Raw genomic sequence first — 45,599 nt, 5'->3', positions numbered from 1 at the left:
CAGCAGGCGGCTGCGCCGACTGCCCCGCCCCCGGACCCGGCGGCGCGACAACATTGCCCTGCGGCACAGCGGTAACGCCCGGAGCAGAACCACCCTGACCCGGTTGTCCCTGTGGCGTCGCGGGCGCGCCGTTCTGCCCCGGCGCCGCTGACGCCCCGCTCTGCCCTGGTGAGGTACCGGATCCCGGATTCGCCGGACCAGTGCCCGTGCGCGGCGCGGCCTTGCGCTCTTGCTTACCCGACCACGGCGTTACCGGGCTGGATTGTGAATCACCCTCTCCCCCAGCACCTTCGGTCTTCTCGTCGACAACTTCGACCTGGTAGTCCGCAGGCCACACCTCCGAGCTCGTCACGACCCACCCCCTAGCACTCGCTTGATGCGGACGTCACGGCCGGTCGGCATCGACTGCTCGACAAACCGTCCGGAATAGGCATCATAAGTCATGACTTGTGTTGCGCCGAGGGCGATTCCGGTCCGGGTGGGGGCGTTGCTGCGGTAATCCCAGAAGACCAGATCACCCGCCGACACCGCGGCGGGATCGACCCGTTGTCCGCACGCTGCCTGGGCCGCAACGGTTTTCGGAAGCACGATAACCGCCTTCCCGATACTCGACGATTGCCCGCACGCGACCGCCGCCGATCCCGGCTGCCCCGATGTACCCCGCGCGGGCGGTGTCACGGGTTCGGTGTTGTCCGGTGGTTGCGTCATCGGATCGCAATGCCCGGTCACCGCGGCGGCCGAGGCCTGGTAGATCACATCCCGCATCAGCCCGGCCGCACTCGAAGGGCCACTCGGCGCACCGTCGGCACTTCCCGCCGACGCTTTCAGCGCGTGATTGATCGCCAATTCGCGGGCACAGTCACCCAGCAATCCGCTCATGGTCGTCTGCAGCGGCGGCAGTTGATACGGCGCGGTACGGATCGCACTCGCGCAGGCGCGCTGCCAGTCCGAGGCAGTTCTATCATCTGGCGCCACAGTCAATTCCGCGTATGGGTTGACGGTAGGCGCGGTAGAGGGCGCTGCACCCGCCCCCGAACCGGAGGCAGCGGCTGCTCGGGGTGTGGCGGTCTCGGTCTGCGATGGGTCGGGACCTACCGCACTGTCGCATTGGTAGTGCAGGTCGGCGGAGATGGCCGAGGTCGTGCCGCCGACCACCAGCACCAGGAGGACGAGCACCGTACCCAGCCCGGACACCGCTGCCAGCAACAACCACGCCCAGGCGGGAACCATGGCGAGGAACATGAGCCGACCGATCATCGAATACCTCTCCGCACAGAACGAGCAGCTTCACTTTTCCGCAGAAACAGACCTAATTAGTTCACTTCGGCCCCGGCTTCAGAAACCGGGCTACATCCCGCATTCCCCGTGTCCAGTTCGGATGAGTCGGATTGCGCTGGTTCGGATTACCCGGCAAATGCCCGACCGGCGTCACATTATTCTCAGGAACTTCGGTACCACCGTTTGCCCAGTAATCAGTGTTACCCGCCTTGTAGATCACTTCTCTGAGATCACGAATTGCCTCCGGATTGGTTACGTCCGACATCAGCTTGCCGACAGCTTTCTCCGCGAGCCTGGCATGATCGTTCATAATCCATTGCTTCATACGAACCGCGGTCTCTGCGTCCACATTGGCGTTGTGCAATGCCTGGAGTTCAACGCTCGGATTGCTCACCGTCTTATTTGCTATCACATCGTTCAGGGCCTGCATTTTCGCCTTCGCAGCGATAGAATCGTCTTTCATGTATTGCTCGACAAAGTCCAGCTGAGGATGATGCAGTCGGTTGCCGCCGTCCAGTGTGACACCACCGCTCCTGACCAGGCGGAATTGCCGGGCGGCCTGCTCCAAGGTGGCGAAATCGGCCGCGGTCTCCATGGCGCTACCTTCTCCATTGACGAGCAGGCGTGCCGAATTCTGAGATTGCCGTAACGCAGCAGACAAGAAAGCCAGGTCAGTATCTTTGAACGGCTCGTTGCTGCCGATTTTACTGATCCTCTGACGCGAGCGAGCCGAAAGTAGCAACATTTCCTCGTTCCGCGCACCGGCACCGATCGTGGCCCCGAATGCGTCAGCCGTCGTGCCACCGGCATCGATAACACCCTGTATGGCTGCTGCGTCGCCGCGGAACGTGTCCAAACCACCATAGGCAATGCCCTCCCGCCGAGCATTCGTGGAAAAGAGGGCGCGGTTCAGATACGACTGGGCATTCCAGCCGTACCGACCACCGAACCGCTTGTCCCCGATCCACACGCCTGCCTGCGCTGCCGTCATTCGCTTCTTCATGCTCGACTGCGGACGCCAAGAACCCGGAAGTCCGCCCATCGCCCATTCGGTCAGCGGCGAGTTCGCGATGGTGCTCGCCCCACCGAGTATCGCCATCATCCCCAAGCCGGACATCTTGTGGCTCGCGCCGAATTGCCCCATGCCGAGCGCGGTCCCACCGCCGCCCCCACCCCCGCCGGCTCTGGCACCACCATTCTGGATGGCCAACGCGAATCGGTTCGCAATCCAGTCGTTGCCCTTCTCCAGACCCGCGTTGAGGCGCTTCAACTGGAAGATGGCGACGATTTCCACGATCGCGCCGATGACGAACACCGACATGACTTGACCACGCGCCTGGCGGAACAATTCGCCGATGAACAATTCGTAGACGCCGAGAAATATGACGAACGCAGCCATGCGCCCGGCCGATACGAACCCGTGCACAACACAGCGAATGGTGAATGTCTGCGTCGGCCCGTACACGAATCCGCCCGCGGCGAATCCGAATATCGTCATGAATCCGTAGTAGATCGAATCGAGCGCGGCCCAGATGACCTTGATGGCCAGGACTGCGCCGAAAACCAATAGCACCGTGCCGGACACCAGCAGAAGAATTCCGGCACCGATTTGACCGACGCTCGGGTTATCAGCCGCCGAATATGCGGCGGCGTCCCCGCACGACTTCATCCCGTTCTTGACCCGGTCCTCGTCACCGGCCATGACGCCGGCCGACCAGGCCGCTTTGCAAGACGGCCGGTCGTCCACCACGTGCCCGAAGTTCCACACCTGCAACGGACGTCGCGCGAAGTTGTCCGCCATATCGGACTGCATCGTCTGGATCAACTGGTTCGGATTCGGATTGCTATTGCCGTTCAAACCGGCCGCCACCGAAATCCCCAGATTCCGCCCCTGTGCCAGCAGTCCGTCCGGCGCCAGCACCTCGGCCAGCGGCTCGGCCAGGAACAGCGGCCCGAGTATCGCCACTCCCACCATCATCACGACCTGCATCGAGGCCTTGGAGAAATAGCCGCGCACGATGAAAACGCCCACGGGAATCCCGCCGACCGCCACTGCGGTCACCAGCATGATCGGTGTCGCGATCTGGCCCGACAGCGCGTCGGCCACACCTTGCAGTGGCTTGCTGACAAGGTTCAGCCACCCGAAATCCAGGGTGTCGGTGGGTAGCCAGATCGCGGTGACCGTGATGACCAGCCAGATGGCGAACAACACGATGATCAGGAACGACATCACGATGTTCCCGGGGCTGAAGATTCCGCCACGATTGGTGGCGAACAGATAGCTCGAGAGCTCTACTCCCGACGAATCTTTGATCCGCATCCAGCTGAGCGCACTATTCGGCGCGGACACGCTCGCCGTGCCGGTTTGCGCGTTCGCCATCACCGCCATGATGCCTGGAAAGATGAACAGCACGACAAGTGCGATGAGCGACCAGGTGATCCAACGTCGACGGCGCGTCGCGCCGATCCACTTGCGACATCGCCGGAATACCGCTGACGGTCGCCACTGCACCGGATCGAACAGCTCCGGCCCTGCCGCCGTTTCGAAGTCGGACAATTGTGGCCGATCACCACGACCGGCGCCGAACCTCACCGGACTGCCTGTCTCTCCGGTGCTGCAGTGCGCGTGGCCCCGCCGGCGTTCGGCGTGCTGGTAATCGCGGCGGCGCGATCGATCCGGGCCGGCCCGAGCACCTTGCCGCGGCCGATTCGGTTCAGTGCGTCACGCATGAACATCTCACCACGGCGTTCCTCGGGCACCTGACGACCGGCACCGACCGGCGGGGAGGTCTCCTCTCGCAAGACCTGCAGCAGAAACGGCGTTTCCTCCAGATCGACGCCGAGCCATTCCAAACTGTTGCGCGCCAAGGTCTCATCGCGCTGACGGAAGACGAACCGGTTCGGGATGAGATTGTGCGCCGCACCCTGGAAGTCGGTAGCCGGATCATGCGAGGCCAACCCGATCGCGGCTAAGTGCTTACGGCCGTCGCGGCTGAAGTCCGAGGTAACCGCGGATCCGACCTGGGTCTGCGTGAAATGGTGCGCCTCATCGCCGACCAGCAGCCCGAATCTGCCGTTATCAGTGAGGAATGCCTCTCGTGCGGCGACACCGACGAGTTCGTACAGCGCGGTTCCGAGTCGTTTTGTCAGCGGCAATCGGTTGTACAGATGTGGGGTGGTGAGCTCTTCCGCGGTCGGCAGCGCCAACTGGTGGCTGCGGACGACCGTGGCAGCGGCATTGAGCCGCAATGGTTTCAGCGATGGGTCGAACAGCACCGGCACCCGCTCGACAACCGTGCCGAGGCGCGCGGCCAGGTCGGCGTACTCCTCCTGATTGCCGGGCTGATCACGCAGTCGCCGCACCACATGGAAGAGATCCAGCAGACTGCGGATGCCATGCTCGGCGATGCCACGGGCGGTCAGCAGATTGCTCGCGGCGGCACCCGCACCGGAGGTCGGCGACAGATCCAGCAGCGGCAGGATCGAGTCGAGTGCACGCTCGCCGGCGATTCTGGGTTCGAACATCCGCAGCGGATCCAATGACACCGTCGGGTTCGCCAAATCGATGACGACGGCATTGTCGATCGCGGCGGCGAAATGCGCCCATTCACCGACTTGACTGCGGTCGATGGCCAGGAACTGCCCGCCCATATCGTGCACGAGCACCGCCATGAGCTTGAGGAAATACGACTTGCCCGATCCGAGTTCACCGGTGACCGCGAACGAAGCGGACAGATCGTGTAGCGCGGCCTCCATGATGCCGAAGTGGATCGGCTCGAATTGGCCGGACAAAAGATTGATCCCGATCACGGGGCCGCTGTCGTCGCCGATCTGGCTGGTGATGAACGGGACGAAGCCAGCCCACATATCGGAGGGCACGATATGCGCGAAATCGTCGAACGCCCGCCGCGGCGGACTCCCTGGTACCAGCATCGACCACAGATCGACCTGGGTGCCGAGCGGGGCCGTCATATCGACCTGGAACCGCTTGTAGCGGCGCTTGAGCGTATTGACCGCGTCCATGGTGACATCGCGCGAGGGCCCGCCGATGGCGATGACGGTCGTGAAGGACACCTCCGACTCGCCGCCGTTGACCTCGAAATGCTGGTTGTATTCGCCCAACATCTGTGCTTTCGAGGTCAGCGTATTCTGCGCGAACGACACCTCTTGGTCGCGCTGATCCATCTGCTCACCGAGTCGGCGCAGGCTCAGCTCGTTATTCTTGAGTACTTGGTCCGCGGGTTTGGTCGATACCCGCATCCCCCAGTCGACCGTGACGTCGCCGAGACCCTCCAGCACATTCAGGAATTCGCTGCCACCGGGAAATCGCATGCCCGCGTAGGGAAATGAATGCGGGGTGAGCATCGCCTGATAGGACGGCCGATATTCATAATCCGGTTGAACGACCTTGATCACCGGGACGAACGATGGCCGGATCCGCCGGTTGCTATCGGCCTGGGCGCCCTCGTCGAGCGCCGCCGAGGAGAACACCGCCGCTGTCGCGTCATCCAGGGCGCCTACTCTGGTCGGGGCCACCGGATCACCGGCCGCGCCGCGCGACAGGTAGTGCTCCCACAGCCACTGGAACAGTGCGGCGGGCACCGGAATCGGATCGAAATCGCCGCCGATCCGAGACAGGATCTCGTTCGCCTTATCGTCATAGGCATCCAGATCGGCGCGCGATATGGCGGTCGCATCGATCGTGGTGGTGCTGCCCCGCCACATACGTGACAGCGACGAAATACCGGAGTTCGCCGTGCCGACCGGGATGGTCAGCAAGTAGATCCGGGTCTGCGGTGATATTGCGCGGACACGCTCGTACGAGGCGACCACCTCGTCGGCGTAATCCTCGCATTCGTCGAGATCGACGCCCTCCACCATCTTGGTCAGCACATCGATCGTATTGAGCCGCGCCTGGATGCCGAGTAACAACGAACCGGCCGGCAAGCTGTTGATCAGCGCATGGTGGGCCATCTTCACATCGTGCTTGTCACTCGCCTTGCGCAACCCGTAGCCGAGCGGGTTGATGAAGTAGGTCGCGGTGACCAGACCCGAATGGGTGAATTGCAGATTTCCGCGAATCGCGGCGGTGGGCTGCAAATCTCGTCCGAATGCCATCAGCGGCTCCCTTCCGATGCCGGGCCACCGTTGCCGTTGATCCAGCTGCGCAGGTCCTTCCCACTGCTGCCGACGCCGATCACATCGAGCAACCGGATATCGGGTTTCGCGCTCTGCGCCGCAGCGGTCGGGCGGTCCGGCAGGACCACGACGACGGACTCTTCGATGAACATGGTGTGGCGCGCCGAATCGGCGTTGACCGGCATGCCGGATGCGGACACCGGCTTGCGATATACGAGGAGCCGCCCCACCCACAGCGCCCGAGAAGTCATCCGGACACCGGTATACGGCACCAATCCGACGGCGAAGACGACCGCGATCGTCAGCACCAGACCCATCACGAAGGTGACCGCCGGATTGACCGGAACTGCCATCGCGCACACCGAGGTGATCACCATCAACACCACCGCGGACGCGACTTGCGGCAGGGTGTACGGCCCGAAGGGCAGCTTCTGTCCGTTCTGGGCCTTGCCGATCATGGTGGGGACCCGCTTGATCGGCGTGAAGACCTTGATCACCTGGGTCATCGATAGCCACCGATGGGGTGATCGGGGACGATGATATTGGAGTCGGTGCGCGCGTAGTTGACCAGTGTCGGGAGTATCCAGAACAGGACCGCGGCCAGAATTGCCGATCCGGCGACGGCGAGGATCTTCGCGGGCGAGAGCTTGGATTTGGCCGCCTCGGATATCAGCACACCCATGCTGAGAATGGTGATCAGGATCAGGCCCGCCCAGCGGACGAACATCAGGACGTTGTACAGGATGGCGCTCAAATTACCCACGGCCGTGCCTCTTTCGTATCAGTTCTGGGTAGCCCGCGGAATCTGCGCCGTCGTCGACGGCACCGACGTCGTCGAGCTGGGCGCACTTGCGTGCGAGTTCTGCTGGTCGGCGATCACGGCAGGCGGGTTGGTCATCGCGGGGACGGCATCGACCGACTGCACCTGCCACTGGCCACCGTCGCGGACCATGGTCAGCGGATAGGCGAGCGTCGCGACCGTCCCGCTGTCGGCCTTGGGATTGACGGTGACGAGCACCTGCGCGTGCGAACGCGCTGCGCCACAACTGTTGTCGTCCGAGGTGACCGCGACGGTCTCCACGGTGGTGAACGGGGCCGGGCGCAGTGCGACGATACCGGCGTCCAGGGTGATGTAACGGCCTACATCGCCGTTACCCGTCAGATAGGTGGTCAGAAAGCCCGAAGCCACTTGCGCGAGCGGCGTTTCCGCCGTACACGGCGACGAGTACGCCTGCGCCAGATCGGCGCCCCGGCTGGGCGGTTCGACCAGGGCGGGCAGCGCGAGCGCCCGCAGTCGACCGTTGAGCACCGATACCCCGACCCGATAGAACTGGCGGGCGTCCGAACCGGTGTTGTTGTTGGCGGCGGTGCCGGCGGTACCGGTCGAGCTGGTGGCACCGGGGGCGGACTTCCCCATCCGGACCGATACGGTCACCGACCAGATCTCGAGTGTGTCGAAGCTCCCCACCCGCGATACGTACACAACGGCGGGATCGGATACCTGCCGGGCCGTCGCGGGCAAGGTGATCTGCTGCGCATTGGATCCGACATATTCGCCGAGTCGATCCTGTTGTCCGGCAACAGAACTCAAATAGGTCACAATGAACTGCTGAGCGAAGGAACCGGCCAATTGCGCGCGGCCGATGGTCGCGGGCGTCGCACTGTCGGATGGGGGCGGCGGATCCGCGGCGAAAAAATCGAGGATCGCGTGCCCGCCACCGAGAACGGCCAGCACCGCGAGCACCGCGACGATCACATTGTCGCGGCGGCGGCGTGCGACCATTCGGCGAAGTAATTCATCGCCCGAATCCGCCGATCTGCCAACCATTGTCCGCACTCCCGAAATGGTAGAGAGCACCATCATTTCCAGCCCCCGCCATCGTTCCCAATGATGGGGACAGCGGGTCAGTACACAGGACTACGTTTCAACCGATGCGCGAGTCGATACTGCAGCTGATCGTCGTACCCGATCGGCGCCTGCCGCTGCGAGGTTTCCAGCGACTGGCGCCCGGATTCCAGCATCGGCATGTCATCGGCCACGCGCACCAGCTGGGCGATCGCGAGTTGCCGACTCGGATAACCCGGATACGGGTACAGCAGCAGCGACGTCGGAGTGTAGCCACCACCGTAGTTGAGGGCCCGCACCGTGACACCCGCCGTATCACCGGATTCCAGCCGATCACTCAGCGCCATCAAACGGACGCGGTCATCCGGATGGAAGACGTCCATCGGCCGGAACAGATAGTCCCACCGAATCCAGGGCGCCGGATCCGTGAGCCAATGCGAGATGCTGGCGCGCTCGGTCTGGATGATCGCCAGATGAGTTCCGGCCCGCCGGTGGGCTTCGCGCAATCCGACTCGTTCCAGCGTCGGCCACTCCGACTGCTCATTGTCCGAGGTGACATCTTCGATCACCAACCACGCGCCCTGTGTGCGAGCGTCGTCGCGGGCCCGGATACTGATCCGCCATCGCCCCGGCCGCTCGGGACCATCGGTCACCGTGACATCGAACTGAAGTTTGTCACCAGGTCTCGGACTGTAGAGCAGATCCAGGACCTCGGCATGTCGATTGAAGCCCGAGATCCGATGGAACAACTCCGCGATCGACATCACCGGCACGTGCTGCTCGGCCGAATTCCCCGTCAACCGGGTCGCACCGATCGGTTGCTGAATCGTCTGGGTATCGAGGTCCCAGATCGCGCCCACCGCAGGCGGTAATTCGGGGCAGGCGACTGCGGCGGAGCCCACCCACAAACGGACCGCGTGCACATCACCGCCCGGTCCGAACACCGGTCGTATCCGCAGCGCGTGCGGACCCGAACCGGTCGCGAGCGTCAGATCCACATCTTTGGCTTCGTCGCGCGCCGTCCGGATCGCATCGATCAGGCTCCGGGTCTTGAGGCTGTCATAGAGCGCCGGGGTCCGCGACAGCAGCCGCTGCAGCACTCGCTGCCAGTCGGCGAATCCACGCGGCGCGTCCCCCACCGACGCCACTGACATCGCTTCGGGCGTCAACGTCTCGATCGTTACCCAAGGATTTACTGCGCCACTTGTCATCGCACTTGCCCGTACCAGCCGTTCGTCGGAAGCCGCCACCTGTGTGTGACATGAACAATGTACCGCTATATAACGGCTCGTTCAACAGGCTTAGGTATGTTGACATCAGATGCAGTCTGCATGACAGTGGCCACCCCGAAGTTCACCGGGTGGTCTTTTCTTAACATACGCTTAAGAACGCGCACATAGACGCCAAAATTTCCGCAGCTCAGCGCAGTTCGCGCAAGCCGCGACACATCACCGCACAAAGCCTGAGACCAGCGAAGAAAGCGCTGGTCTCAGGCCCTGATTCCACCCCCGCAAACCGCGACGGGCTAGCCCTCCCCCGCCGTCAGCGCCAGCACACCGGCACCCGCCAGCACACCGACCTCGCCGAGTTCCGATGGCACGACCCGTAATCCGGTCAGATGGCCGAGCCGGGCATGCGTCGCGACAGCAGCGCCGAGCGCCTTCCAGAGCGAGGTGCCCGGCGCCGCCATCGTGCCGCCGAGGACGACCAGGTCCAGGTCGAGCAGTGCGGCCACCGAGGCGATCGCGCGGCCGAGCGCCGTTCCGGCCCTGGTCAGCGCGGCATCGGCGAGTTCGTCACCCGCACGCGCCTGACCGACCAGATCATCGACCGAGGTGCCTTGCCAGCCTTGTGCGCGAGCCCAATTCACCGCCGAGGTTCCACCCGCCACCGCCTCCAGGCAGCCCCGCCCCCCGCATTCGCAGCGCTCATCGAAGCCCGGCACCAGCACATGGCCGAGGTTTCCCGCGTTCCCGGTCCGACCGACCACCACGAAACCACCGACCATGACCCCGGCGCCGATCCGGTCCGAGACCATGACCGCGACGGCATCGAGCACGTCGTTCGTCGCACCGAAGTTACGCTCGGCCAAGCCAAGGCACACGCCATCGAGCGCCAACTGGACAATGGCGCCCGGAAACAGCTTCTCTATCGCCGATACGAGCGCGAAACCAGTCGCCCACTCGGCGATTCCGGGCGGCGCGACCACACCGGCAGCCATATCGAGCGGGCCGATCGAGCCGATTCCCACCCGGGTGACATCCTCGCCGCCAGCGACCTGGAGCAGCAGGTCACGACAGCTGTCCCAGGCGGCACGAGTCGGAATCGGGACGCGCCGGATCTCGTCCGTGCCGACATTGTTTGCCACCCGACTCGCCGCGAAACCGTCTGCTCCGATCTCCAGAGCCAACATCGTCATGAGTTACACACCGCCAGAATGAAGTCCGTCGTCAACAGGTGGACGAAAGCATAAGTCAGTGCGCGCCGGTTCCGGTCGGCTCCAGCCGACGACCCAGCACTATGTGGCGCCGCGGCGCCGCCGGAATCGGATCCGCGGGCGCGGGACGCGAACCGGTGCGAATGATCCGCAGCGGCCGCTTGTGGTCGACGGGTGTAATGCGATGGCGGTCCAGATCAGCGACAACCTTGCCCGCGCTGTCATAGGGCACTCCGGCCCAGATCATCGCGCGGGGGCCGGTACCGCGCTCGGTGAGTGTCTGCGCCAACTGTTCACATTTCGCGAACACTGGGCAGCTGTCGCAGATTCGCATCGCCGCACGCCACGAGTCCGGAGTGCCGACGTCCAGATCCCAATCGTCGGGACCGTCCGCGCAGGGTGGCCGATGGGCCGACCCACTCGGAAGCGTCGAAACCTTTGCCGGCGCAATGGTTTCCAGGACGAGGGAAGATTGCGTGATGCTCATAGCCGTCTCCGGGGAGGCCGAGGGCGCGCCAACTCCGTTGTGCGGGCCCACTGGTCGGGAGGTCATCAGGGCTGCTCAACAGTCCCCGGAAGGCCAGCAGTGATTGCTGGCACACGAACGTTAACCCACGATTGGCCCCCTCGGCAATCGTTTCTGCCGCTAGTTAACGGCACGTTGACCAACATGTGATCCTGACGTATCGTTAGTTAACGGTACATTTGTTCGCGGGCCATCCGCTAAGGGGCGAATTGTGGTTTCCTATGGATATGGCTGTTGAGTCCGAGTACACGATCGACGAACTAGCGCGGGCGGCTGATACCACCGTGCGAAGCGTCCGCGTGTACCACGAACGAGGACTCCTACCCTCCCCCGATGTCCGGGGGCGCATCGGCTATTACGGGTCGGATCACCTCAACAGATTGCAGACGATCAGTCGTCTGCTCAGTCGGGGCATGAAGTTGAACGGGATTCGGGAACTGCTCGAGGCCTGGGATCGTGGTGACGGATTGGCGGAGGTGCTCGGTGTCAACGACCAGCCCATCTCCGAGCCCACTACGGTCACCGCGTCCGGCACCATCCGCACCCAACGCACGCACGCGCCCCCGAGACTTCCGGAATACGTGCAGCAGGCGCTCGCCGCCAGCGGCGATCCGCACGAGGCCTACCGGGTCGCCAACCCGCGCTGCGGTGACCTGACCACCCGACTCGTCGATGCGGGCATTCCAATGCGCGACGCCTTCGAATTGGTCGAGCGGCTCAGAGCCGATTGCAATCAGATCGCCGATCAGTATGCGACCCAACTGTTCTACTTCCTGGCTGGCCAGGCCTATGAACAGTCCGGGCGAACACCGAGGGATCGCGCCAAACTCGAATCGGAGTTGGCGATCGCCCGGCTGATCGCCACGCGCGCCACGTCGGAGCTGATCGATCAGGCCTTCGCCAGACATTCCGAGTTGCCGCCGAGCTGATATCGAATTCGTCCGGCACGTCGCGCGGATTTTCGCGGCGCAGACGCGTGTCGGTTTGTCGGACAATGACAGCAGCCATTGCCGACATGATTTGATGCGAGGCCGGTAACAGTCGCTGGGTGCCATACGGATTCCATACGAATCATGATGAGCTCAATGGGTTTTCGGTGTTCGGCCGAACATTGTGTTTGGATGCGTGTTCGGTCGATCGGATAATTTCGTTGACACGCGGCTCAGGTCGAGTAGGACAGACTGCCCAGAGACGTTGTCGGACTCGGAATTCTGGGACACGGAGCGTTGGCGCCCGCGCGCGGTGCCCCGTCGGCGCGGGCGCTGGGCCGGGGCGACTTGGCTGCGCCGAATAATAGGGCGGCGGCTAGTCGGCGTATTCGTGCTGTTCGTTGTTTCGATGACGCTCGGCGCGGTGGCGACGGCGCAGACCGGGCCCGGTACCGCCGGCTCCTCGACGATCGATGCCATCGGCTGGATGAATGTCCGGGATTCACACGGGGTACCGCTGGCCAATTATGTCTTCGCGACGAATCACGGCAACGTTCCGCACCCCGGGAATGCGGCATTGTCGACCGTGCTCGATCTGGAATTCGCGGGATTCATGGGTATCGAGGTCACCAGCATCTGGGTTATCGACTACGCGGTGAGCTTCCACTGGCTCGATCTGATCGCAGCGCCGTTGACCAAGGTCGCCGATACGCTCGCGACAGGTCGGCGCGCCTGTCATCCTCGAGATGTCGTGTCGGACACCGGCAACTCGTTTCCGGCCTGACCGGCACGGTATCCGGGATCGTGCCGCAATGATGAACAGGTTCATCAACGTGCATCTCAGCTCCCCGCCGAGGGCGAGGATTTCGCGGGGCATCCGGAATTCACCGGTCCGGAACGACTCGGTGAGAGGTCAGCCCACCTCGAACAGTTGTGCCGCCATGCGGCGGCTCGGCTTTCCGTTGGGCAAATGCGGCAACTGGGTAACCATGCGGATCTGGCCCGGAATCTGGTGGTCGGCCAGGTGCGCGTGGCAGTGCCGCTCGATATCTCGTTTGGTGATCTGAGAGCCCTTGCGCAAGCGGACCACTGCCGCGATGTCATCGCCAAGGCGGGGATGCGGTACCCGGGTCGCGAGCGACGAGACAACGTCTGGATGTTCGTCGAGGGCGGCCTCCACATCGACCGGAGCCACCGCATGGTTGCCGCGGTGCGCGATTTCGCTGAGCCGGCCCAGGATGCGCACGCGGCCGTCCTCTTCCCGGCGCGCCACGTCACGGGTTCGCAGCCAACCGTCGGCGGTGAAGGCCGCCGCGGTGGCCGCGGGATTGCCGACATATCTGCTGAACAGTGCCGTGCCGCGGACCTCTAGTTCGCGGCCGCCCGCGATTTCGTCACCAGCCAAACGGAATTCGACACCGGTCGGGGTGCCGACCGTACCGGGTACCCGCTCCCACGACGGCGGATCGGCCGCCGCCTGGTGACTGGTTTCGGCGAGTTCCAGGGCCTCCACGACCGGGCAGCCGAGCAGCCGTTCCGCACGCTCGGCCGCGAGGCGGGACAGCGGGGCCGAGGCAGTGCGCAGAAAACGCATGCCGCGCGCCCGCTTTCGCGATGCCACCAGTCCGGCGGTGATACCGGCCAGCTGCATCGGCATCACGGTGAGCCAGGTCGGCGCCGCCGCATCCAGCAGCGGGTGCGTTTGTTGCGCCTCGCCCACGGCGGGCAGCACCATGGTGCACCGGCTGCGCAGTGTTGCCATCAGGTTCGCGAACAGGCCGTGGCTCTGTGCCCATGGCAGCAGCGCAATGGTGCGGTCATCCGGCGTAAGTGCGAAATGGTCTGCGACAGCGGTGATTCCGGCCGCGATATTGGCCTCGGACAGTGCCACCGCCTTCGGCGCTCCGGTGGAGCCGGAGGTGAACAGGATCAGCCGGTCGCCCTCGTGCACCGTGGGCGCGAGCGCGATCGGCACCCAACCGCTGCGCTGCACGGGCGGGGCGGGGATCCATTCGAGCTGCACCGGGGCCTCGAACGGGTTGCGCCACAAGAGCGTTGGCGAATCGACCGACGTGCGGGTCGGCGCTACCACCACCCGGGGCCTGGCAAGTGCGAAAATCTGCTGTTTCTCCCGCGGGCTGAGCCGCGAATCCATCGGCGCGAATACCGCACCGATATTCCAGACGGCCGACATTACGGCAACGAAGGCAGGCGAATTCGGTAGTTCGGCGACCACCACGTCACCGGCACCGACGCCATTTTTCTTCAAACACCGAGCAACGGTCTCGGCCCACGCCTCGAGCTGACCGAATGACAAGAGCGGATCGGCGTCGGCAGAAACAAGAAACGGCCGATCGCGGACATCCATCGAATTGCCCTTCCCTATGGCGCGGACGGAATCCCACTCCCGTTGCGGAATTCGAGATTCCGCAATCGGGAGTGAGGTCACGAACGGCACCCATCGCAGGTCGCGGCAACTACCCCCGGCACCTCCCGGCAAGGGGAACAAGAGGTGAGCAATGGAACCCGAAGGGCTGCGCGACCAACGCCTTCCGCATCGTGACGTATCCAACACCACATCGAGGTCCAATTCTTAGCGGTGCCAGGTGCAGAACAGTACCGCCACAACACCATCGCTTGCACAATCCCCGTTCCCATTTTTGGGAACGCGACTTACGCTGCACTGTCTCGGATCAACCGGAGGGTGTATGTCTGATCAGTACGAGCCCGTCGGCCGCAAAAGAGATGCGGCCGCTACGCGACTCGCGATATTGGCGGCGGCGCAACAACTGTTCACCGAACGCGGCTACGAGCGCGCCACGGTACGCGAGATAGCCGCGCGCGCCGGGGTGAATCAGGCGCTGCTGTTCCGATACTTCGGCAATAAGGACGAGCTGTTCCGGGCGTCGATAGCCGATCGCGGCAGGCGCGTGCTCGAGGAGGGACCGGCCGAGGCATTGCTCGGCCGCCTACTGACACGCGCTCTAGAACCGACCGGTTCTGCGGCACAAGCACATTGGCTTCAGGCAGCACTGCGCTCCAGCGGGCATGACGAGGGTGCGGCCGCGGTACGACGGGAACTCGGCGACGAGTACGTGGGCGCGCTGTCCGCACTCACCGATGGACCCGATGCCGAGTTGCGCGCCGATCTCCTGCTGGCCTGGTTGCTCGGCATCGGTTTGGTTCGCTCGGTACATCGCAGAGATCCGTTGGCCAGCGCGGATCCGGCGGCGGTTGCCGACTATGTGCTGCGGGCCGCGCGCGTGCTGCTGGAGCGGGTCGACGTGAAATTTCCACCGCCATAACGGGATTCAACCGTTGACGGGTCGATGCGCTCTCCCTACCATCAGTTGTAAGCAATCGCTTACATCGCTCGCTTACATCGCTCGGGCGGCTACCGTCCGCGGAGCGGAAGGGAGATCGCATGACCGTCACCCATGAGGTGCGTAGCTACCCGTTCAGCACCCCGATCCGGCTGGATATGGATCCACTCTTCGCGCGGCTGCGGCGGGAAGAGCCGATCAGTCGCATACGACTCCCCTACGGTGGCGAGGGCTGGCTGGTCACCCGCTACGAGGACGTCAAACAGGTCCTCGCCGACCCGAGATTCAGCCGCGCCGCGGCGGTCGAGCGCGAGGATATTCCGCGCGCCACACCGGAACCCGCGCGCCGCAATGCACTGCTGAGCATGGATCCGCCGGAGCACACCCGGCTGCGCAAACTCGTGGTCAAGGCCTTCACCGGCCGCCGGGTTCAGGCATTGCGCCCACGCGCCCAGCAGATCGTGGACGAGCGGCTCGACGACATCGAGCGATCCGGCCCGCCCGCCGATCTGGTGCGATTGCTGGCATTGCCGCTGCCGGTCACGGTGATCTGCGAAATGCTCGGCGTTCCACCGCAAGACCAGCACCGGTTCCGGGAGTTCTCCGATACGGTGCTGTCCACCACCGCGCATACCCGTGCAGAGATCAGCGCCGCACGCGCGGGCCTGGAGGCGTATCTCGCCGAACTGGTGGCGCAGCGTCGCGAGCAGCCGACCGATGATCTGCTCGGTGCGTTGGTCGCCGCGCGCGATGACGAGGACCGGCTCAGCGAGGCGGAGTTGGTCAATCTGGGTATCGGCTTGCTCATCGCGGGTCACGAGACCACGGCCAATCAGATCGCGAACTTCACCTATGTGCTGCTGACCGAGCGCGAACACTGGGAATTACTCTGCGGCAGACCGGAGCTCGTCCCGAGAGCGGTAGAGGAGCTGCTGCGCTACGTCCAATTGGGTTCGGGCGGTTCCTTTCCCAGAATCGCCACCGAAGACCTCGAACTTGGTGATATCGGCATCCGCGCGGGTGAATCGGTTTTCGTCAATACCCAGGCCGCAAATCGGGACGAGACCGTCTTCGATGATCCCGAAGATCTGGACCTGACCCGAGAACGCAACCCGCACATGGCCTTCGGGCACGGCGCGCATCACTGCCTCGGCGCGCAACTGGCCAGGGTGGAACTGCAAGTGGCGCTCGGATCGCTGCTGCGCCGGTTCCCGACCCTGCACCTCGCCGTACCGGTCGACGAGGTGCCCTGGAAGAGCGGTCTGCTGGTGCGCGGACCACTGGCCCTGCCGGTGGCCTGGTAGCCCGCGTTACCGCAGGTCGCCGAGGGCGGCCGTGACTTCCTGGCACGATTCCCGCAGGATGTCGCAGTAGTCGTCGAGATCCGGGACGATATCGGGATCACATGCCACGGATACGGTGAAGCTGTCGCCCGCGCCGACGAACGAATGCGCCAATCCGATTTCCGGATACACCGGTGGCAGCATGCCCGCGCAGCGAAACGGCTTGCCCGACAGTGACCATTCGGTGGTCGGCTCGCATCGGATGCTGGTCAGGATGGTGTGTGCGTAGGCCGGGGTGTCCGGATCTGCGGGCGCGAGCGTACCGAATCGCGTTCGGTAGGTGCGGCTGGGCAGCAGGTCGATGAGCGCGAGTCGATTGAGTTCCCGGCGCGCCGACGGCGAATGCTTGCGCACCCGAAGTGTGGCGTCGACCGCGCGCGCACGAGCGGCGAGATCGGGTTCCGCCGCAGCCAGCGCGACCGCGTCGGCGCCGACGTAATTGACACCCATCACCGGCGCGTCAGGCACCGCGACCGTCACCAGTACCGCGAGATCGTCGGGACACGACCCTTCCCGCTTTTCGAGATAGCGCTGCATTGCGCGGGATATCGCCGTCAGCCCGACGGCCGTCACCGTGATTCCCGGTACACGGACAACGCTCAGTTCCAATGGAATCGTCCGCATGGCGCGTCCCGGGCCGATCCGGCGATTGAGCCGGGTGGCGGTGACCGGTGGCGTTTTCGGCCCGCTGTCATCGTTTTCGCGGGCGATCCGGCGCATCTCACGCCGGACACGAACGTTGAAACGCAGCGCCAGCAACGGCCAGCGCAGTGCACCGGCGACAGCGGCGAGCGCCGGGCGCGGGCGTTGCGTCGCGGGACCTTGCCCCCCGATGCGCAACGGCACCGAGGCGAACAACGCCTCCGACAGCGATGTCATGGCGGGACCCGCCATCAGCGCATGACTGATGTGCATCAGCACAACGGTGCCCATGCCGCTCGTCGTCGCGATACCGGTCACGTTCGGAAATACGTGTAGCTGCCAGGCACTGACCCGAGCATCCAGCGGCTGGGCCAGAATGCGCCCCACCTCGTCCTGACACTGCGCCCAATCCAGTTGCGCCGCAGTATGAGTGGCAATGTGGGCGTCGATCGGACTGTCGTCGACCACCCAGAACGGGTGCCCGAGCCCGCCGGGCACCTCCTGGATCCGACGCCGCAGCGGTTCGAGCAGTTCGGCCCGCGCACCGAAGTGGTCGGCGATATCGGCGGCGGTCAGCGGTGTGTCGCCGTTGTCGAATACCCACCACATCGGCCAGTCGGTAACCCGGCCCGAGCGGGACAAGTAGTAATAGGCGGCGTCATTGGCCACCATCTGCGCTTCATACATCATGCTGCTCTCGTCGATCCGATTGCTGCACTATGCCATCAGGCATGGGCCAGCATGTCCGCCGGAATCCACATCACCGGGTGTCGGCGCGACCGATCCAACTCCCGGGCCCCCGGTCGCATCCCCGGGGACCCAGCGCGCTTCCTCAGCCGCGTGACACTTTCGGCAGCAGGGAACGCCAACCGCGGGCACCACCCGACGCCGGGGTGCTCACCGCGGACAGGGCGGCGAATTCGTCGTCGGTGAGTGTGATGGTGGCGGCGGCGGTGTTCTCCTCGAGATGCGCCACGCTGGAGGTGCCGGGAATGGGCAGGATGACCGGCGAGCGGCGCAGCAGCCAGGCGAGCGCGAGTTGGGACGGGCCGGCGCCCGCGCGCACCAGGGCGTCCAGCGGACCACCCGGACGGGCGAGATCGCCGGTGGCCATGGGGAACCACGGGATGAAGGCGATGTTGTTCGCCTCGGCGTAATCGAGCACGTCCTCGGCACTGCGGTTGGCGAGGTTGTACTGGTTCTGGACCGAGACGATATCGACGATCTTGCGGGCCTTCTCGAGCTGCCCGACGGTCACCTCGGACAGGCCGATATGGCGGATCTTGCCCTCTTGCCGCAACGCTGCGAGCTCACCGAGTTGATCGGCGAGCGGCACCTGCGGGTCGATCCGGTGCAGCTGAAAGAGATCGATGCGCTCGACGCCCAGATGGCGCAGGCTCAACTCCAGCTGCTGGCGCAGATATTCGGGGCGCCCGTTGGGGACCCACTCACCGGGACGGGGCCGGGCCAGCCCGGCTTTGGTCGCGATGACCAGGTCGTCGGGGTACGGGTGCAGGGCCTGGCGGATGAGTGTTTCGGCGACGAACGGACCATAGGAATCCGCGGTATCGATGAGGGTGATACCGAGTTCGACGGCGCGGCGCAGGACGCGCACGGCCTCGTCCGGATCCTTCGGATCGCCCCACACACCGGGACCGGGCAGTTGCATTGTGCCGTAGCCCAGGCGCTGGACCGGTAGGTCACCACCGAGGGCGAAGGTGCCCGAAGCGGCGGCGGGACGGGGCTGGGCGTCGGCGGTCATACTTTCCTCTCTACAGCTGAACGTCACTCGGGGCGGGGAAGAAACCCGCATCGATGAAGGATCGCACATAGGCATCCAACGCCTCGGCATCGACCGGCGGACAATGGATTCCATACTGCGCCAATTCGATTCGGGTGTTGGTGTCGTCGACGGCGGCTGCGGCCCCGCCGTAGTTGCCACTGACCAAGGCGGCGCGCACCAGCGAATCGTCGCCGGTCGCATCGCGCGCCGCCGCTTCCTCGGCCAGTCTGGTCGCGATCTCCTCGATCGATGCGATCTCGACCGGAATCCCGTGCCGGCGCAGCGCTTCGAAGATATCCCCGATCGCCACCGGCAGGGTGTTCACCAGGTGATACGCCGCACCGACCGGCGGCTGATCCGCCAGTGCGACGATCGCGCCCACCACATAATTCACCGGCACCAGCGACATGGTTGCGTCGCCGATCTCCGGGGCGAGTCCGAGAATGGCGGCCGCCCGGATCATGTTCCAGAACGAGTCGTCGACACTGTTCACCCCGACTCGCGGATCGCCGGATACGGTTCCGGGACGGTAGATGCTCACCGGCACCCCGCGGGCACCGGCCTGGCGGATCAGTTGCTCGGCCACCCACTTACTGGCCACATAACCATTCGCGGACACCTCGTCGACACGCAGTTGCATATCCTCACGGCCGATGAAATCCGGTGCCGGCGCGTTCGGAATCACGGCGTTGACCGTGGAGACGAAGTGCACCGGCTTGATCCGACCGGTTGTCGCCAGCCGCAACACCTCACGCGTGCCCGACACATTGGCGGCCCGCAACCGTGCGTAGGGCTCGATGTGATTGACCCGAGCACCGTTGTGGTAGATCGTGTCGATCTGCTCCGCGAGCCGGGCATAGTCGGCCTGGTCGAGTCCGAGTCCGGGTGCGGCCAGATCACCTGCGACAGCGACGATCCGCCCCTGATAGGCATCATCCCAGATCCGGTACAGCTGCATGGCGTCGCGAATCCGCTTGTAGGCGCGCTCGTTATCGTCGCCGCGCACCAGGCACCAGACCGTCGCCCCAGTGCGGGACAGCAGTTCCCGGAGCAGATGTACGCCGACGAATCCGGTTGCGCCGGTGAGCAGTACGTCGCGCGGGGCCTCGGCCCGAGCCGGTGCGCGACCGGCACCATCGATCTCCGGTTCGAGCACCGCATCGGTGGTGATCGTCGCGACGTCGGTACCCGGTACCGCGGCCACGGGCTCGTCCGGATTGTCGAGGCGGGTGGCCAGGCCGCGCACGGTGGGCGCGGTGAACAGCGCCGCCATCGGCACGTCGATATCGAGCCGGGCGGCCAGGGCGCGCTGCAAGGTGAAGGCGAGCAGCGAGGTACCGCCGAGATCGAAGAAATCGTCCTCGGCTCCGGCCCTGGCGATGCCGAGCACTTCGGCGAACACCTCGGCGACGGCGTGTTCGGTATCGGTCGCCGGCGCCACGAACTCGCGGGCACGCAGGATCGGCCGCGGCAGCGCGGCCCGATCCAGTTTGCCGCTGCTGTTCACTGGGAAGGCTTCGAGCACCATGATGGCCGAGGGCACCATATAGCCCGGAAGCACGTGTGACAGCGATTCGCGCAGGGTATCGGCCTCTAGCTCGGTCACCGGCACCACATAGGCGACCAACTGATCGCCGGTCTCCGATTTCGCCACCACGACGACCGCCTGGGCGACGGACGGATCCGCCAGGAGCGCGGCCTCGATCTCGCCGAGCTCGACCCGGTGGCCACGGATCTTCGCCTGGAAGTCCGTGCGCCCCAGATATTCCAGTACCCCGTCGGCGCGGCGGCGCACGAGGTCACCGGTGCGGTACATCCGGGCACCGGGCGGGCCGTACGGGTCGGCGACGAACCGATCCGAGGTCAGGTCGGCACGGCCGAGATAGCCGCGGGCCAACTGGCTGCCCGCCAAATACAATTCGCCGACCACACCGGCGGGCACCAGGTGCAGCCGGGAATCCAGGACGTAGGTGCGGGTGTTCCATAGCGCCACACCGATCGGCACCGTCAACCGGTCGTCGATGGTCGCGGGCCGATACGTCACCGATACCGCCGCCTCGGTGGGACCGTACAGGTTGTGCAGTCCGGCATCCGAGAGCGCGACGAAATCGGCGACGGTGGTGGGCGGCAGGGCCTCACCGATGACGAAAACCGCACGCAGCGAGGCCAATTGCGACACCTGGGCGGCGGCCAGGAAGACCTGCAGTACCGAGGGAACGAAATCGGTGAGGGTCACCTGGTGGGTGGCGATCAGCTCGGCGATGTAGCCCGGATCGCGCTGCCCGTGCGGTGCGGCGAGCACCAGCCGCGCGCCGACCCACAGCGGGGCGAAGTAACCCCACAGCGATACATCGAAGGTCGTCGCCGTCTTCTGCAGGTAGACATCCTCGGGACCGAACCCGTATTCCGCCACCATCCATTCGATCTGGTTGGTGATCGCGCCGTGCGCGACCATGACGCCCTTCGGCCGACCGGTCGAACCGGAGGTGAACAGCACATACGCCGGATGATCGGCGCGCAGCGGCGCACGCAGCTCGCCGGAAGCGACCGGCGCGCCGGAGTATTCCGACAGCTCGAGGGCGTCGATATCGAGCACGGGAACTCCCGTGACGGGTACCGAATTGCCGTTGGTCGTCAGCACGCAGACCGGCTCGGCCGTGGCCACCATGTACCCGATCCGGTCGGCCGGATGGTCGAGATCCAGCGGCAGATACGCGCCGCCCGCGGTCAGCACCGCGTACATCGCGACGACCAGCTGCGGTGAACGCGGTATCCCCAGCGCCACCACGGATTCGGGGCCGACGCCCTGCGCGATCAGATATCTGGTGAGCCGGTTGACGCGCTCATCGAATTCCCGATAGGTCCAGGCGATCTCGTCGTGGACGACGGCCACCGCATCCGGTGTCGTCGCCACGACACGGCGATAGCCGGTCAGCAGGTAATCCGCCGATACCGGGTGCGCGGTGGCAGCCGCATCCGACAGCAGCTCGGCACGTTCGGGCGCATCGGTCAACTCGATCTCGCCCAGCACCGCATCGGGATCGGCGGCGATGGCGGTGAGCAAGCGCGCGAACCGGTCCACGAAGACCTGCACTGTGGCGGGGTCGAACATATCGGCGGCGTAGGTGACCATACCGCCGATACCCAGCGGCGTGCCCGCCTCGTCGTAGACGTCGCCGATATACCAGTGCAGATCGAACTGCGATACCTCGACGCCGATATCCAGGCTCGCGACGGTCAGCCCCGGCAGTTCCAGTGCGACGCGATCCAGGTTCTGGAACGTCAGCCCCACCTGGTACAGCGGATGCCGCGCGGGCGAGCGCACCGGGTTCAGCACAGTGACCAGCCGCTCGAACGGCACGTCCGAATTCGCGAACGCCTGCAGATCGGTTTCCCGCTGGCGCGCGAGCAGTTCGGTGAAACGCACGCCGCCGTCGTACCGGGTCCGGAACACCAGAGTGTTGATGAACATGCCGACGAGGTCGTCGAGCGTGGCGTCGCCACGCCCAGCGGTCGGCGTCCCGATGGCGATATCGCTGGTCCCGGACAACCGTGCCAGCAGCACGGCGAGTGCGGTGTGCACGACCATGAACACCGTCGCACCCTGGGCCCGCGCCAATTCGGCCAGCGCACTGTGGGTTTCGGCGTCGATCTGCACCGGCACCTGACCGCCGGCGAAGGACCGCAGCAGTGGCCGCGGCCGGTCCGAGGGCAGATCGAGTTGTTCGGGCAATCCGGCCAGTTCCTGTTGCCAGTACCCGATCTGCTTGGCCACCAAGGATTCCGGATCGTCCTCGGCACCGAGCAGTTCGCGCTGCCAGATGCTGTAGTCGGCGTACTGCACCGGCAGCGGCACCCAGTTCGGCGCCTGTCCGGCGCAACGTGCCACGTACGCGGTCATCAGATCGCGGGCCAGCGGGCCGATCGACGAACCGTCGCCCGCGATGTGGTGCACGACCATCGCCAAAACATATTCGCGCCCATCCGCGCCCTCGCCGAGGTCGAACAGACTGACCCGGACCGGCACCTCGACGGTGAGATCGAAGACGGTCTTGGCCAACGCGGCCACCGCGTCCACCAACCCGACCGGGTCGATGGTCTGGACCAGCATCGGCGGAATCGCCTGCGCCGGGGGCAGGATCACCTGCACCGGAGCGTCATCGATGGGCGGGTAGACCGTGCGCAGAATCTCGTGGCGGGTCACCAGATCCCCGATCGCCGCCCGCAGCGCCTGCACATCGATGGCACCACTCAAGCGCACCGCCATCGGCACGTTGTAGGCCACCGAGGCGGTATCCAGGCGGTTGAGGAACCACATGCCCTGCTGCGCCGCCGACAACGGAATCCGCTCCGGCCGCGGACCGGCGATCAGCTCGGGACGGTCGCTCCCGGCCTCGTTGTCACCGAGCCTGGCCGCGAGCGCGGATACCGTCGACGCCTCGAACAGCAGACGCACCGGAACCCGGGTATCGGATGCGGCGCCCAGCCGCGCCACGAGCCGGGTGGCGATCAGCGAGTTGCCGCCCAATTCGAAGAAATCGTCGTCGGCGCCGACCGGTGTCGCGGGCGCGAGCAATTCGGTGAATACGCTCGCCACCAACTCTTCCCATCGCCCGGACGGCGCGCGGTAGGCCCTGGTGTGCAGCACCGGCGCGGGCAGGGCGGCCCGGTCGAGTTTGCCGACCGGGGTCAGCGGAATCTCGTCGAGCACCATGACGATGGTCGGCACCATATGCGCGGGCAGGCTGTTCGCGGCGAATGCGGTCAGCTCGTCGGCATCGGCCACCGCATCGGTGGCTGCATGCACGTAGGAGACGAGAATCGTTGCACCGCTGGCGATTTCGTGTCCAATGGTGACCGCGAAGTCGACGGTTTCGTGCCCCGCGAGGACGGCGTCGATTTCGCCGAGTTCGATGCGGAAGCCGCGCACCTTGACCTGGAAGTCGTTGCGGCCCAGATATTCCACCGCACCGTCGACCGTCCGGCGGACCAGATCGCCGGTCCGGTACAGCCTGCCGCCGGCACGATCGAACGGATTCGCCACGAATCGGGCGGCGGTCAGCGCGGGGCGCTCGTGATAGCCGCGGGCCATCTGCGCACCGGTGATGTAGAGCTCGCCGACGGCGCGGTCCGGCACCGGCGACAACCGCTCGTCCAGGACGTACTCGGTGATGGCGCGGATCGGCCCGCCGATGGTGACGGTCTCCCCCGGCACCAGCGGCGCGCTGATATTGGTCATGATCGTGGTCTCGGTCGGCCCGTACCCGTTGTAGAACTCGCGGGTACGCCGCCCGGCGATCGGAATCGTCCAGCGCCGCACCAACTCCGGCGGGCACGCCTCGCCACCGGCGATGACGACGCGGAGCTTGTCCAGGCCCGCCGGATCGACCGAAGCCAGCGCCGCGGGCGTGATGAACGCATGCGTCACCCGCTCCCGGCGCAGCAGGGCGGCCAGTTCGTCACCGCCGTAGACCGACGGTGCGGCCACCACCATGGTCGCGGCACCACCGATGGCCAACAGCAGTTCCAGCACCGACGCGTCGAATGACGGTGAGGCGAAATGCAGGGTGCGCGAACTGCTCGTCACCCGGTAGCGCTCGCGCTGCTCATCGCAGAAACTCGACAAACCGGCCTGCGTGACGACCACGCCCTTGGGCTTACCGGTCGATCCGGATGTGTAGATGACATAGGCCGGATGCGCGGCGCGCAACGGCCGCACCCGATCCGCATCCGTCACCGGATCGGCGCTGTAGTCGTCGAGCCGTCGATCGATATCATCGACATCGATGGTCAGCCACTGCACTTCGTCGGGCAGGTCGGCGCCGACCTCGGTCACCGTAAGTCCCAGTACCGCATGCGAATCCGCGATCATGTGCCGGACCCGCTCGGCCGGATAGTTGGGATCCACCGGGACGAATCCGGCGCCGGTCTTGGCAATCGCCCATACCGCGAGCACGGACTCCGGCGAGCGCGGAATGCCGATCGCGACCAGATCCTCCGGGCCGATGCCACGGTCGATCAGCAGTCGGGCCAGCCTGCTCGAGCGCTCGTCGAGGTCGACGTACTCCCATTCGGCCAGCTTTGCCGCGGCGTCGGCGAAGACCACCGCGACACCGTCCGGATTATTGTCCACCGCATCGGCCAACAGCTGCGGCAGCAGCGTGACCTGTTCGGTCGGGCTCGGCGCGGCGGGCCGGACGGGCGCGGCGAGTGCTCGGTCCCGTTCGGCGTCGTCGAGAATGTCGATGGCACCGACGATCACCCGGGCATCGGCGGCGACCGCGGCAAGGATCCGCTCGAATCGCCGGGCGAGGCCCTGGATCGTGGCTTCCTCGAAAACATCTGTCGCATAGGCGAAGCCGATGACGAGCTCATCCGGCGTGCCATCGGCGTGCTGCCGCGGCTCGACGATCACCTGCAGGTCGAATTTCGCAACGATCTCACCGGTATCGACAGCCGAGACCGTCAGACCGGGCAACTCCAGTGTCGGCTGCTCGATGTTCTGGAACGACAGCATCACCTGGAACAGCGGATTGGCCGAGACTGCCCGCGCGGGCAGCACCTCCTCGACCACCCGCTCGAACGGTATCTCCGCATTGGCGAAGGCGGACAGGTCGGTTTCGCGGACCTGTTCGACGAATGCCTCGAACGCGGCACCGCGATCGACATCGGTGCGCAGGGTCAGCGTATTGACGAACATGCCGACCAGATCGTCCAGTTCGGCGGAACCACGACCCGCGATCGGCGTGCCGATTGCGATATCCGAGCCGCCGGACAACCGCGCGAGCAGCACGGCCAGTGCGGCGTGTACGACCATGAACAGCGACGAATTGTGCTGGCGCGCAAGGTCGGCCAAGCCGGTGTGGACCTGCGCGGACACGGCGATATCGGTCGAGCCGCCGCGCAGCGATGCCTGCGCCGGACGCGGACGGTCCAGCGGCAGCCGCGCGGTTTCACTCACCCCGGCCAGCTGTCGCCGCCAATACGCCAATTGCTGTGCGGCAATGGAGTTCTCGTCGTCCTCGGTGCCGATGACTTCGCGCTGCCAGAGCGCGAAATCCGCGTACTGCACCGGCAACGGAGCCCACCCCGGGGCGATCCCTGCCGTGCGCGCGAGATAAGCGGTCATCAGATCCCGCGCGAGCGGTGCCAGCGAGACACCGTCCGCCGAAATGTGATGCGTGACAAGGACGAGCAGATGTTCATCCCGGGCCGGATCGGAGAACAACCGGATGCGCACGGGCGGATGTTCGGTGACATCGAATCCGGCGGACAACAGTCCGGCGACCTGGTCCGGATCGGCGGTCGTTTCGACATCCAGCCCGTTCGGCAGCGTTTCGGCCACGGACAGGATCTCCTGGCACGGCAGCGCGTCCGGGCCGTCGACCGGGAACCGGGTGCGCAGCGCCTCATGCCGCTCCAGCACATCCGCGACGGCGGCGCGCAGCGCGGGCACATCCAGGGTGCCCGCGAGCCGGACGGCGAAGGGCAGGTTGTAGGAAGGGGATTCGGTATCGATCTGATTGAGCACCCACATCCGATGCTGCGCCAGCGACAGCGGGATGAACTCGGGCCGCACGGCCCGCGTCAACGGCGGCCGATCCGCGTTCACGGCATCCGGCACGATGCGCATTGCCAGGTCGGCGACTACCGGTGCGTCGAACAGGGTGCGCACCGGCACTCGCGCGTTCAACGCCGCACTCAACCGGGCCGCGACCTGGGTCGCGACCAGTGAGTTGCCGCCAAGTACGAAGAAGTCGTCGTCGGCACCCACTCGGTCCACACCGAGCACCTCGGCGAAGACGCCGGCCACGATCTCCTCGAACGGGGTGGACGGCGCGCGGAATTCCCGGCCGGCCAGGGTCGGGCGTGGCAGCGCCTTGCGGTCCAGCTTGCCGCTGGTGCCGAGCGGGAACTCGGCCAGCTCAACGATCGTGGCCGGAACCATGTACGCGGGCAGCGTGCTCGCCAGCGCGGCACGCAGCGGCTCCACCTCGAGCCGCGCGCCGGGCACCGGGACGGCGTAGGCCACCAGTTGGTCGCCGAGCTCCGTTGGCACCACCAGGACGGCCGCCTGGCTCACCGACGACTGCGCCAGCAGCGCTGCCTCGATATCGCCGAGCTCGATCCGCTGTCCGCGCAGTTTCACCTGGAAGTCGCTGCGGCCCAGGTATTTCAGGACACTCGGCGCGCTCCAGGCCACCAGGTCGCCGGTCCGGTACATCCGCTCGCCCGTGCCGAACGGGTTGGCCACGAACCGTTCCGCGGTCAGATCCGCGCGGCCCAGATAGCTGCGGGCGAGCTGATCACCGGCGAGGTAAAGCTCCCCGGTGACCCCGGCGGGCACCGGCCGCAGGCGCGAATCCAGCACGTACAGCCGGCTGTTCCAGGTCGGCGAGCCGATCGGCAGGCCGCCCTGCTCGTCGCCGGTCGCCAGCCAGCTGGTGACCGCGACCGCTGCCTCGGTCGGCCCGTACAGGTTGAGCACCGACGCGGCGCAGACCGCCCGCACCGCGGCCACGGTCTCCGCGGGCAGCAGCTCGCCGCCGGCGATGATGTGCCGCAGCGTCGGAATGGCACCGGCGGGCGTATGGGCGGCGAAAACCGCGAGCATCGACGGCACGAAGTCGGTGACAGTAACCTGCTGCGCCGCAATGGTTTCCGCAAGGTACGCGGCGTCGCGATGGCCGTCGGGCGTGGCCAGCACCAGCTTGGCGCCGACCCGCAGCGGAATGAAGTAGCCCCACATCGACGCGTCGAAGGTGAAGGCGGCCTTCTGCAGGTACACATCGTCGGCATGCAGCGGATATCGGGACTGCATCCAGGCCAGATGGTTGCCGATCGCCCGGTGCGATATCGCGACGCCCTTGGGCCGTCCCGTGGAGCCCGAGGTGAACAGCACGTACGCCAGGCTCTCCGGGCGCACCGGCTGCGGCAGCTCCCCAGCCGCCAGCGGGGTAGCGGCGAATCCGTCCAGATCCGCGGTATCAATGTGCAACACCGGAATTCCGTCCGGTACCGGCACGGCGTCCGCGGTCGTGGTGAGCACGCACAGCGGCCGCGCCGCGGTCAGCACGTGCTCGACGCGATCGGCCGGATGATCCGGGTCCACGGGCACGTACGCACCGCCGGCGGTAAGGATCGCGTACATGCCGACGACCAGATCCAGCGAGCGCCGCATCGCGAGGCCGACCAGCGATTCCGCGCCGACACCCTGCGAGATCAGCAGGCGGGCAAGGCGATTCACCCGCTCGTCGAGTTCCCGATACGTCAGCGTCGCGGAGCGACTCGTCGAGGGGTGCTGGTCGGGCGACGGGTGGGCCAGCTCGATGCCCTCGTAGGCCACAGCGACTCGATCCCGATACGCCGCCACCATGCGCTGGTAGCCGTCCAGCAGCAGCTCGGGTTCGACCGCATGACCGGTATCGTTCCACTCCAGTAGGACGCGATCCCGCTCGGCGTCGCTCAGCATGATGTCGATATCGCCGACCCTGGCGGCGGGATCGCCGACCAGCGCGTCGAGCACCCGGTCCAGCCGTGCGGCCAGGGTTCCCACCTCATCGGCGGTGAATCCACCACCGGAATACCGCCACGTCAGCTCGATGGTCGAGGCCGCGATCACCACCAGCGTCAGCGGGTAGTGCGTGCCGTCTTCCATGCCGACGCCGGTCACCTTCATGCCGTCGACGGAATCGGCGGCGGCGATCGCCTCCCGGTCGATCGGGTAGGACTCGAAGACCAGCAGGGTGTCGAATTGCGCTCCGGCACCGGCGATCCGCTGGATATCGGTGAGACCCAGGTAGTGGTGGTCGAGCAGACCGGCCTGCTCGCGCTGCAGCGACTGCAGGAACTCGCCGATGGCCGACCTGCCGTCGACCCGTACGCGCACCGGCAGCGTGTTGATGAACAGACCGACCATCGCCTCCACGCCGGACAACTCGGCCGGACGGCCGGACACCGTGGTGCCGAACACCACGTCGTCACGACCGGTGAACCGGCCGATCAGAATGCCCAACGCCGCCTGCATCACGGTATTCACGGTGACGCCGAGTTCGGCAGCCAGCTCGGCGATCCGGCGGGTGCGCTCGGCGTCGATCTCGGTGATCACCTTGCCACTGCTCGGACCTTGGACCGTCCGCGATTGCGGGGCGAGCAGCGTCGGCTCCGACACTCCGGACAGCGCCTGTTCCCACACTCGTAGCGACGCCTCCCGATCCCGACCGGCCAGCCAGTTCAGGAAGGTGCGGTAGGAGGGCACCCGCGGCAGCGCGGACCGATCGCCCCGAGTCGCGTAGAGCACCAGCACATCTCGCATCAGCAGTGGCATCGACCAGCCGTCGAGCAGGATGTGGTGGGTGGTGATGACCAGATGCCACTGGTCGGTGCAATAAAGGCTGAACCGCATCAGCGGCGGCGCCGACATATCGAAGCCGGTCTCGCGCTCCGCGTTGACAAGGCGCTGCAGCTCCGCCAACCGCTCCGATTCCGGCAGATGCGTCAAATCCACTGTCCGCCAAGGCACTTCGACCCGATCCAGGACCACCTGCACGGCGTGCCCGTCGGCGCCGGCGACGAAGGCGGTGCGCAAGTTCGGATAGCGGTCCAGGATGGCTTGGGCTGCCGCGCGCAGTCGCTCGGCGTCCACGGTGCCGCCCAGATCGACCGTCGCCTGGGTCGCGTAGACATCCACGCTCGACTCGGCGAGCATCGCGTGGAACAGCAGACCGGATTGCAGCGGCGACAGCGGCCACACGTCCGACAGCGCCGGGTAATTCCGTTCCCACACTTCGATATCCGACTGGGTAGCGGTGACCAGCGGCAGATCCGACGGCGTCATCCCACCGGCATCCGGGCGCTTGGCGTGCTCGGCCAGTGCGTGCAATGCCGCAACCCACAGATCGGCGAACTCCTGCGCCCGCGCCCGCGACAACAATCCGCGCGGGAAGGCGAACGACGCACCCAGCTGTGGTCCGTCCGCACCGTCGGTGACGATCGCATTGATGTCGATCACGCCGTTCGCCGGCATATCCGGATCCAGCTCGGCATCCAGCTGCCCCAGATCCGCGACCGGCACCCAACCCACCGCAGCGAGCTGCGCGGGAATCTCCCCCGTCGACATCCGGCCCAGATAGTTGAAGCTGATCTGGCAGGCACCGCCCAATTCGCCAGCGGTCGCCGGGTTCAGGTAGCGCAGCAGGCCGTAGCCGAGCCCCTTGTCGGGGACCGCGAGCAGCTGCTCCTTCACCGATTTCACAATGTCGCCCAAGGCTTTTCCGCCCGCGAACGCCTCGGCGATATCGGCGCCCGCGAGATCGAGCCGGACTGGGAACGCACTGGTGAACCAGCCGACGGTCCTGGACAGATCCGCGCCGGGGACGAGTCCCTCTTCACGGCCATGGCCTTCCAGCTTGACCAGCGCGGCGCCGCCCGCGCTTTCGCCACGCCACTTGCTCACCGCCAGCGCCAACGCCGAGAGCAGGCCGTCGTTGACACCACCGCGATACCGGCCCGGGATCGCGGTCAGCAGCGCATCGGTCACCTCGACAGGCAGCGTCACCTCGACGCGATCGACGGTGGCGAAGGTATCCACCGCCGGATCGAACGCCCGCATACCGAACAACGGGTCTTCGGTCCCCGAAACCTGCTGCCAGAAAGGCAGTTCCGCGAGCCGGGCCGGCTCCTGCGCCGCGTCGCGCATGGCGTGTGCCCAGCGCCGCATCGAGGTCCCGTTGGCGGGCAACGCCACCGGCTGCCCCGCCGCGAGTTGCGACCAGGCCATGGCCAGATCCGGAATCAGAATCCGCCAGGACACCCCGTCGACCACGATGTGGTGCGCGACGAAGAGCAATACATCACGACGGCGACCGCCCTGCGGGAAAGCGAACCAGATGCACTGCACCATCACCGCATTCGCCGGATCGAGTCGGCTCAGCGCCGCGTCGTACTCGACGCTCGCCCGCCGCGACAACTCCGCATCGTCGACATCGGCGGGCAGTTCGATCCGGTGCACCAGCGCGTCGACATCCACCGCGCCGGGCTCCAACGCCTCGAAGAACCGGGCCGTATCCGATGTGGCTTCGCGCAATCGAGCGCGCAGCATGTCGTGGTGGTCGAAGACCGCGCCGATGGTCGCGACCAGCGTCTCCCGATCGATGCCGTCGGGCAGCCGCAGCGCCATCGACTGCGAGAACCGCTGATACGACGAGTCATTCGGCAGCATCGCCGCCATGATCGGCAGCAACGGCAGCTCACCGACCCCACCACCGGGCAGTTCCGCCAGCTGCTGCTGCACCGCATCGGCCGAGGCGGCGATCTCGGCCAACGCCGCGACCGTGCGATGTTCGAACACCTCCGCGGCGCTGAAAACGACACCGCGCGCTTTGGCCCGCGAGACCAGTTGGATCGACAGGATCGAATCGCCACCCAAGGCGAAGAACGAGTCGTCGCGACCGACGCGCTCGACCGCGAGCAACTCGGCGAATACCTCGGCGATGGTCTCCTCGACCGGCGTCTCCGCCGCGCGGAACGCGCGCGGAGCGAAGGCCGGCTCGGGCAGCGCCGCGCGGTCGAGCTTGCCGACCGGGGTCAGCGGGATCTCGTCCAGCACAACGAAAGCGGCCGGAATCATGTACGCGGGCAACGACTCGCCGAGGAATTCGGCGAGTGCCTCGGTATCCACCTCGGCCCCTGCCCTTGGCAGCAGATAGGCCACCAGCGCGGTCGCGCCCGACGGCAGCGTCTTGCCGAGGGTCGCCGCGAAGTCGATATCCGGGTGGCCGGTGAGCGCGTTGTCGATCTCGCCGAGTTCGATGCGGAAACCGCGGATCTTCACCTGGAAGTCCGAACGACCCAGATACTCGATGACGCCGCCGTCCGTGCCGCCGGATTCGGTGCGCCGCACCAGATCCCCGGTTCGGTACAGCCGCGCGCCCGGACTGCCGATATCGGCGCCGAACGGGCTGGCCACGAACCGATCCGCGGTCAGGCCCGGCCGCCCGAGATAGCCCTGTGCCAGCGCGGGGCCCGACAGGTACAGTTCGCCGGTCACCCCGGCAGGCACCGGCCGCAATCGCGAATCCAGAACGAACGCACCGATACCCGCGATGGCCGTGCCGATCGTGATCGGCTCGCCCGGCAACAGCGGCGGGGTACCGGTGGCGAGAATCGTCGCCTCGGTGGGTCCGTAACCGTTGTGGAACGCACGCTCGTCCGCCCAGCGGCCGACCAACTCCGGACCGAACTTGTCACCGGCCACCACGATGACCCGCAGTTCATCCAGACCGTCCGGATCCACCGATTCCAGGGCGGCCGGGGTGATGAGCATGTGGGTGACGTGCTCGCGCCGCAGCAGATCCGCGAGCTCGGTCCCGCCGAACACCGTAGGCGGCGCGATCACCAAGGTGGCGCCGGACGAAAAGGCCAGCAGGAGCTCGAGCACCGAAACATCGAAGTTGGGCGAGCACACATGCAGGACCCGCGACTCCGCCGTCACCGCGTACTGCTCGCGCTGCGCGGCAACCAATCCGGCCAGACCGCCGTGGGTGACCACGACCCCCTTGGGCCGTCCGGTCGATCCCGAGGTGTAGATGACGTAGGCGGGGTGCCGCTCGTCCAGCCGGCGGACCCGGTCGGCGTAGGAGATCGGATGGGCAGGGCGTTCGGCGATGCGCCCGGCGTGCGCCGAGTCGTCGAGTTCGATCCAGTCCACGGTCGTGCCGAGCACCGATCGGTGCGCCGTGGTGGTCAACCCGAGGACGGCACCGGAATCGGCGAGGATGTGCGCGATCCGGTCGGACGGGTATCCGGGATCGACGGGCACATACGCGGCACCGGTCTTCGCGATCGCCCATACCGCCAGCACGGATTCGATGCTGCGCGCGATACCTATCGCCACCACATCGCCCGCGCCCACCCCGTGCGCGATGAGTTCGCGCGCCAACCGCGACGACATCTCGTCGAGTTCGCGATAGGTCAGCTGACGGTCATCGGATGGATCGCCCGACGGGTTGAACCGGATGGCGACGGCGTCGGCGGCGTACTCCACAGCGGCCGCGAGCAAATTTCCGAAGAGCAGACCGACTCGGCGACGACTGCCACGTGCGGAACGACGATCCCTTGCCATTTCCGGTACTACACCTCTCACCTATTGCGCGTGTAAAGACCGCTCCCTCATAATGGGACGCGCATACTTCACTACGGACGGCTGTGGTCGCAAGCCAAGCGTTCGAGCTTACAGGAGCGAACCTGTCCCCTCCCCCAAGAGCGGGAAAGTGACGGCATCCGCTCGAAGAAGCGCGACAGACTTCACTACGTGGCCTGTGACAGCCTAAGTGAAGGTCGGCCACGACATCCCCACCCTCGGCCACAACCCTCGAATTGGTATGCGCTCGCTATCAGAGCAATGGCACGCGCCTGTCGAATCTCCGCGCTCCGAACGGCATCTCCGCGTTTCATCAGCACCCGCTGACGACTGCATTCGCACCATCAGTGCAGATAACCAGCTGATCACCAGCTACGCAATTCGATGGTTGGTTCGACACCCAACCCGGGCCGGTCACCATCGCGGAACATGATTTCCGCGACATTCGTGTAACAGCGATCAGCCGAAGTAATACAGCTCGAAGCCGACGGCACGCGCGGCGGGGAATCCGGGCTTCGGGGCGGTCGCCATGTCGATGACCGCGCGCACCTGGTCCGCAACCGGCTCGGGGTTGAGCACCTCGAGGTAGCGGCGATGCTCGGCCAGCGAGGCGGCGGCCTGCTCGATGGTGGCGGTGACGTCCACGGCGTGGGTGGCTCTCGGGCCGACCACCGCGGCCAGCCGGGGCGACCACGGAGTCTCGGTGAGCTCCGGAAATATCCACTCGTTGCCCGCATCGGAAATCGCGTCGAGGGCGGCGCGGCCGACCGCGCGATGGTCCGCGCTGTTGGCGTAGCCGGGAGCCCAGGTGTCGCCGAAATTGCACAGCACCACGAATTCCGGACGGTGCCGGCGAATCGCGGCGGCCAGGTCACAACGCAGCGTCAGGGTTTCTTCGACGCGGCCGTCCGGGTAGCCGAGGAATTCCACCTCGCGCACCCCGACCACCGTGGCGGCGGCGATCTCCTCGGCCTCGCGCAGCGGCCCCGCCTCGGCGGGCGGCAGGCCCGCGATCCCGGCCTCGCCGGAGGTCACCAGGACGTAGCGAATGTCCTTGCCCTGCCCCGTCCAGCGCGCCACCGCGGCGGCCGCACCGTATTCGATATCGTCCGGATGCGCCACGATGACAAGCCCGCGCTGCCAATCCTCGGGAACCTGCTCCACCCGAGTCATTCAAGCAGATGGCCCGAACGCGGGTGCGCCGTGCGCTGCCCGTCTCGGATGGCACACGGCCCACCTCTCGAAACCGCGGCGCCCGAAGTCCGGCGGCCCCGCGGTGTACGCTACAGCCTGCTCTCGGTGGAGTTGCCCGAGCCCGCGACCGCTTTGTACAGCAGGTACAGCCCGAAGACAACAGCGCTGATCACCAGAATCGGGAACAGCCCCTTGATCAACGCACCGATGATGGCGAGCGCGATCCAGACGACCGCTACGACACCGATGATTTTCCACAACATGCCAGCCTCCAGAAGTTCTCGGGCGAACCGCCACCCGACGATCCGACTCCTCCATGCTGGCAGCCGGATGACGATAAATCACCAGCTCAGCAGCGATATCCGGGGAAAATCAGGGTTCACCCTGACGTCTGGTCAGTCCCGGCACCGCAGCCGCATTCCCGAATTCGACAGTGCGACACCGGAAAACATCGAGTGATCGATCACACGCCTGCCACACTGATGGCTGTCCGATTGTTTGTTTTCCGAACCTTAAGGGGCCACCCATGACTAGGTACGCACATTACGTCGGCAGTCTTCCAGCGGGTCTGATGATGGGCGATGGCGCTGTCCTGCAATGGTTCAGCGACCGCACAGCGGGGTGGCCGGTCACCGCGCTCCCCTGCGATCTGGACCCCGACTGGATCATGGACTATCTGCGGGCTCGTAAGCAGCATTCGGATGTCTTCGAGGTCGTCCGGGCGGGCGGGTACGCCGATTACAGCGACTTCCCCAGCTATGGCCTGCGGTCCGGCCGCAAGCTCGAAGTGCGGCACGTATCGATGGACCGCGCTGAGCGCATCGGTGCCGTGGTGGGCGCATTCGAGTCCTTGCAGCGCGAACGGCCGCAGTTGGCCGAGACGAAAGTGCAGATAAGCCTGCCGAATCCGCTGGATCTGGCAATGTTCGTCTTCGCGGGCGGAGCCGTGTCCGGCGGGCTGCCGGTCGGAAAGGCGCTGCGGCACTTCGATCTTGCGGTCGCCGCGCTGCGGCAGCTGCCGGTGTTCACCCAAGCGGTGTTGCAGGAGGTATCGGAAGTAATCGATCGGTACGGCGACCGCATCGTCTGGCAGTTGGAGTCCCCCTTCGCTCTGTTGAGCATGGTCAAGGCGGCACAACTTGGTTCGCGGTGGGCGTTGGCCCCGCTGGTGGCGCGACAGCTCGCCGGAGTCCTCGGGCAGTTGCACGAGATCGGCGCGGAAACCATCGTGCACCTGTGCTACGGCGACTATCAGCACGAGAGCCTACTGGCCCCACGCGGTCTGGCGCCGGCGGTGACGCTGCTCAATCGCACTGCGCGACTGCTGGATCGACAAGGGGCGCCACTGCCCCCGGTGCATATTCCGTGTGCGTACGGCTCCGAGCCCGCACCACTGGAACCGCGCTTCTACGCTCCCCTGCGATCACTCGCCACCGACTGGCCGGTGATCGCGGGTGTGGTTTCCACCGATTCTGTCGAGAACAGCAGCCGAGCGCGTGCGCTGTTCGAGGAGGCGTTGGGTCGCAATGCCTTCGGCATCGCGACCGCATGCGGGCTCGGACGCTGCACCCCCGAGGTCGCCCGACACGCCGCCGAGGCCACGGTCGCGGTCGCCCGGGCCGAAGAGTAGACGCCCGATCAGTTATAGCGATCAGATAACGCGGGTGCGCACTCGAAGAGTTCGCACCCGCGTTGCTGTTTCCTGGCTGGGCAAATCGACTCCACCGCAGTGGAATCCGCGCGCTGATCGCCGCGTGGAGCTCGCCAACCGCAGAAGTCAACTTTGCGAACGCGTCACACGGACCTGATTTGGGCTTTACCCTGAATTTGCCGGAAAAGCGAGGTGATGCCAAACGACATCGACAGCCTTGCCTGTCACGCCCCAGGCGATTCCCACTGATCGCGGCGCCGGATCTCGACGAAAAGCCCTGCGCTGAAATGCATTCGTAGACACCGCACCGCCGCATTCGACCCCCTGTCCCGGCGTCCTGTGTAGGGGCCGTTCAGCGAGCAGGTCCGATTCGGGGTATCAGCTACCCTTCGGACACCGGTTACTGCGCATTGGCTAATGCCACCAAATCGCATCTGGCGGTTGATGATTCGATAGTTGCGGCTACACTTCGATGAGGGCGTCGCCACGGATGGCTAACTAATGGCGACGCTCGGTCCGGGTTGATCCACCACCGTGGAACCGGAGCTTGTTCGGTTGCTGATGTGGGCGCACAGTCCGCATTGGCATCCGCTGTTCCAAGGAGTGTGCTATGGCGAACGATCCGCATGTCCTCGTTGTCGGTGGCGGCCCAGCGGGGTCGACAACCGCGGCCCTGCTTGCCAGATCAGGGATACGCGTGACGCTTCTGGAACGAGATACGTTCCCGCGGTACCACATCGGTGAGTCGATGCTCGCATCGTGCCTGTCGACGCTGCGTCTTTCCGGCGCCTTCGACAAGGTCGCGGCGCACGGCTTCCAGATCAAGCGGGGCGGCTATTTCCAGTGGCAGAACGATAACTGGATATTGGACTGGTCCCAGCTGGTGGATGCGGAAGCCTGGTCCTACCAGGTCGAGCGAGACGCGTTCGATGACATTCTGCTGCGCAACGCCGCCGACCAGGGCGCGCAGGTGATCGAGAACGCCAATGTCGAGAACGTAATCTTCGACGGTGACCGGCCGGTAGCCGTCGAATGGACCTGCCCCGGCGACACCGCTACTCGGACCACCGAATTCGATTTTCTCGTCGACGCCTCGGGACGACACGGCCTGTTGGCCAAGCGGCGCTTCAATATGCGTCGGCAGCACCCGGCCTTCCGCAATGTCGCGGTCTGGTCGTATTGGCAAGGCGCACACCTACACCCGGACAGCCCAGAAGGCGCGATCAATGTCGTGTCCACCCCCGAGGGTGGCTGGTTCTGGCATATCCCCCTGTCCAACGGCCGATTCAGCGTCGGCTACGTGGTTTCGGCGCGCAAGGCGGGCGAGCGGATACGCGAGCAGGGGCGAGACGCCTACTACCTCAATATGATTCGCGACAGCAAGGCGATGAGCGAATTGCTCGCGGGCGCGGAGCAGGTCGCCGAGGTCAAGGCCGAGCAGGACTACTCCTATGTGTCGGATCGGTTCTGCGGGCCGGGCTATGCCCTCGTCGGTGACTCGGCGGCGTTCCTCGATCCGCTGCTGTCCACCGGCGTGCATCTGGCGACGTACGGCGGGCTCGTCGCCGCGGCCGCGATCGCGACCACCCTGCGTGGCGAAATGAGCGAGACCGACGCACTGGCCTTCTACGAGCAAACTGCCCGGCGGGCCTACTCACGGTTCCTCGTGTTGGTCTCGCGTATGTACGAACAGTACATCGGTTCCGACGAATACTTCTCGCACGCGGACAAACTCACCGAGGCGCACGACGGCGACACCCCAGAGGTGTCGTTCACCAGGATCATGGCGGGGCTCACCGACGTGGACGAATCCTCGGGAGAGCAAGGGCGGACCCCGACCGACACCATCGCCACCGAGCTCACCGAGACCGAGAAACTGCACGCGGACTCGGCCAACCTCGAGTACATGGGTCATCTGGATATGTCGGTCGTTTGGGACCACTGGCGTGATCCGCTGGCGGATACGGTGCTGGACAATGTGCGGATCACCACCGAGCCGGTACTCGGCCTGACCACGCGGCCCCGTGATGCCGCCGAAATCGAGGCCATAGCGCGTCCAGTGCTACCCCCGAGGGCGGCCGACGTCACCGCGCGCTAGTCCAGCGTTCGTGAAATCCACAGCGCGGAACCGGTCGATATGACTATCACGCGCTCCGACCCCGAACCGCCGGGCGATTCCCCGCTCGGTGGTTCGGGCTCCCGGACCGCCACCCAGCAGATCGCGCGATTCGGCCATCCGGTTACCCGGATGCTGCTGGCCAGCCACGGCTTCACCCAGCCGAGACTCGAGGCCATACTCGGCACCGATCTCCAGGTGCGGGTGCTGCGCCAGGACGAACTCGCGGCCGAACAACTCCCCGCCACCGTCGCCGACGCATTGCGGTTGGCCGGTCCCGACCGCGTCATCGTTCGTCGCTCATGTCTGATCAATGCCGACATGGTGACCGCATCGGTCAACTATGTCGTCGCCGTGAGCGGCCCGGCCGCGGCGACTGGCGCCGACGATGTGCACGCGCCGATCGGACGCGGCTTGATTTCGCGGGGTGTATCCCAGCGGCGACATGTGCTTCGGGCGGGCGTCACACGATGGCTCGATGGTCGCCTCTGCGCGGCCAAGGCATACGTCATCATGCTCGGAGATCATCGGCCGCTGTGCTATATCCGCGAGATCTTCAATCCGAGTGTCGTTCCACCGGAGCATGCCCCCATCTCGGATGAGGAGCTGAGCTGGGCCGATGAGCCGGATTACCCCCGATCGCAACCCGCGCGCCGCGCGACTGCGCGCCGGGGCACCCGCGATACCGAATCGCCGCGCACCGGCGGACAGTGTGCGCGAACGCTGCCGGGGCTGGTCCAGCCGCCCGAATGCGAAGCGCTCACCGCCGATCTGGCCGCCGCAGCGCGCGGGCAGACATTCGTGGTGCATTTCGGCGCCCGCAGCTCCCCTGCCTTCGAAGTCGGGACCCTGCCGGATCGCCGTGCGCTGGCAATCTGTGCCGCCGCCGTCCTGAACCACGGATTCGACATGCCGATCGTGACCATCGGCCAATTGGGTTATGACGGAGAAACATGCAGGGCCCCAGCTGATTGCGACACTTCGGTTGGAGATCGGCGGCCGCAGGAAAACCGCGGAGTCGCGGCACAGCTCGAAAACTGGCGCGTCTCGAACCCGGCCATCGCACTCTGCGCGGACATGCTGCGCGACGCCGCGGACGACTACCCGGCGTCGGTGGCACGCGAGCTGCTGGTCGAGGTCGCCGCGATGCTCCCCATCGCGGCAAGCGCACCGACAGCCTCCCGTGAACTGTACAGTTCCATTGCACCCCTTTACATCTCGTGCGCCGTCAGGTCCTGCGAGCCGGATCCGACTCGACGCCGGACGACGACACGGCAGGAGTGGGACCGTTCGACCCAGCTGCTGTGGATCGGCGGCCGAAACCACGAATTCACGTCCCGGCACCTGTCTTTCGCTGCCACGGTCCGCAACCCGCTGGCGGTAACCCTCGGCCCTACCGCAACGCCGGACTATGTCGAGTTCCTGTGCCGATACTTGAATCCCCAACGTCGACCCGGTCGGCTCACACTGGTCCCGGCGCTATCCGGGACCCGTACCGCCGCCGCACTTCCCGCGTTGTTCGAGGCGGCAGCCCGATGCGGTACCCCGGTGTGCTGGGTGTGTGATCCGATGCATGCCGATGATCCCGCCGCCGCGATCCGCGGCTTCGTCAGTGCCTGCCGAACCACCGGCACCGCGCCGGCCGGCCTGCACCTCGACTGCGAACCCCGCAGCCGCCTCGACACCAGGCTCGATACCCGACGGGCACTGCACTGTGTCGTCACGACACTGAGCGCGATGTGGGCCAGCTGATCGCGCTCGTCGATCGCGAGGGAGAAGTAAGTGCACAGTAGCCAAATCGTCGTTTTCCTCATGGATCTCGCCCTCATCATGGCAGCGGCTCGGATCCTGGGGTGGCTGGCCGAGCGCCTCGGCCAGCCCGCGGTCATCGGGGAGATCACCGCCGGGATACTCGCGGGCCCGACCGTACTGGGGCCGCACCTGTCGGCCATGCTGTTTCCGCATGAGATCCGCTCGTACCTGAGCTTGCTCGCCAATGTGGGCGTCGCCGTGTTCATGTTCGTCGCCGGGCTCGAACTCGACCGCAGCGTGTTCGCGGGCAGCCGACGGTCGATACCGGCGGTATCGGTCGCCGCCTACGCCGTGCCGTTCGTCCTGGGCTGCGGCATAGCCGCGACCGCGCTCACGCGCCACCGTACCGGTGACCTACCGAGCTTCACGCTGTTCATCGGCTGCGCGCTTGCGGTAACCGCCTTTCCGGTATTGGCCCGGATCCTGCACGATCGCGGGCTGACCCGCACCGGAATCGGTCAGCTCAGCCTCGCCTGTGCGGCGCTGGTCGACATCTTTGCCTGGACGGCACTCGCCGTCGTGCTGGCCGTCGCGCACCCAGGAACGGGCAGCCAGTGGCGACTGGCGCTGCTGGTGCCCGTGGTGGCGGTGACGTGGTGGATCGTGCGTCCGGCATTGGCGCAGATGGCCGCAGCGGGCACCGAGCAGACGATGATCGTGGTCGGCGTCGGCGGCGCGCTGCTGCTCGGCGCGATAACCGAATGGATCGGACTGCATTTGATATTCGGTGCGTTCGCCTTCGGTGTTGTGTTCCCGCGCGCACGACGCGAGGCGGTCGAATCCGGCGCCCGGATTCTGAGCTTGGTACTGCTGCCCGGATTCTTCGTCGTGGCGGGACTCGCAGTCGATCTCGGGGCGATCGACCGGGCCGCCATCGGCGAGTTGCTGGTGATCATGGTGGTCGCCATCGCTGGGAAGCTCGCGAGCGTCTATGTGGCCGGGCGCCTGACCGGTCTGCCATCGCGATCGGCGGTGGCATTGGCGGCATTGCTGAACACCCGCGGCTTGACCGAACTCGTCATACTCAACGTCGGGCTCAGCACGGAACTCATTGGGCCACAACTATATTCGGTGCTCGTGGTGATGGCCTTGGTGACAACGGCGATGACGGCACCGATGTTGCGACTGATCGGTGTCGACGCAACGCCACGGGTCGATCCGGCGGCCCCGGACACCCGCTTGCCCATCAGCGGTCCGGTTGAATAGTTGTCGACACGCTCGAACCAACCGGGTTTCCCCGGCATAACCGTCGGCCCGTTGCTAAGTTGCTTGCTTAGGCGATTCGCCAGGTGGGTCCTAGGAAGAATGTGTCGTTTCGAACGCTCGACGACGCACCTCTGACCATGCTCGATGAACCTGTCCGCGCCGATTGATTCAGTCTTTGTCGAATTCTGTTCCACCGTTTGGAGTATGTCTTTGACCACACCACATTCCCCAACAACCGCCCCACACACCACCACGACCGGAGTGTGCCCCGTTCAGCACGGATCGTCGAGCGCTGCCCCCGACCGGATTCCGCTGTATACACCGGAGTTCGTCGCCGACCCGCACCGCGCCTATGACGAGATGCGCCGCAAGTACGGCACGCTGGTTCCGATCGAGCTCGCCCCCGGAGTGCCCGCCACCCTCGTGATCGGCTACGCGACCGCGGTGCGAATCCTCAACGACCCCAAACACTTTCCCGTCGACCCGCGCACCTGGCAGAAGACCATCCCGGAGAACTGCCCGGTGCGACCGATGATGGCCTGGTTTCCGGCCGCACGGTACAACGATGGACCTGTCCACACCCGCTATCGGGATGCCTCCGTCGCGAGTATCGACGGCATCGATGTGCACGGACTGCCGTCGATCATCGAGCAGATCGCCATCCCACTGATCAACACCTTCTGCAGAGCCGGCACGGCGAATCTGGTTACCCAGTACGCATTTCCGCTCGTCCTCGGCGTCCTCAACCACATCGTGGGCTGCCCGCCCGAAATCGGGCAGCGCGTCGCGAACGGCATGGCCGCGCGCTTCGACACGGTCCGCGGCGCCCAGGGCATGGCGATGCTCAAAGAGGCACTGCTCGAGCTGATCCAGCTCAAACGCGACCATCCCGGCGATGACGTCACCTCACGGCTGGCACACCACCCGGCCGCCCTCGACGACATAGAAATCTTCGCCCAGCTGATGAGCTTCTATGGCGCCGGATTCGAAGCACAGCGCAACCTGATCACGAATGCACTGCTGATGATGATCACCGACGACCGGTTCAAGTGCGCGGATGTGCTCGGACGAAACCTGTCGACGATCACCGCGATCGACGAGGTTCTGTTCAACGACCCGCCCATGGCGAACTTCTGTACAACCTATCCGCGCCAGCCGATCATGGTCGACGATATCTGGTTGCCCGCGGACCAACCGGTCGTCATCAGCCTCACCGGCTGCAATAACGACCCACAGATCCGCGGCACCGAGGACGCCGACGGAACACGTCTGGGCAATCGCTCACACCTGGCGTGGAGCGCCGGGCCACACGTCTGCCCTGCCAAAGGCGTTGCGTACCTCACTGTTCAGTACGCCATCGATGAGCTCCTCGACGCACTTCCCGATATCCAGCTCGGGATACCCGAGGATCAGCTGCTCTGGCGGCCGGGGCCTTTCCACCGTGCGATGACGGCCTTCCCGGTCGTCTTCACACCGGCCGCGCCGATGAACATCATGTAGATGTCGGCCGCGCATCACGGCGAGGGCCGAGATCGTCGATCTCGGCCCTCGGCGCGGCAGGACGCACATCTCAGGGCGGCGGAAACTCCGGGAACGGAGCGGACTTCGGGAAGACAACCGGCAGCGCGGTCAACGCGCGGTGGAACGGACCGGTGCGCCAGCCGAGTTCGGCGGCCGAACCGGCCAACTCGATCTCGGGCAAGGCATCGAGCAGTTGGTCGATCGCGTCTTGGGCGATCAGATAGGCGGCGTCTTGGGCCGGGCACATGTGCGGTCCGGCACCGAAGGCCAGGTGTGAACGATTGCCATCGCGCTCGACGCCGTCAACGGCATTGACAGTGGGATCGCTGTTGCACGCCGCCATGCTGATGACGACCGGCTGGTGGGCGGGCAACCACACGCCACTGAGCAGGACCGGTTGGCGCGGGTAGGAAATGCAATAGTTCGCCAACGGCGGGTCGGTGAACAGCACCTCATCGAGCGCGTCGCGGATCGACAGGCTACCGCTGTGCATGCCAGCGGCGAACCGGTCGTCGGTCAACATCAGCCGCAAGGCGTTGCCGATGAGGTGGACCAGCGGCTCGACACCGACCGCGTAATACGTCACCAACTGCTGGATCACCTCCTCATCGGTCAGACCGCTCGGATGACGCATCAATCGAGTCGTGATGTCGTCACCGGGCTCCTCCCGCTTGCGATCGATGTGCAACCGCAGTGCCTCGTGCAGCATGTGGTCGCCCGCACCGACCTCGGCCCCGGCATCGAACATGGCGGCCATCGCCGCCGCGACCCGCGCGCCGATATCGGAGTCGACGCCCAGCATGGTGTTCACCGCGGTGAACACCAGGGGAAAGACGTAGCGTTGCAACACATCAGCGTGTCCGTCTGCACAAAACTTGTTGATCAGCGGGATCGCGATCTGCTCGATCACCTCGTGCATGCCGAGCAAATCGACGTTATTGATTGCCGCGCTCGTCGGCTCGCGGTAGCGCTTATGTTCCTGCCCATCGGTGCGCAGGGCATTCTCCCGACGCTTCATCATGCCGAACACCGGGCAGTCGGCCGGGATGTCTTGCTCCCAGGTCCGGGGATCCGCCGGGAAGTGGTCCGGATCGGTCAGAATGCGGACCGCGGTGTAATAGCCGATTACCAATGTGGCCGGTACCCCCGGGGCGAGATCCACCGGCACCAGCGAACCGAACTGCTTGCGCATCCGCCCGTAGACTTGGTGCGGGTCGGCGGCGAATTCCGGGGTGTACATCGCGATGCGCGGCCCGGCCCCGAAGCCCGGTGAGCCGCCAACCGAGGACCGTGATTCGGGCGGGTGATGTGTGTGCGTTGCCACAGATGAACTCCGAACTTCCGAAAACCAAAGAACCTTGACAATCGAGACCCAGCGGTTACGTCACGGCAGCAAGCTTCGGCAGGTTGATGACGACGGATTACCAACAAACTGCTCGCACGACTCCAGTCGCGCCGATCTGCCCCACGCGGGCAGCGCATGTGGTGCGGGTCATAAGCTTCCTACCGGTCCGCTCACGATCCAAATCCGTTGCCCCAGACCAGTTCTTGCGTGCCCGCCGTCATGATAGCCACTCATCGGACGCGCAGACCCGACGGACCATTCGAGCAAGCATTCGCCCGATTCCCCAGCTCAGGAATCCCCTGTCCGCGTCATCCGGCTCGCCTGTTGCGACTCAGCACAACCAAACCCGAAACCTCGAACTCGAGTACCTTCACCACACCTGCGAGCACCACCGGACCACGACCCGTCACCACCGATCCAGGATCCCGTGAACCCCATAGCGGCAAGCCCACCGAACCCAAGGAAGACCCGGCAGCTCCCGAACGCCGACCCGACAAACCGGTCTTGCCCGAGCCGCGGAAAACGGCACGACCGCACGGCGAGAAGACAGCCCGCCGGTGACCATCATCAGATCGAGTCCCCGTTCGCCGGGCCTTATCAGGGTTTGCCTCCACCAGCGCGCATAGTGACCAGCTGCCCTGCGGCTGACGCATTTCCCGTCGCACCTCGCCGCGGCGCCATCCAGCACTCGCTCGCTGATTAAATCCCCTGCGGCGGAGGCGAAATGGGTGCGTGCTGATCGGCTACCTCGGCGAGGGCCTGCGCCCACCCGTCCAGGCGATCGGCCGCATCGCGCAGATCGGCGACGATAGTGTCGAAATTGTGCCGCAGCACCGCACTTTCGGGAACCGCGAGAATCCGTCCCGCCGCGGCAATCACCTGTTCGTATTCGGCCACCCCGCTTTCGAGGCGACCGAGCGCGAACTGGATATTCTCGGTAAGGCCAACGGCAGCACTGGATTTCGAGCGCCCCATGGCACCAAGTGCCTGTTCCATCGCGGTGATATCGACGGCCAGCGCATGCAGCGCGGCCGCACCAGAACTCGCGGTTTCGATCATGTCGGCGAGTTCGTCATCGGGCAGCCGATTCGATCGGGCGATCTGCGTGCCGAGGGCGTGTAATGCCTTTTCCGCACGAACCAGGCGCGAAATCGGCCCGCGGGCCGACGACCACGGCGGTGGCTGCTTGCGCGGCAGGAAGGCAGCCTGCGGTAGCGGCGCGCTGCGCAATTGGAGGTAGCGGCGGGCACTCAACGCGGTGCCGGTGACCAGCGCCACCGCTCCTCCGCCGACCACGACCAGGGCCCACACCGGTGCCGAAATCATCATCAGCCCAACGGTTCCCGCGGTGGTGAGACCGCCGACGGT

At 65.7% G+C, this 45,599-nt stretch carries 26 protein-coding genes and 1 pseudogene (1 of these 27 running past the window's edge); 9 read left to right on the top strand and 18 right to left on the bottom strand.

Annotated features, from left to right (window positions below; all coding sequences use genetic code 11):
• The 10 genes and pseudogenes from AB0L63_RS13495 to AB0L63_RS13450 all read right to left on the bottom strand — a co-directional run.
• Positions 1 to 352 (bottom strand): annotated as a pseudogene (locus AB0L63_RS13495) (hypothetical protein); the annotation flags it as partial.
• On the bottom strand, positions 349 to 1,257 hold the full coding sequence (locus AB0L63_RS13490; RefSeq protein ID WP_364499149.1) for a hypothetical protein: 909 nt from the start codon (positions 1,255 to 1,257) through the stop codon (positions 349 to 351). The gene AB0L63_RS13490 and the pseudogene AB0L63_RS13495, both read right to left, overlap by 4 nt.
• A 61-nt stretch (positions 1,258 to 1,318) precedes the next feature.
• Positions 1,319 to 3,691, bottom strand: a complete 2,373-nt coding sequence (locus tag AB0L63_RS13485) for a hypothetical protein (RefSeq protein WP_364499146.1) — start codon at positions 3,689 to 3,691, stop codon at positions 1,319 to 1,321.
• 176 nt (positions 3,692 to 3,867) lie between these two features.
• Positions 3,868 to 6,396: an ATP-binding protein gene (locus AB0L63_RS13480; RefSeq protein ID WP_364499143.1), complete on the bottom strand. Its 2,529-nt coding sequence runs from the start codon at positions 6,394 to 6,396 to the stop codon at positions 3,868 to 3,870.
• Complete coding sequence (locus tag AB0L63_RS13475) at positions 6,396 to 6,923, bottom strand: hypothetical protein (protein WP_364499141.1); 528 nt, start codon at positions 6,921 to 6,923, stop codon at positions 6,396 to 6,398. The genes AB0L63_RS13480 and AB0L63_RS13475 overlap by 1 nt, the downstream gene beginning before the upstream one ends.
• Positions 6,920 to 7,180: a hypothetical protein gene (locus tag AB0L63_RS13470; protein WP_364499138.1), complete on the bottom strand. Its 261-nt coding sequence runs from the start codon at positions 7,178 to 7,180 to the stop codon at positions 6,920 to 6,922. Before AB0L63_RS13470 ends, AB0L63_RS13475 begins: the two co-directional genes overlap by 4 nt.
• An 18-nt stretch (positions 7,181 to 7,198) precedes the next feature.
• Complete coding sequence (locus tag AB0L63_RS13465) at positions 7,199 to 8,245, bottom strand: conjugal transfer protein (protein ID WP_364499136.1); 1,047 nt, start codon at positions 8,243 to 8,245, stop codon at positions 7,199 to 7,201.
• A gap of 77 nt (positions 8,246 to 8,322) precedes the next feature.
• A complete protein-coding gene (locus tag AB0L63_RS13460) occupies positions 8,323 to 9,474 on the bottom strand; it encodes a GAF domain-containing protein (protein ID WP_364499133.1) in 1,152 nt (383 codons plus the stop codon).
• 314 nt (positions 9,475 to 9,788) lie between these two features.
• Positions 9,789 to 10,682, bottom strand: a complete 894-nt coding sequence (locus AB0L63_RS13455; RefSeq protein WP_364499131.1) for an ROK family protein — start codon at positions 10,680 to 10,682, stop codon at positions 9,789 to 9,791.
• Positions 10,683 to 10,737: 55 nt separating this feature from the next.
• Positions 10,738 to 11,187, bottom strand: coding sequence for a hypothetical protein (locus AB0L63_RS13450; RefSeq protein WP_364499128.1), 450 nt, complete (start codon positions 11,185 to 11,187; stop codon positions 10,738 to 10,740).
• A 266-nt stretch (positions 11,188 to 11,453) separates the two neighbouring features.
• Between AB0L63_RS13450 and AB0L63_RS13445 the strand changes: the two genes are divergently transcribed.
• On the top strand, positions 11,454 to 12,155 hold the full coding sequence (locus AB0L63_RS13445; RefSeq protein ID WP_364499126.1) for a MerR family transcriptional regulator: 702 nt from the start codon (positions 11,454 to 11,456) through the stop codon (positions 12,153 to 12,155).
• A gap of 391 nt (positions 12,156 to 12,546) precedes the next feature.
• Entirely contained in the window at positions 12,547 to 12,939 is a 393-nt protein-coding gene (locus AB0L63_RS13440) for a hypothetical protein (RefSeq protein WP_364499123.1), read from the top strand.
• 129 nt (positions 12,940 to 13,068) lie between these two features.
• Here AB0L63_RS13440 and AB0L63_RS13435 read toward each other — a convergent pair whose 3' ends face one another.
• Positions 13,069 to 14,604 carry an AMP-binding protein gene (locus AB0L63_RS13435; RefSeq protein ID WP_364499121.1) on the bottom strand — a complete coding sequence of 512 codons (1,536 nt, stop codon included), beginning with the start codon at positions 14,602 to 14,604 and terminating at the stop codon, positions 13,069 to 13,071.
• Between the two features lie 259 nt (positions 14,605 to 14,863).
• Here AB0L63_RS13435 and AB0L63_RS13430 point away from each other — a divergent pair, with 259 nt between their 5' ends.
• Both AB0L63_RS13430 and AB0L63_RS13425 read left to right on the top strand, forming a co-directional pair.
• Entirely contained in the window at positions 14,864 to 15,460 is a 597-nt protein-coding gene (locus AB0L63_RS13430; protein WP_364499118.1) for a TetR family transcriptional regulator, read from the top strand.
• Between the two features lie 119 nt (positions 15,461 to 15,579).
• A complete protein-coding gene (locus AB0L63_RS13425; RefSeq protein WP_364499115.1) occupies positions 15,580 to 16,782 on the top strand; it encodes a cytochrome P450 in 1,203 nt (400 codons plus the stop codon).
• A gap of 6 nt (positions 16,783 to 16,788) precedes the next feature.
• On the opposite strand, the gene AB0L63_RS13420 is transcribed toward AB0L63_RS13425, so the two are convergent.
• The 5 genes from AB0L63_RS13420 to AB0L63_RS13400 all read right to left on the bottom strand — a co-directional run bounded on the left by AB0L63_RS13420 (position 16,789) and on the right by AB0L63_RS13400 (position 34,843).
• Entirely contained in the window at positions 16,789 to 18,153 is a 1,365-nt protein-coding gene (locus AB0L63_RS13420; protein ID WP_364499112.1) for a wax ester/triacylglycerol synthase domain-containing protein, read from the bottom strand.
• Between the two features lie 142 nt (positions 18,154 to 18,295).
• Positions 18,296 to 19,225: an aldo/keto reductase gene (locus AB0L63_RS13415; RefSeq protein WP_364499109.1), complete on the bottom strand. Its 930-nt coding sequence runs from the start codon at positions 19,223 to 19,225 to the stop codon at positions 18,296 to 18,298.
• 10 nt (positions 19,226 to 19,235) lie between these two features.
• Positions 19,236 to 33,368, bottom strand: coding sequence for an amino acid adenylation domain-containing protein (locus AB0L63_RS13410; protein ID WP_364499106.1), 14,133 nt, complete (start codon positions 33,366 to 33,368; stop codon positions 19,236 to 19,238).
• 477 nt (positions 33,369 to 33,845) lie between these two features.
• Positions 33,846 to 34,550, bottom strand: a complete 705-nt coding sequence (locus tag AB0L63_RS13405) for a PIG-L deacetylase family protein (RefSeq protein WP_364499103.1) — start codon at positions 34,548 to 34,550, stop codon at positions 33,846 to 33,848.
• A gap of 119 nt (positions 34,551 to 34,669) precedes the next feature.
• Positions 34,670 to 34,843 (bottom strand): hypothetical protein, encoded by a 174-nt coding sequence (locus tag AB0L63_RS13400; protein ID WP_364499099.1) that lies wholly within the window; start codon positions 34,841 to 34,843, stop codon positions 34,670 to 34,672.
• 263 nt (positions 34,844 to 35,106) lie between these two features.
• Between AB0L63_RS13400 and AB0L63_RS13395 the strand changes: the two genes are divergently transcribed.
• The 5 genes from AB0L63_RS13395 (at position 35,107) to AB0L63_RS13375 (ending at position 42,865) form a co-directional block, all read left to right on the top strand.
• Positions 35,107 to 36,210 carry a hypothetical protein gene (locus tag AB0L63_RS13395; protein WP_364499096.1) on the top strand — a complete coding sequence of 368 codons (1,104 nt, stop codon included), beginning with the start codon at positions 35,107 to 35,109 and terminating at the stop codon, positions 36,208 to 36,210.
• A gap of 631 nt (positions 36,211 to 36,841) precedes the next feature.
• Positions 36,842 to 38,329 (top strand): NAD(P)/FAD-dependent oxidoreductase, encoded by a 1,488-nt coding sequence (locus tag AB0L63_RS13390; RefSeq protein WP_364499093.1) that lies wholly within the window; start codon positions 36,842 to 36,844, stop codon positions 38,327 to 38,329.
• Positions 38,330 to 38,368: 39 nt separating this feature from the next.
• Complete coding sequence (locus AB0L63_RS13385) at positions 38,369 to 40,099, top strand: 3-deoxy-7-phosphoheptulonate synthase (protein ID WP_364499090.1); 1,731 nt, start codon at positions 38,369 to 38,371, stop codon at positions 40,097 to 40,099.
• A gap of 30 nt (positions 40,100 to 40,129) precedes the next feature.
• Positions 40,130 to 41,365, top strand: a complete 1,236-nt coding sequence (locus AB0L63_RS13380; protein WP_364499087.1) for a cation:proton antiporter — start codon at positions 40,130 to 40,132, stop codon at positions 41,363 to 41,365.
• 204 nt (positions 41,366 to 41,569) lie between these two features.
• The gene (locus tag AB0L63_RS13375) at positions 41,570 to 42,865 is read left to right on the top strand and encodes a cytochrome P450 (RefSeq protein WP_364499084.1); all 1,296 of its coding nucleotides are present in this window, start codon (positions 41,570 to 41,572) and stop codon (positions 42,863 to 42,865) included.
• A 70-nt stretch (positions 42,866 to 42,935) separates the two neighbouring features.
• On the opposite strand, the gene AB0L63_RS13370 is transcribed toward AB0L63_RS13375, so the two are convergent.
• Both AB0L63_RS13370 and AB0L63_RS13365 read right to left on the bottom strand, forming a co-directional pair.
• Positions 42,936 to 44,126 (bottom strand): cytochrome P450, encoded by a 1,191-nt coding sequence (locus AB0L63_RS13370; protein WP_364499225.1) that lies wholly within the window; start codon positions 44,124 to 44,126, stop codon positions 42,936 to 42,938.
• A gap of 804 nt (positions 44,127 to 44,930) precedes the next feature.
• Positions 44,931 to 45,599, bottom strand: partial view of a hypothetical protein gene (locus tag AB0L63_RS13365; RefSeq protein ID WP_364499081.1) — the 3' portion only. 222 nt of this gene lie beyond the right edge of the window; 669 of the gene's 891 nt are visible here — the last part of the coding sequence; its start codon lies beyond the right edge, outside the window; its stop codon occupies positions 44,931 to 44,933.

It is taken from the genome of Nocardia sp. NPDC051990 (assembly GCF_040680755.1).
Classification (GTDB): domain Bacteria; phylum Actinomycetota; class Actinomycetes; order Mycobacteriales; family Mycobacteriaceae; genus Nocardia.
Note: the sequence above shows the minus strand (reverse complement) of the source record. Positions and strands in the feature narration are given on the sequence as shown.

Bases quoted from the DNA above. Each gene is read 5' to 3' on its own strand.
- AB0L63_RS13430 (WP_364499118.1), top strand. From the start codon at position 14,864: ATGTCTGATCAGTACGAGCCCGTCGGCCGCAAAAGAGATGCGGCCGCT.
- AB0L63_RS13475 (WP_364499141.1), bottom strand. From the start codon at position 6,923: ATGACCCAGGTGATCAAGGTCTTCACGCCGATCAAGCGGGTCCCCACC.
- AB0L63_RS13420 (WP_364499112.1), bottom strand. From the start codon at position 18,153: ATGATGTATGAAGCGCAGATGGTGGCCAATGACGCCGCCTATTACTAC.
- AB0L63_RS13415 (WP_364499109.1), bottom strand. From the start codon at position 19,225: ATGACCGCCGACGCCCAGCCCCGTCCCGCCGCCGCTTCGGGCACCTTC.
- AB0L63_RS13410 (WP_364499106.1), bottom strand. From the start codon at position 33,368: ATGGCAAGGGATCGTCGTTCCGCACGTGGCAGTCGTCGCCGAGTCGGT.
- AB0L63_RS13490 (WP_364499149.1), bottom strand. From the start codon at position 1,257: ATGATCGGTCGGCTCATGTTCCTCGCCATGGTTCCCGCCTGGGCGTGG.
- AB0L63_RS13375 (WP_364499084.1), top strand. From the start codon at position 41,570: ATGTCTTTGACCACACCACATTCCCCAACAACCGCCCCACACACCACC.
- AB0L63_RS13370 (WP_364499225.1), bottom strand. From the start codon at position 44,126: ATGTACACCCCGGAATTCGCCGCCGACCCGCACCAAGTCTACGGGCGG.
- AB0L63_RS13465 (WP_364499136.1), bottom strand. From the start codon at position 8,245: ATGGTTGGCAGATCGGCGGATTCGGGCGATGAATTACTTCGCCGAATG.
- AB0L63_RS13390 (WP_364499093.1), top strand. From the start codon at position 36,842: ATGGCGAACGATCCGCATGTCCTCGTTGTCGGTGGCGGCCCAGCGGGG.
- AB0L63_RS13395 (WP_364499096.1), top strand. From the start codon at position 35,107: ATGACTAGGTACGCACATTACGTCGGCAGTCTTCCAGCGGGTCTGATG.
- AB0L63_RS13450 (WP_364499128.1), bottom strand. From the start codon at position 11,187: ATGAGCATCACGCAATCTTCCCTCGTCCTGGAAACCATTGCGCCGGCA.
- AB0L63_RS13445 (WP_364499126.1), top strand. From the start codon at position 11,454: ATGGCTGTTGAGTCCGAGTACACGATCGACGAACTAGCGCGGGCGGCT.
- AB0L63_RS13455 (WP_364499131.1), bottom strand. From the start codon at position 10,682: ATGACGATGTTGGCTCTGGAGATCGGAGCAGACGGTTTCGCGGCGAGT.
- AB0L63_RS13460 (WP_364499133.1), bottom strand. From the start codon at position 9,474: ATGACAAGTGGCGCAGTAAATCCTTGGGTAACGATCGAGACGTTGACG.
- AB0L63_RS13400 (WP_364499099.1), bottom strand. From the start codon at position 34,843: ATGTTGTGGAAAATCATCGGTGTCGTAGCGGTCGTCTGGATCGCGCTC.
- AB0L63_RS13425 (WP_364499115.1), top strand. From the start codon at position 15,580: ATGACCGTCACCCATGAGGTGCGTAGCTACCCGTTCAGCACCCCGATC.
- AB0L63_RS13480 (WP_364499143.1), bottom strand. From the start codon at position 6,396: ATGGCATTCGGACGAGATTTGCAGCCCACCGCCGCGATTCGCGGAAAT.
- AB0L63_RS13385 (WP_364499090.1), top strand. From the start codon at position 38,369: ATGACTATCACGCGCTCCGACCCCGAACCGCCGGGCGATTCCCCGCTC.